This window comes from Helicobacter sp. 23-1044 (genome assembly GCF_053654695.1).
In genome coordinates, this window is the sequence record NZ_JBSIUQ010000003.1 from 1 (window position 1) to 57671 (window position 57671).

62 protein-coding genes and 4 pseudogenes (1 of these 66 running past the window's edge) are annotated in these 57671 nt (G+C 40.4%); 49 read left to right on the top strand and 17 right to left on the bottom strand.

The features are described from left to right. The coding region (locus ACWIUD_RS03725; protein ID WP_454146856.1) for a hypothetical protein at positions 1–230 on the top strand (230 nt) is incomplete at its 5' end. Between the two features lie 351 nt (positions 231–581). Here the strand turns inward: ACWIUD_RS03725 and ACWIUD_RS03730 are convergent. Both ACWIUD_RS03730 and ACWIUD_RS03735 read right to left on the bottom strand, forming a co-directional pair. Next, the gene (locus ACWIUD_RS03730; RefSeq protein ID WP_454146858.1) at positions 582–929 is read right to left on the bottom strand and encodes an LpxL/LpxP family acyltransferase; all 348 of its coding nucleotides are present in this window, start codon (positions 927–929) and stop codon (positions 582–584) included. A gap of 9 nt (positions 930–938) precedes the next feature. After that, the gene (locus tag ACWIUD_RS03735; protein WP_454146860.1) at positions 939–2393 is read right to left on the bottom strand and encodes a Ppx/GppA phosphatase family protein; all 1455 of its coding nucleotides are present in this window, start codon (positions 2391–2393) and stop codon (positions 939–941) included. Positions 2394–2502: 109 nt separating this feature from the next. Here ACWIUD_RS03735 and ACWIUD_RS03740 point away from each other — a divergent pair, with 109 nt between their 5' ends. After that, positions 2503–2718, top strand: a complete 216-nt coding sequence (locus ACWIUD_RS03740; RefSeq protein ID WP_454146862.1) for a hypothetical protein — start codon at positions 2503–2505, stop codon at positions 2716–2718. A 60-nt stretch (positions 2719–2778) separates the two neighbouring features. Further along, positions 2779–3414, top strand: coding sequence for an ankyrin repeat domain-containing protein (locus ACWIUD_RS03745; RefSeq protein ID WP_454146864.1), 636 nt, complete (start codon positions 2779–2781; stop codon positions 3412–3414). 150 nt (positions 3415–3564) lie between these two features. On the opposite strand, the gene ACWIUD_RS03750 is transcribed toward ACWIUD_RS03745, so the two are convergent. Next, complete coding sequence (locus ACWIUD_RS03750) at positions 3565–3834, bottom strand: hypothetical protein (RefSeq protein ID WP_454146866.1); 270 nt, start codon at positions 3832–3834, stop codon at positions 3565–3567. A gap of 99 nt (positions 3835–3933) precedes the next feature. Here ACWIUD_RS03750 and yejB point away from each other — a divergent pair, with 99 nt between their 5' ends. The 19 genes and pseudogenes from yejB to ACWIUD_RS03845 all read left to right on the top strand — a co-directional run bounded on the left by yejB (position 3934) and on the right by ACWIUD_RS03845 (position 21430). After that, on the top strand, positions 3934–4983 hold the full coding sequence (yejB, locus tag ACWIUD_RS03755; protein ID WP_454146868.1) for a microcin C ABC transporter permease YejB: 1050 nt from the start codon (positions 3934–3936) through the stop codon (positions 4981–4983). Then, positions 4984–6087, top strand: coding sequence for an ABC transporter permease subunit (locus ACWIUD_RS03760; RefSeq protein WP_454146870.1), 1104 nt, complete (start codon positions 4984–4986; stop codon positions 6085–6087). It abuts the gene before it with no gap. Then, on the top strand, positions 6077–7939 hold the full coding sequence (locus ACWIUD_RS03765) for an ATP-binding cassette domain-containing protein (protein WP_454146872.1): 1863 nt from the start codon (positions 6077–6079) through the stop codon (positions 7937–7939). Before ACWIUD_RS03760 ends, ACWIUD_RS03765 begins: the two co-directional genes overlap by 11 nt. Continuing rightward, entirely contained in the window at positions 7936–8439 is a 504-nt protein-coding gene (locus ACWIUD_RS03770; protein WP_454146874.1) for a thermonuclease family protein, read from the top strand. Before ACWIUD_RS03765 ends, ACWIUD_RS03770 begins: the two co-directional genes overlap by 4 nt. A gap of 78 nt (positions 8440–8517) precedes the next feature. Further along, positions 8518–9336, top strand: coding sequence for a peptidyl-prolyl cis-trans isomerase (locus ACWIUD_RS03775; RefSeq protein WP_454146876.1), 819 nt, complete (start codon positions 8518–8520; stop codon positions 9334–9336). Positions 9337–9410: 74 nt separating this feature from the next. Continuing rightward, on the top strand, positions 9411–10334 hold the full coding sequence (locus ACWIUD_RS03780; protein ID WP_454146878.1) for a class II fructose-bisphosphate aldolase: 924 nt from the start codon (positions 9411–9413) through the stop codon (positions 10332–10334). A gap of 12 nt (positions 10335–10346) precedes the next feature. Beyond that, positions 10347–10910, top strand: coding sequence for an elongation factor P (efp, locus tag ACWIUD_RS03785; RefSeq protein ID WP_454146880.1), 564 nt, complete (start codon positions 10347–10349; stop codon positions 10908–10910). Positions 10911–10919: 9 nt separating this feature from the next. Further along, positions 10920–11309 (top strand): glycosyltransferase family 2 protein, encoded by a 390-nt coding sequence (locus ACWIUD_RS03790; protein WP_454146882.1) that lies wholly within the window; start codon positions 10920–10922, stop codon positions 11307–11309. After that, a pseudogene (locus tag ACWIUD_RS03795) lies at positions 11306–11632 on the top strand (glycosyltransferase family 2 protein); the annotation flags it as partial. The gene ACWIUD_RS03790 and the pseudogene ACWIUD_RS03795, both read left to right, overlap by 4 nt. 1243 nt (positions 11633–12875) lie before the next feature. Further along, positions 12876–14153, top strand: coding sequence for a glycosyltransferase family 4 protein (locus tag ACWIUD_RS03800; RefSeq protein ID WP_454146884.1), 1278 nt, complete (start codon positions 12876–12878; stop codon positions 14151–14153). Position 14154: 1 nt separating this feature from the next. Beyond that, positions 14155–15450, top strand: coding sequence for a glycosyltransferase family 4 protein (locus tag ACWIUD_RS03805; RefSeq protein ID WP_454146886.1), 1296 nt, complete (start codon positions 14155–14157; stop codon positions 15448–15450). 42 nt (positions 15451–15492) lie between these two features. Further along, positions 15493–15765: pseudogene (locus ACWIUD_RS03810) on the top strand (glycosyltransferase family A protein); the annotation flags it as partial. Positions 15766–15876: 111 nt separating this feature from the next. After that, positions 15877–16185 (top strand): annotated as a pseudogene (locus ACWIUD_RS03815) (glycosyltransferase family 2 protein); the annotation flags it as partial. A gap of 862 nt (positions 16186–17047) precedes the next feature. Next, on the top strand, positions 17048–17851 hold the full coding sequence (locus ACWIUD_RS03820; RefSeq protein ID WP_454146888.1) for a glycosyltransferase family 2 protein: 804 nt from the start codon (positions 17048–17050) through the stop codon (positions 17849–17851). 74 nt (positions 17852–17925) lie between these two features. Continuing rightward, positions 17926–19179: a glycosyltransferase gene (locus ACWIUD_RS03825; protein WP_454146890.1), complete on the top strand. Its 1254-nt coding sequence runs from the start codon at positions 17926–17928 to the stop codon at positions 19177–19179. 1 nt (position 19180) lies between these two features. Continuing rightward, complete coding sequence (locus tag ACWIUD_RS03830; RefSeq protein WP_454147145.1) at positions 19181–19480, top strand: glycosyltransferase; 300 nt, start codon at positions 19181–19183, stop codon at positions 19478–19480. Positions 19481–19553: 73 nt separating this feature from the next. Continuing rightward, positions 19554–19757, top strand: coding sequence for a 50S ribosomal protein L31 (gene rpmE, locus ACWIUD_RS03835; protein WP_454134260.1), 204 nt, complete (start codon positions 19554–19556; stop codon positions 19755–19757). A gap of 1 nt (position 19758) precedes the next feature. Continuing rightward, entirely contained in the window at positions 19759–20589 is an 831-nt protein-coding gene (gene rsmI / locus ACWIUD_RS03840; RefSeq protein ID WP_454146892.1) for a 16S rRNA (cytidine(1402)-2'-O)-methyltransferase, read from the top strand. Beyond that, complete coding sequence (locus ACWIUD_RS03845; protein ID WP_454146894.1) at positions 20576–21430, top strand: TrmH family RNA methyltransferase; 855 nt, start codon at positions 20576–20578, stop codon at positions 21428–21430. The genes rsmI and ACWIUD_RS03845 overlap by 14 nt, the downstream gene beginning before the upstream one ends. On the opposite strand, the gene ACWIUD_RS03850 is transcribed toward ACWIUD_RS03845, so the two are convergent. Continuing rightward, complete coding sequence (locus tag ACWIUD_RS03850) at positions 21380–21574, bottom strand: hypothetical protein (RefSeq protein WP_454146896.1); 195 nt, start codon at positions 21572–21574, stop codon at positions 21380–21382. The genes ACWIUD_RS03845 and ACWIUD_RS03850 overlap by 51 nt on opposite strands. Positions 21575–21616: 42 nt before the next feature. Between ACWIUD_RS03850 and ACWIUD_RS03855 the strand changes: the two genes are divergently transcribed. After that, positions 21617–21751 (top strand): hypothetical protein, encoded by a 135-nt coding sequence (locus ACWIUD_RS03855; RefSeq protein WP_454146898.1) that lies wholly within the window; start codon positions 21617–21619, stop codon positions 21749–21751. Positions 21752–21761: 10 nt separating this feature from the next. Here ACWIUD_RS03855 and ACWIUD_RS03860 read toward each other — a convergent pair whose 3' ends face one another. Beyond that, positions 21762–21902: a hypothetical protein gene (locus tag ACWIUD_RS03860; protein WP_454146900.1), complete on the bottom strand. Its 141-nt coding sequence runs from the start codon at positions 21900–21902 to the stop codon at positions 21762–21764. 27 nt (positions 21903–21929) lie between these two features. Then, the gene (locus ACWIUD_RS03865; RefSeq protein ID WP_454146902.1) at positions 21930–23444 is read right to left on the bottom strand and encodes a hypothetical protein; all 1515 of its coding nucleotides are present in this window, start codon (positions 23442–23444) and stop codon (positions 21930–21932) included. A 345-nt stretch (positions 23445–23789) separates the two neighbouring features. Here ACWIUD_RS03865 and ACWIUD_RS03870 point away from each other — a divergent pair, with 345 nt between their 5' ends. The 4 genes from ACWIUD_RS03870 to ACWIUD_RS03885 all read left to right on the top strand — a co-directional run bounded on the left by ACWIUD_RS03870 (position 23790) and on the right by ACWIUD_RS03885 (position 28126). Next, positions 23790–24692, top strand: a complete 903-nt coding sequence (locus tag ACWIUD_RS03870) for a hypothetical protein (protein WP_454146904.1) — start codon at positions 23790–23792, stop codon at positions 24690–24692. Further along, positions 24686–25501: a hypothetical protein gene (locus ACWIUD_RS03875; protein WP_454146906.1), complete on the top strand. Its 816-nt coding sequence runs from the start codon at positions 24686–24688 to the stop codon at positions 25499–25501. Before ACWIUD_RS03870 ends, ACWIUD_RS03875 begins: the two co-directional genes overlap by 7 nt. 27 nt (positions 25502–25528) lie before the next feature. Further along, positions 25529–26725, top strand: coding sequence for an LL-diaminopimelate aminotransferase (locus ACWIUD_RS03880; RefSeq protein ID WP_454146908.1), 1197 nt, complete (start codon positions 25529–25531; stop codon positions 26723–26725). Between the two features lie 132 nt (positions 26726–26857). Next, positions 26858–28126 carry a homoserine dehydrogenase gene (locus ACWIUD_RS03885; RefSeq protein ID WP_454146910.1) on the top strand — a complete coding sequence of 423 codons (1269 nt, stop codon included), beginning with the start codon at positions 26858–26860 and terminating at the stop codon, positions 28124–28126. Between the two features lie 79 nt (positions 28127–28205). Here the strand turns inward: ACWIUD_RS03885 and ACWIUD_RS03890 are convergent, their stop codons facing one another. Further along, a complete protein-coding gene (locus ACWIUD_RS03890) occupies positions 28206–28373 on the bottom strand; it encodes a hypothetical protein (protein ID WP_454146911.1) in 168 nt (55 codons plus the stop codon). 420 nt (positions 28374–28793) lie between these two features. Here ACWIUD_RS03890 and ACWIUD_RS03895 point away from each other — a divergent pair, with 420 nt between their 5' ends. The 6 genes and pseudogenes from ACWIUD_RS03895 (at position 28794) to ACWIUD_RS03920 (ending at position 34442) form a co-directional block, all read left to right on the top strand. Further along, positions 28794–28952: a hypothetical protein gene (locus tag ACWIUD_RS03895; RefSeq protein WP_454146913.1), complete on the top strand. Its 159-nt coding sequence runs from the start codon at positions 28794–28796 to the stop codon at positions 28950–28952. 373 nt (positions 28953–29325) lie between these two features. Continuing rightward, a complete protein-coding gene (locus ACWIUD_RS03900; RefSeq protein WP_454146915.1) occupies positions 29326–29955 on the top strand; it encodes a type II secretion system protein in 630 nt (209 codons plus the stop codon). Between the two features lie 324 nt (positions 29956–30279). Continuing rightward, a pseudogene (locus tag ACWIUD_RS03905) lies at positions 30280–30921 on the top strand (lipid II flippase MurJ); the annotation flags it as partial. Beyond that, positions 30910–32406: a lipid II flippase MurJ gene (locus ACWIUD_RS03910; RefSeq protein WP_454147147.1), complete on the top strand. Its 1497-nt coding sequence runs from the start codon at positions 30910–30912 to the stop codon at positions 32404–32406. The pseudogene ACWIUD_RS03905 and the gene ACWIUD_RS03910, both read left to right, overlap by 12 nt. Beyond that, a complete protein-coding gene (cysS, locus tag ACWIUD_RS03915; RefSeq protein WP_454146917.1) occupies positions 32393–33847 on the top strand; it encodes a cysteine--tRNA ligase in 1455 nt (484 codons plus the stop codon). Before ACWIUD_RS03910 ends, cysS begins: the two co-directional genes overlap by 14 nt. Positions 33848–33851: 4 nt before the next feature. Further along, on the top strand, positions 33852–34442 hold the full coding sequence (locus ACWIUD_RS03920) for a zeta toxin family protein (RefSeq protein WP_454146919.1): 591 nt from the start codon (positions 33852–33854) through the stop codon (positions 34440–34442). A gap of 151 nt (positions 34443–34593) precedes the next feature. Here the strand turns inward: ACWIUD_RS03920 and ACWIUD_RS03925 are convergent, their stop codons facing one another. Beyond that, positions 34594–35118 (bottom strand): hypothetical protein, encoded by a 525-nt coding sequence (locus ACWIUD_RS03925; protein WP_454146921.1) that lies wholly within the window; start codon positions 35116–35118, stop codon positions 34594–34596. A gap of 65 nt (positions 35119–35183) precedes the next feature. Here ACWIUD_RS03925 and ACWIUD_RS03930 point away from each other — a divergent pair, with 65 nt between their 5' ends. The 8 genes from ACWIUD_RS03930 (at position 35184) to ACWIUD_RS03965 (ending at position 41748) form a co-directional block, all read left to right on the top strand. Beyond that, positions 35184–35687, top strand: coding sequence for a 3-isopropylmalate dehydratase small subunit (locus tag ACWIUD_RS03930; RefSeq protein WP_454146923.1), 504 nt, complete (start codon positions 35184–35186; stop codon positions 35685–35687). A gap of 37 nt (positions 35688–35724) precedes the next feature. Further along, positions 35725–36825, top strand: a complete 1101-nt coding sequence (gene leuB, locus ACWIUD_RS03935) for a 3-isopropylmalate dehydrogenase (protein ID WP_454146925.1) — start codon at positions 35725–35727, stop codon at positions 36823–36825. Continuing rightward, positions 36818–37060: a hypothetical protein gene (locus ACWIUD_RS03940; RefSeq protein WP_454134222.1), complete on the top strand. Its 243-nt coding sequence runs from the start codon at positions 36818–36820 to the stop codon at positions 37058–37060. The genes leuB and ACWIUD_RS03940 overlap by 8 nt, the downstream gene beginning before the upstream one ends. Then, positions 37050–37559, top strand: coding sequence for a CiaD-like domain-containing protein (locus ACWIUD_RS03945; RefSeq protein ID WP_454146927.1), 510 nt, complete (start codon positions 37050–37052; stop codon positions 37557–37559). Before ACWIUD_RS03940 ends, ACWIUD_RS03945 begins: the two co-directional genes overlap by 11 nt. Beyond that, positions 37537–38205, top strand: a complete 669-nt coding sequence (locus tag ACWIUD_RS03950) for a response regulator transcription factor (protein WP_454134219.1) — start codon at positions 37537–37539, stop codon at positions 38203–38205. Before ACWIUD_RS03945 ends, ACWIUD_RS03950 begins: the two co-directional genes overlap by 23 nt. Positions 38206–38280: 75 nt before the next feature. Next, positions 38281–39531, top strand: a complete 1251-nt coding sequence (locus ACWIUD_RS03955) for an ArsS family sensor histidine kinase (RefSeq protein ID WP_454146929.1) — start codon at positions 38281–38283, stop codon at positions 39529–39531. Between the two features lie 19 nt (positions 39532–39550). Further along, positions 39551–40525, top strand: coding sequence for a porphobilinogen synthase (hemB, locus tag ACWIUD_RS03960; protein ID WP_454146931.1), 975 nt, complete (start codon positions 39551–39553; stop codon positions 40523–40525). A gap of 53 nt (positions 40526–40578) precedes the next feature. Continuing rightward, entirely contained in the window at positions 40579–41748 is a 1170-nt protein-coding gene (locus ACWIUD_RS03965) for a pyridoxal phosphate-dependent aminotransferase (protein WP_454146933.1), read from the top strand. 110 nt (positions 41749–41858) lie between these two features. Here ACWIUD_RS03965 and ACWIUD_RS03970 read toward each other — a convergent pair whose 3' ends face one another. The 3 genes from ACWIUD_RS03970 to ACWIUD_RS03980 all read right to left on the bottom strand — a co-directional run bounded on the left by ACWIUD_RS03970 (position 41859) and on the right by ACWIUD_RS03980 (position 43906). Beyond that, positions 41859–42176 (bottom strand): hypothetical protein, encoded by a 318-nt coding sequence (locus ACWIUD_RS03970; RefSeq protein ID WP_454146935.1) that lies wholly within the window; start codon positions 42174–42176, stop codon positions 41859–41861. Continuing rightward, a complete protein-coding gene (locus ACWIUD_RS03975; RefSeq protein WP_454146937.1) occupies positions 42121–43068 on the bottom strand; it encodes a hypothetical protein in 948 nt (315 codons plus the stop codon). Before ACWIUD_RS03975 ends, ACWIUD_RS03970 begins: the two co-directional genes overlap by 56 nt. A 121-nt stretch (positions 43069–43189) precedes the next feature. After that, a complete protein-coding gene (locus ACWIUD_RS03980; RefSeq protein WP_454146939.1) occupies positions 43190–43906 on the bottom strand; it encodes a hypothetical protein in 717 nt (238 codons plus the stop codon). Positions 43907–44102: 196 nt separating this feature from the next. Between ACWIUD_RS03980 and ACWIUD_RS03985 the strand changes: the two genes are divergently transcribed. Further along, positions 44103–45002 (top strand): DnaJ C-terminal domain-containing protein, encoded by a 900-nt coding sequence (locus tag ACWIUD_RS03985; RefSeq protein ID WP_454146941.1) that lies wholly within the window; start codon positions 44103–44105, stop codon positions 45000–45002. Between the two features lie 37 nt (positions 45003–45039). Beyond that, positions 45040–45390 (top strand): heat shock protein transcriptional repressor HspR, encoded by a 351-nt coding sequence (locus ACWIUD_RS03990; RefSeq protein WP_454134200.1) that lies wholly within the window; start codon positions 45040–45042, stop codon positions 45388–45390. A 47-nt stretch (positions 45391–45437) separates the two neighbouring features. Here ACWIUD_RS03990 and ACWIUD_RS03995 read toward each other — a convergent pair whose 3' ends face one another. Further along, entirely contained in the window at positions 45438–45749 is a 312-nt protein-coding gene (locus ACWIUD_RS03995; RefSeq protein WP_454146943.1) for a hypothetical protein, read from the bottom strand. A gap of 73 nt (positions 45750–45822) precedes the next feature. Between ACWIUD_RS03995 and ACWIUD_RS04000 the strand changes: the two genes are divergently transcribed. Next, positions 45823–45984: a hypothetical protein gene (locus ACWIUD_RS04000; protein WP_454146945.1), complete on the top strand. Its 162-nt coding sequence runs from the start codon at positions 45823–45825 to the stop codon at positions 45982–45984. A 65-nt stretch (positions 45985–46049) separates the two neighbouring features. Here ACWIUD_RS04000 and ACWIUD_RS04005 read toward each other — a convergent pair whose 3' ends face one another. From ACWIUD_RS04005 to ACWIUD_RS04020, 4 genes are all read right to left on the bottom strand, one after another. Beyond that, a complete protein-coding gene (locus ACWIUD_RS04005) occupies positions 46050–46649 on the bottom strand; it encodes a hypothetical protein (RefSeq protein ID WP_454146947.1) in 600 nt (199 codons plus the stop codon). A gap of 1 nt (position 46650) precedes the next feature. Continuing rightward, positions 46651–48324, bottom strand: a complete 1674-nt coding sequence (locus tag ACWIUD_RS04010) for a hypothetical protein (RefSeq protein ID WP_454146949.1) — start codon at positions 48322–48324, stop codon at positions 46651–46653. Between the two features lie 152 nt (positions 48325–48476). Further along, positions 48477–49073, bottom strand: a complete 597-nt coding sequence (locus tag ACWIUD_RS04015) for a hypothetical protein (RefSeq protein WP_454146951.1) — start codon at positions 49071–49073, stop codon at positions 48477–48479. 76 nt (positions 49074–49149) lie between these two features. Beyond that, positions 49150–49746: a hypothetical protein gene (locus ACWIUD_RS04020; RefSeq protein WP_454146953.1), complete on the bottom strand. Its 597-nt coding sequence runs from the start codon at positions 49744–49746 to the stop codon at positions 49150–49152. A gap of 430 nt (positions 49747–50176) precedes the next feature. Between ACWIUD_RS04020 and ACWIUD_RS04025 the strand changes: the two genes are divergently transcribed. Then, positions 50177–51376, top strand: a complete 1200-nt coding sequence (locus ACWIUD_RS04025) for a replication-associated recombination protein A (protein ID WP_454146955.1) — start codon at positions 50177–50179, stop codon at positions 51374–51376. A gap of 279 nt (positions 51377–51655) precedes the next feature. Here ACWIUD_RS04025 and ACWIUD_RS04030 read toward each other — a convergent pair whose 3' ends face one another. Further along, complete coding sequence (locus ACWIUD_RS04030; RefSeq protein WP_454146957.1) at positions 51656–53242, bottom strand: inorganic phosphate transporter; 1587 nt, start codon at positions 53240–53242, stop codon at positions 51656–51658. Positions 53243–53411: 169 nt separating this feature from the next. Between ACWIUD_RS04030 and ACWIUD_RS04035 the strand changes: the two genes are divergently transcribed. The 4 genes from ACWIUD_RS04035 to ACWIUD_RS04050 form a co-directional block, all read left to right on the top strand. Beyond that, complete coding sequence (locus tag ACWIUD_RS04035) at positions 53412–55010, top strand: sensor histidine kinase (protein ID WP_454146959.1); 1599 nt, start codon at positions 53412–53414, stop codon at positions 55008–55010. Between the two features lie 46 nt (positions 55011–55056). Then, the gene (gene purM / locus ACWIUD_RS04040; protein ID WP_454146961.1) at positions 55057–56064 is read left to right on the top strand and encodes a phosphoribosylformylglycinamidine cyclo-ligase; all 1008 of its coding nucleotides are present in this window, start codon (positions 55057–55059) and stop codon (positions 56062–56064) included. Further along, a complete protein-coding gene (locus ACWIUD_RS04045) occupies positions 56058–56825 on the top strand; it encodes a pyridoxine 5'-phosphate synthase (protein ID WP_454146963.1) in 768 nt (255 codons plus the stop codon). The genes purM and ACWIUD_RS04045 overlap by 7 nt, the downstream gene beginning before the upstream one ends. 88 nt (positions 56826–56913) lie before the next feature. Next, positions 56914–57671, top strand: the 5' portion of a protein-coding gene (locus ACWIUD_RS04050; RefSeq protein ID WP_454146965.1) for a 4-hydroxythreonine-4-phosphate dehydrogenase PdxA. The gene runs 289 nt beyond the window's last position; the window shows 758 of its 1047 coding nt (coding positions 1–758); its start codon is at positions 56914–56916; its stop codon lies beyond the right edge, outside the window.

The window sequence follows — 57671 nt, forward strand, 5'->3', positions numbered from 1 at the left end:
GGGGTGGTAATGCGTCGTCTCGTGCGCGTATTCGCGGGAGTTTGAAAAATCCTCGCTCGATGGACGAATTAGTCCTATCTTCGCTCGAATTTTTCGGCACAACCCACGAATCCATCGCACGATACTTCCGCACAGGACGCTTTTTTTGGTTAATTTTGCTGACGCAAAATCGCCATTACTTCGATTGTTTTAAAAGACAAAAATCGCAGAATCTCGCACGAAATTCGTAGAATCTGCCAAAAAAAATTGTCATTCTGAGCGAACAAAATGAGCGAAAAATCTCTAAAATTATCCGTCATTGCGAGAAAATGAGCGAAGCGAATTTTCGTGGCAATCCGTATGATTTGCTAGTGAAACGAGGCAAACAATAGCTTTCATTGATTTCAATTTTGCCGTTTTCTTACATTTTTTTGCGATTAAGATTCTAATTTGCTTAAAGATTTTACAGAGCGTAACCTCTAAAATATGTGATTTTTGATATTTTCGTAGAAACATACAATAAAACTGAACGAAATTTATTCTCTGAGATTTGGGAGCGAATTATATATTTATTTTTCATCACGCGTATCATAAATCAAATCTCATTTGTTAGAGATTGAGTTAAAGAGAGTCTTTTCTTTGTCCATACAAATAAGCCGTGCTGCATTTAAAATCACAAAGGCGAAATTTTGATATGCGCGATTTATGATTCGCTCTTTTTCGCCCTGTGGCAACGAATCGCCAAAGGCTAAATTTAGATTCGTAACACAATCGCGCCTCCGCCGTCTATCAAAAATCCTAAACAAAAATGCCAGAAATTTGATATTGTAAAAAAAGATTTTATCATTCATCAAAGATAGCCAAAATCCCGTGAAATACGCAAAAATCATAATGGCACAATCTAAAATTTTACGCGTGAATCTTTGTAAAAAATGTGACATTTTCATCATAGTAAATCCTCACTCAAAGGCGATTTTTAGGGTTGAATCAGGCAGATTTAACGCCAAAATTTTCTCTTTTAGCAAATAAAAATCGCTTTTCACGCGCAAAGTATCATCGCTAAACTCAAACGCCACGCCTTTTGGGCTTAGAGACGCCACTTCTGCCACGCTCAAAACAAAGCTAAGCCACTGCAAAATAGCGATTGGCGGCATAAGTTTGCTAATGTATAAAATCTCATCGTCCTTTGGAATGCGCTTGTCGCTGTATTTCACAAGCAGACTAATTATCGCCCTATCAATGTGCGAATAGCCGTAGTTTAGGGCGTTTAGGATAAAATACGCGCTGTGATTATACATCGAATAAAATCCAAGCGAATCGCCGATTTTATTTAGCCCAGCGGCATTTTCAAGGTGAAAGAGATATTTTGGCGGAATCTTATGCTTTGGCGCAAGTAGGTTAAAAAGCAAAGTCGCATTCTTTTTAACCGCGCCTTGCGCCCTTTCATTTATGCAAAATCTATCAATTAGGCTACGATAGGACGGATTAAAGCCATTTGGAAACAAAAAGCGCGAATTGCGAAGCAAATCGCTTAAAAATACTCCCTCACGCACTCCCACGCCACTTGTGATAACGCTTTTTGCGCCAAATTTTTCAAGCAACATTGACAAAATTAGCGCACCTTCACGGATATTATCCTCCCTATCTTGTGGCACTTGAAGCGCACGAAGCCCCTTAATATCGCTTGTGTAGATTTCTTTGAAAAAATCGCTATATTTTTGGACTTCAAATTCATAGCCGTGAATCGTGTTTATGGGGTATTTTTCTTTTTTCATTATCATTTTTGAGAGAGCGCGAATCGTGCCACCTATGCCAAAAACGCACTCATTTTTAAAATCAAATGATATTTTTTCAAATTCGGTTTGAATGAATTTTTTTGCTTTTTTTATGTCGATTTTCGCGCCTGAAAATAGCTCTTTTAGGCGAATCGTGCCAATGTTTAGGGAGATTAGATTTTGGAGTTTGCCATCTTTTATAATTGCGCACTCCGTGCTACCACCGCCTATGTCGATTGTAATGCCATCTTTTTTGTGAAGCAGATTCGCACACGCCACGCCCCCAAAAAATGCCTCTTTTTGCCCATCAATGACTTTGATTCGCACACCTGTTTTGCGCTTTACGCGATTTAAAAACTCTGCCCTATTTGGCGCGTCTCTTGTCGCACTTGTCGCTACGCAAAGGATTTTTCGCGCTTTGTAATTTTTGGCAATGCCTACAAAATCACAAATGGTATTTATGGCGCGCTCCATCGGCACTTCTTGCAAAATCCCGCCATTTTCATAGCAATTTTCGCTGATTCGCACCTTGCTTTTTACTTCATAGATTAGATGAAAACCAAAGCGACTTGTCCGCTTAAAAATCGCCATTCGTGCGGAGTTTGAGCCTATGTCAATAACTGCTGTAATCTTACTCATAATCACCCCTTAAAAATTTTGGATTGTAGCAAAAATATATTTAGATTTGGCGAATTTTGTGGAGTAGATTCAGCGAATCGCGCGAAAATCGTAGAATCTAGTGTGTTTTTTGGCAATTTTTGGCGATTCGCAGAATCTTAAAAAAATTCTCCCCCTCCCTTGCGGAGGGGGATTAAGGGGGTGGGTAAAATCAAAAAATCCATCTTTGCGAGACGAATCGCCGATTCGCGCAAAGCAATCCAAAATCAAAAGCGATTCATCGATTCGCCGATTCGCCTTGCAATTACAAAAATTTCACACCAAATCTACACAATTTTATTTTTAAATCTCATTTAAGCAATGTGATATAAAATTCGCAAAATTTTATTTAAAAAAGGGGATTTAGATGACAAAAAATCTACTTTTGATTTTTATGCTAGCCATAGCACAGATTCAAATAGCGTGGGCGAACTATGATAGAGACTTAATCAGTGCGGCAGTGGTTGGCGACTTAAATGAAGTTAAGTCGCTAATATCCAAAGGTGCTGATGTGAATATGAAAGATGAATTTGGTGGCACTGTTTTAATGAAGGCTTCAATGTATGGACATTTTGAGATTGTAAAATTTTTGGTATCCAAAGGTGCGAATGTGAATGCGAAAGACAAAGATGACAGCACTGCTTTAATAGAGGCTTCATTCTATGGACATTTTGAGATTGTGAAATTTTTGACAGAAAAAGGTGCAAATGTGAATGCGAAAGACAAAAATGGCTGGACTGCTTTAATTGTTGCTTCGCTCTATGGACATTTGGAGATTGTAAAATATTTAGTCGCAAATGGCGCAGATGTAAATGTAAAAGATGATAGTGGCAACACTGCTTTAATAGAGGCTTCATCAAGAGGACATTTTGAAGTTGTAAAATATTTAGTAAAAAAAGGTGCAAATATGAATGCGAAAGACAAAAATGGCTTCACTGCTTTAAATTGGGCAAAAACTAGCGAAATAAAGCAATTTTTGATAAACAATGGGGCGAGAGAATAGGGATTTGATGGAGCTCCACTCTGTCATTGCGAGGCAGTTTGAGCGTAGCGAACACAACGAAGCAATCTATTTAGTGGATTCGTGAATCTTATGCGAATCGCGGACTTTAAGGCGAATCTGTGGGCAGATTCTAAAATCTAATTTATTGATTCAATTTTGCAACATTTGGTTTTTAAATCTTTTAGATTCGCGTGTTTTGGATTGCTTCGCCTTGCTATCGCAAGGACTCGCAATGACGGGAGGGCAGATTCGTGTGATTTGGATTGCCACGAAAATCCTGCGGATTTTCTCGCAATGACGGGAGGGCAGATTCGCGGGATTTGGATTGCCACGAAAATCCTGCGGATTTTCTCGCAATGACGAAAAGGGCAAATTCTGCGAATTGTTTTGGCAAATCGTAGATTCGCCTCGCAATGACAATTTGGCACATTAGATTTTGCGATTCGCCAAATCCCAAAGCAAAATTTTGCTACAATCGCGCACTAATTTTTAATAGACTTAAATTTGGAGTAAATCTTTTTGCGCACCTATATTTTGAAGCGAATCTTTTTGCTAATCCCCACGCTCTTTGGCATAATGTGTATAAATTTTGCCATCATTCAGCTATCCCCTGGCGGTCCCATTGAGCTACTTATCTCCAAACATAGCGCGTTAGCGACAAATGAGCTAAACGCGACAAATCTAAATGATAGCTTTTACAAAGGCAGGGCGGGTGTAAGCGATGAGAGTTTGGCGGAGTTGCAAAGGCTCTATGGCTTTGATAAGCCCATAGCCACGCGCTTTTTTAAGATGATAGGCGATTATGCGCGTTTTGATTTTGGGGAGAGTTTTTATCGCAAAAGCCCTGTGGTGGAGATTATCAAAGAAAAGTTGCCCGTATCAATCTCGCTTGGGCTTTTTAGCACTTTGCTAATTTATCTCATATCTATCCCGCTTGGTATTAAAAAGGCGGTGCGAAATGGCTCAAAATTTGATGTGATTTCAAGCATTATCATAATCTTTGCATACTCGCTCCCTGCGTTTATTTTGGCGATTTTGCTAATCATTTTGCTTTGTGGTGGCAATTATTTGGATATTTTCCCGCTAAAAGGCATAATAAGCGATGATTTTGCGAATCTCACGCCCTTTGGCAAAGTCAAAGATTATCTTTGGCATATAACTCTGCCTGTGTTTTGTATCACAATCGGCGGATTTGCCACGCTTGGGCTACTTGTCAAAAACTCATTTTTAGATGAATTAAGCAAACAATATGTCCTAGTGGCGCGGACAAAGGGAATAAGTGAATCGCAAGTGATTTATCGCCACATTTTTCGCAATGCGATGTTGCTAGTCATCGCAAGTTTTCCTAGTGCGTTTATGGCGATGTTTTTTAGCGGTTCGCTGATGATTGAAATCATATTTAGTTTGGACGGGCTTGGACTTTTGGGCTATGAATCCATTGTCAATAAGGACTATCCTGTGATTTTTGCGTCCTTGTATATTTTCACGCTTTTAGGGCTTGTGGTGGGGATTATTAGCGATTTGACTTACGCGCTAATTGATAGGCGAATCGACTTTGAGGGGCGATAAATGGGCGAATTTTGGTATCATTTTCGGCGCAAAAAACTAGCATTTTTTAGTGCGATTTTGTTTTGCGCCATTTTTATTGTGAGCCTTTTTGCGCCCTTTATTGCGAATGATAGGGCGATTTTGATTTATAAAGATTCGCGCTTTTATTTTCCTATATTTGTGGATTATGTGGAGAGTGATTTTATCGCAGAATCTAGCGCGAAAATCGCAGAATCTAATATAGATTCTGCGAATCTAGGCGAATCAAATGCCATTTTTGAATTTGGCATTGATTATAAAGACCCGCATTTTAGGGAGCTTTTGGGCGATGCGATTATTATAAATCCACCCATTCCTTATAGATATGATACGATAATCTATGATTTGTCCGCGCCACCGCCAAACTCGATAAATAGTGGTTCGCCAAATGCCAAAAATCTACTTGGCACGGACGACAAAGGCAGAGATTTATTTGCGCGTTTGCTTTATGGAGTGCGAATCTCCCTTATCTTTGGGCTAATTTTAAGTTCGATGAGTTCGGCAATCGGCATTTTTGTAGGCGCGTTGCAGGGATTTTACGGCGGGAGAGTGGATATTATCACACAAAGGCTTGTAGAGATTTGGGCAAGTGTGCCGATTTTGTTCGCTCTAATCATCATTTCTAGCTTCATCGTGCCGACATTTTGGCGAGTGCTTTTCATCGTGCTACTTTTTTCGTGGATTAGTTTGGTGGGGCTTGTCCGAGCGGAGTTTTTGCGGGTGCGAAATTTTGACTTTGTCAAAGCTTCCCGTGCGCTGGGTGCGAGTGATTTTAGCATTGCATTTCGCCATATTTTGCCAAATGCGCTAATTTCGACTACGACTTATTTTCCTTTTATTTTGGCTGGGAGCATTGCCACGCTTACAACGCTTGATTTTTTGGGCTTTGGGCTTCCCGCAGAATATGCGAGTTTGGGCGAAATCCTAAATCAAGGCAAGGACAATCTAAACGCCCCGCATATTGGCATTATCGGCTTTTTAAGCGTGAGTATTTTGCTGTCGCTTTTGGTGTTTATCGGTGAAGGCGTGAGAGATAGCCTAAATCCAAAGCATTCACGCGCCAATGGGAGTGAAAATGCTATTTAAACTCCAAAATATTAGCTTTAAATTTTGCAATTTCGCGCTAAAAAATATCAGCTTTGAGTTGCAAAAAGGCGAGATTTTAGGCATTATTGGCGAATCTGGCAGCGGCAAAACGCTTTTGTCCCTGCGAATCTTGGGGCTTTTAGATGGTGTGCGCGAATCAAAGGGCGAAATTATTTTTAATGGGGCGCGTGTCGAATCTATGCGCGAATTTTTAGGCAAAGAAATCACATATATCCCGCAAGAGCCGTTAGTCGCGTTAAATCCACTGCATAGGATTAAAAAGCAAGTGTGCGAAATTTTGGAGTTGCATAATCCAAAAATGCCAAAAAATGCGCTCGATTTGCGATTCGCAGAGCTAATGAAAATGGTTGATTTGGATTTGAAATTTGGCGAAGTGTATCCTTATGAGTTGAGCGGAGGACAAAGGCAGCGTGTGTTAATGGCAATCGCTTTGGCAAATAATCCAAAAATCATCATTGCCGATGAGCCGACAACTGCGCTTGATTCGGTTTTACAAAAGCAGATTTTGGATTCGTTGCGGGATTTGAGTGCAAAACTAGACATTGCTGTGATTTTGATTACGCATAATATTGCGGTGGTGCGCCACTACGCAGATAAGATTTTACTATTAAAGAACGGCGAAATGGTGGGAAAAGTAGCAAATTTAGACAAATCATCATTGCAAGGCAAATCTAGCGTAAATAATCCGTCATTGCGAGTGAGCGAAGCGAACGCGGCAATCCACGATTCAGATAGCACGATAGATTGCCACGATTCTGCTTCGCAGAATCTCGCAATGACGAAAAATGGCGCAGATTCTGCGAAAAGCAACAAAAATGCAGAATCTAATAAAAAAATCGCAGAATCTCACACAGCGCACGATTCGCAAGCAAACAATCGAAGTAATGGCGGTGTTGCTTTGCGTTGTTTTGATGCGGAACGAGCGAAAATAGGACTTGGCGACCATTCGCGCGAAGTTTCGTATCAAAACAACGAAAATGAATACCCCAGAACAAATTGCCTACAAAATCCATATTTACGCGACTTACTAAACGCCACTCATTTTAGCTACAAAAATCCAAATCTAACCGATGAGATTTTGCTAAAAGTGCAAAATTTAAGCGTTTTTCACACGGCAAAAAAGCACCTTTTTGGCAAAAATACGACTAAAAAAACTCTGCATAACATAAATTTTAGCCTTAAAAAAGGCGAAATTTTAGGCATTATCGGCGAATCAGGCAGTGGCAAAAGCACCCTTGCACTTGCGCTTTTGAACCTTATAAAATATGACGGCGACATTATTTTTGGCACACAAAATTACAAAGAGATTCGCAATTTTCGCGCATTTCGCAAACATATCCAAATCGTTTTTCAAGACCCAAATTCATCGCTAAATGCGCGGTTTCGTGTGCGTGAGATTATCAAAGAAGGGCTTGATATTCACTACAAAAACGACAGCACAAAAGATAAAAAAGTCGCCGAAATGTTGCGATTTGTGGGGCTTGATTCGAGCAATCTCACGCGATTCCCAAGCGAATTAAGTGGCGGACAAAGACAGCGAATCGCAATCGCACGCGCCCTAATCCTAAATCCGCAAATTTTAATCCTAGATGAGCCCACAAGCGCACTTGATAAAATCACACAAAAGCAAGTGTTAGAGCTTTTGCTTCGCTTAAAAGATGAATTTGGTTTGAGCTACATTCTAATTACGCACGATTTGGGGATAATCCGCGCATTATGCGACTCTGTAATCGTGCTAAAAAATGGCGAAATTGCCGAAAGTGGCGATAAATTTATGCTAGAATCGCCCAAAAATCCTTATACCAAATCACTAGTGGAATCGATATTATGAAAAATTTTGCTTTGCTTGTGGCATTTATCATAGCGAATCTTGTGTCAAATCTTTGTGCCATTGATGGAATCCCTGAGCGCAAATACTTGCTAAATAGCTACTACAACCCAAATCGCCTTGTTTTTCGCCTAAGCAAATACAGCTTTGAATGCTCAATGCTAGGCGCATCTGTGCCGTATTTTAGCGCGAAAAATCCCTGCAATAACGAAAAATTTCGCATTATGAGCCATCTCACAATCGGCTATATGCAAAACAATCTCAATTTAGAGCAAATGTATAGCGTTCGCGTGGTAAATGGCTACTGCCTTATTGCATATAGCAATGCCCTGCTAAATGAAAAAATGGTTGCAGATGGCTTTGCGGTGGTAAATAAGGATGGGGTAGATTCTGCGTTTTTAGAGAAAATGCTACATTTGCAGAATCTCGCACAAGAGCGCAAAGCAGGACTTTGGAATAGCTTTTATAATGAAATGCAGTGTTTTAGTGAGAGCTATAAATAGATTCTGCGTTTTATTGACAAAAAACATTGATAAATGTAGAATCCGCAACTTTAAACCCAAATTTTTAAGGAGAATTTTATGAGAAAAGTTTTAGTTGCATTAAGCCTAGCGGGGCTTATTTTTAGCAGTTTGAGCGCGGAAGTGTATGCAAAAGTCGATGGCGAGGAAATCACGGACAAAGATTTGATGTTTTTGCGCCAAGCAATGCCGAATTTGGATTTGGCAAATCTCCCAAGCGACTTAAAAGATAAGGCGATTGACCAAGCAATCGAGCGCAAATTACTCACACGCGAGGCAAAAAAGGACAAGCAGTTAGAAAATACGCAAGAGTATAAAGATGCGTTAGAAGCATTTAAAGATGAATTGATTTTGGGGCTTTGGACACAAAAGCAATTCGAAGCAGTGCAGGTAAGCGACAGCGAAGTCAAAAAGCACTACAACGCAAACAAAGACAAGCTAATTCAGCCAGAGACAGCAAAAGCAAGGCATATTTTGGTAGCGACTGAAAAAGAAGCAAAAGATATAATCGCCGAGCTAAACAAAGCAGGGAAAAACGCCGAATCAAAATTCGCCGAGTTAGCAAAAGCAAAGTCCGCTGACAAGGGCAGTGCAGAGCAGGGCGGTGAGTTGCCACCATTTGCGCGTGAAGGGCAGATGGTAGCGGAGTTTTCAAAAGCAGCATTTGCACTTAAACCAACTACATACACCAAAAAGCCCGTGAAAACGGACTTTGGCTATCACATCATTTATCTAAAATCCATTCAGCCCAAAGGCGTGGTAAAATATGAGGACATTAAACCACAGCTTGAAAATGATTTGAAACTTAACAAAATCCGCGACATTATCGCAAAAAGGGCGCAGGATTTAAAGAAAAAAGCAAAAATTGAGATGAAGTAGATTCTGCGAATCGCAGAATCTACGCTAATTTTGGCGCAGATTCTGCGTTTTATCAAATAAAAAAGGTTTTAAAAATGTTAGTTTCAGGCAATGAAATTTTGCAAAAGGCACACAAAGAATACTACGGCGTGGGCGCGTTTAACTTTGTAAATTACGAAATGTTAAGCGCGATTTTTGAAGCGGCAGACATCGCTAAATCTCCCATAATCGTGGAAGCAAGTGAGGGCGCAATCAAATATTTAGGCATTGAAATGGCGGTGGGAATGGTGAAAATTTTAAGCGCGAAATATCCGCATATCCCTGTCGCACTGCACCTAGACCACGGCACAAGCTTTGAATCTTGCGAACGCGCCGTAGAAGCGGGATTTACAAGCGTGATGATTGACGCATCGCATCACCCATTTGATGAAAATTTGGAGCTGACTTCAAAAGTCGTCAAAATGGCGCACGAGCGGGGCGTTAGCGTGGAGGCGGAGTTAGGGCGACTAATGGGGATTGAGGATAATGTGAGCGTTAGCGAAAAGGACGCTGTGCTGATTAACCCAAAAGAAGCCGAAGTTTTTGTGAGAGAGAGTGGCGTAGATTCACTTGCTCCCGCTATCGGCACAAGCCACGGGGCTTTTAAATTTAAAGGCGAACCAAAGCTAGACTTTGCGCGTTTGCAAGAAGTCAAAAAGCTCACAAATATCCCGCTAGTTTTGCACGGCGCAAGTGCGATACCAGACTACATAAAAGAGTCGTTTTTAGCTACAGGTGGGGATTTAAAGGGCAGTAAAGGTGTGCCGTTTTCATTTCTAAAAGAGGCAGTCAAAGGCGGGATAAACAAAATCAACACCGACACGGATTTGCGCATAGCATTTATTGCGCAAGTGCGAAAAGTCGCAATAAAGGACAACACGCAATTTGATTTACGCAAATTTTTCACACCGGGCAAAGAGGCGATGAGAAACCTAATAGTCGAGCGAATCAAAGTGCTAGGCAGTGAAAATAAAATTTAAAAAGGACGCAAAATGGCAATTTCAATGGGCGATTTAAAAAAAGGTTTAAAGATAGAAATTAGCGGTGTGCCGTATCGAATCGTAGAATATCAGCACGTAAAGCCGGGCAAAGGTCCCGCATTTGTGCGCGTGAAAATAAAGTCATTTTTGGATGGCAAAGTGATTGAAAAAACCTTTCACGCGGGGGATAAATGCGATGAGCCACACTTGGAGGAACGCGCTATGCAGTATCTCTACCACGATGGCGATAGCTTTCAGTTTATGGATTCGGCAAATTATGAGCAGATTAGTTTAAGCGATTCGCAGGTGGGCGATGTGGCAAAGTGGATGAAAGAGGGCATTGCCGTATCGGTGCTTTTTCACAATGGCAAGGCGATTTCTGTCGATGTCCCGCAGGTTGTAGAGCTACTCATCACAGAAACCGCGCCAAATTTTAAGGGCGATACTTCAAGTGCGGGTAAAAAACCAGCGACTTTGGAGACAGGCGCGGTGGTGCAGATACCTTTTCATATATTAGAAGGCGAAGTGATTCGCGTAAATACCGAGAGCGGCGAGTATTTGGAGAAGGCGAAGTAGATTTTACGTATGCTAATCTCCATCATCATCCCCATTTATAATGTCGAAAAATACATTGCACGATGTTTAACATTTTGTATAAATCAAACTTTTAGCAATATTGAGATTCTACTAATTGATGATTGCGGAAGTGATGATTCCATAAAAATCTCGCAATCTTTTGCAAAAAAAGATAAACGCATAAAAATTATAAAAAATCCTTATAATTTAGGATTATTCCACACAAGAATAGTAGGCGAAAAGCACGCAAAGGGGCATTATATTTTGCCACTTGATGCAGATGACTTTATCTCTCAATTTACCTGCAAGATTTTACATAGGGCGATTTGTGGCACGAATGCTTTTCTAAAAAATATAAAACTTTTTAGAAACATTCTAATTGGGGGGGGGATTATATGAATAATCCCTGCATTTCCATCATCATCCCCATTTATAATGTCGAAAAATACATTACACGATGTTTAACATCTTGTATAAATCAAACTTTTAGCAATATTGAGATTCTACTAATTGATGATTGCGGAAGTGATGATTCTATAAAAATCGCGCAATCTTTTGCAAAAAAAGATAAACGCATAAAAATTATAAAAAATTCTCACAATTTAGGCACTTTTAATGCAAGGATGAAAGGCATAAAAGAAGCAAGTGGATATTATTTATTATTTTTGGATGCAGATGATTATTTGGCATTAGATGCGTGCGAAGTGGCATTTGGCGCGGTCAAAGAGTCTTTTGATAATAATCCGTGCGAAGCACCCAAAACTCGCCCGCTTCGTGGTGCAAAAAATCGGATTGAAGGTTGCAGTAGTGTAACCGCCGATTTTTTGCTAGAAGCGGATAAGCGAGGCTCTCCCCCTAAAAGCGAAAAGCGGCAGCTTTTGGGGACACAATCAAATAGTCGGGGGGAGCGGGAGCGGGGTGCAGCCCTTTTGCGAGAAAAAACAAACGAAACTAATTTAAAAAACGGCGAAAATATCGAAGAATCGCAGAATCTAAAAAGAGATTCTTCGCTTCGTACTTTGCACTCCGCTCAGAATGACAATATAATCGCAGATTCTGCGAATGAAACAAATATCGCAGAATCTACCACTTTTGATTTAGATTCTGCGCCAGATATTATATTTTTTGGAATGGACTTTTATCCACGCACTTTTAGACGCATTTCACCGCCGATTATTACGAAGACTCTCCATAATGGGGAGATTTTGGAAGCTGTTTTCGCCCATTGTGCCACACCTCCGTGGCACATATGTGCGAAGCTTTATAAAGCTTCGCACATTAAGTATGTGGGGGAGGTCATCGTGGCACATATGGGCGAAGATAAGCGTCTTACGATGGCAGAGGATGCGCTAAAAAGCTTTTGGATTTGCGCGCTTGCCAAAAAAAGCATAGGCATTCCAAATAAACTATATTTTTATTGCGATAATGATGCCTCAATCACGCGCAAGATAGATATGCAGACGCGAGATAAGCGCATTGGCGATATTTCGCGCGTGATAGAGGAATTAGAGGATTTGCAAAATGTCCCCATTTTAACGCAAAATCCGTCTTTTAAAGTCGCTCAAAAGCGCACCATTGCGATTTTAAAAAGTGTCGTTGAGTTAGAATACCGCTACGATGGAATGTTTGATGAGGGGGGGGGCAAATATGATTTTAGCTTATTTGAAAGCCTGTGCCAAATCGCTCAAATATCATCGCAAGTGGCAGACTTATATGAGAATGGCGATGGCAGTCTTTACGCTAGGGAGAGTTGCGCCCTAAATGTAGGCAATTTTTCTTTTTCGCGACCTATTTTACCTTTTGCGCGGGAGTTTGAAAAAATCTCGCTTGATAGACCGCAAGTCTTATCTAACTCAAATTTTTCGGCACAATACACAAATCTCACCCAAGATACCATAATTGCAAATGTTTCAAATAAAATCGCAGAATCTGCGCTAGATTCTGCGATTTACCAAAGGCGCATTTATGTCGCCTAAAATTTTAGTGATTTCGCTAACGCGCAAGGGCGGTGGTTTTGAGCAATATACAAATGCGATTTTAGAGCATTTTAAACTGCCTTTTACAATCTATCAAAGTGCCTTTGTTAGCGATGAAGTAAGGCGAGATGACGCAAAATTCATCGTAACTTATAAAGGCAAAATAAGTTTTATTTTATCTTCCATTTTTATTTTGCCTTTTATATTTTTGTATTTTTGCCTTGTGGCACGGAAATATAGCGCATTATTTGTGCCACATTTTCATTTTTTTAACATCGCTTTTATTGTTGCATTTCGCCTAAATAAAAAACCTGTGATTTTGGTGGAGCACGATGGTATTGTGCATTTGGGCGATGAGCTGCCAATGCAACAATTTCTAATAAATCTTTGCATTAAAAATGCCACGCACATTATTTTTTTAAGCAATTTTGTCGCTTCGCAAGTTTCGCCAAAATTACTTCAAAATAAACCCATTTCTATCATCCCGCACGGCATTTTTGCCTTTAAGGGATTAAAGCGAGACCAAAAGCAATACCATCCAAAACCCACGCTTTTATTTTTTGGGCGAGTGAGTAAGTACAAAGGTATCGAACTTTTGCTTGATACCTTGCCATCCATCCAAACGCAATCTTATGAAAAACTAATCATCGCTGGAAAAAGCAACTATCAATACAGCATAGCGCATTTGTCTAGCGAAGTGCAAGAAAAGATTGAGATTATTGATAGATTTTTAAGTATGGGTGAGATTGCAGAGATTTTCAACTCCGCTCATATTTTGATAATGCCATATTTGGAAGCATCGCAAAGTGGCGTGGCGGCGGTTGGGATTGCAAATGGGATGGCGTGTGTTGTAAGCGATGTGGGCGGACTTAGTGAGCAATTTATATTGGAAGGCAATTCGTCTTTGGGTGGGGCAAATTCGTCTTGTGGCGACTTTTTGGGGAGTGCTTCGCGGAGCTTCGTCAATGAACCTCAAAGTTCTATTTCCTTGCTCCACTCGCACAACCCCAAAAATTCATCCACAATACTAAAATTTGCAGATTCTGCGAATCGTGCGAATTTACATAAAATCGCAGAATCTAGCATAGATTCTGCGATTATCGCTGGTAGGGGGGGGGGCAGTATGCTAATGCCTTCCAAAATACCTGTGCGATTATTATTAAACCAAATAAGGCACAGCTGGCACAAGCACTGCAAAATCTCATCAGCGATAAAAATCTCTACGAAATGCTATCACACAAAACGCTTTTGCGTTCAAAAGAGTTAGAATGGCAAAGCATTGCGGAGAAAATAGAGGGGGTTATAAACAACGCCATTGCGTAGATTCTGCGTCAAAATTAAAATTACTGCATTTAGCAAGTGATTTGCATAGCGGTGGGGCGGAGCGGGTTTTTGCAAATACGATTGAGATGACATTTGAGAGAAATCTATATGAGATTTTTGTGGCGAGTTGCGATGAAGTTCCTCCGCCAAATATCGCAGAATCTCACTTCCTCCGCCTTGATGATTGGAACTCATATCCAAAAATCCGCGGTGTTTTTAAGTATATTTTTAATCTCACAAATTTCACTCGCCTAAAAAAGTTTTTATTTGAGGTGCGACCAAATATCATCCACACGCAAAATTATCTCTCTCGCCTAAGTCCAAGCATTCTTTTTGCTTTGCGAAGTTATAAGCGTGCATTTCCGCAAAGCAAACTCATCTTTACCCAGCACGGATATGGCGTTTGCGCGAATTTATGTCTATATAATTATGCGAAAAATCACATTTGCGAGTTTTGTATCAATCGCTCTAAATATCACATCGCATTTCAAAACTGCGATAGGCGTGGGAAAATCTACTCATTTTTAAAGGCACTTCGCGTGCCATTTTATCAAGGCATTTTTTTAAAAGAGCAAAATTTGTTTGATAAAGTCATTTTTGTAAGCGAGTTTCAGGCAAAAAAGCACTATTTGGAGGGATATAAAAATAGCATTGTTATCCCAAATCCGCTTGAACTTCGCTTTTATAATCCATCGCCACATTTAGCGCAAAAGCAAAATTTAATCATCTATTTTGGACGCATCGCAAAGGAAAAGAATATCCCGCTTTTAATACGCGCATTTGCGAGATTGCACAAAGATTTTAGCGATTATAGATTGCTAATTATTGGAAATGGCGATGAAATGCAACAATGCCAAACTTTGGCAGATAAGATTCTGCGAAACCATAGCATTTTATTTTTGCCACATTTGCCTCCCAAAAAACTAAAAGGCATTTTAGCAAGGGCAAAAATTAGCATTTTGCCATCTTTGTGGTTTGAGACTTTTGGACTGACGATTATTGAAAGCATTTTAGCAGGTGTGGTGCCTGTGGCAAGTGATATTGGCGCACTGCGTGAAACGATAGATAAAACCTATGGATTTACCTTTGAGGTAAATGATGAATTTGCCCTTGCAAAAGTGATGGGCGAAGTTTTGGGGGATTATAAGAGATATTTTGATGAAATGCTTACGGAGCGAGAAAAGATTTTGGCGCAAAATGAAAATTACATAAAAAATTTGATAGATTTATATGCTTTTTGATACAATCGTAAATTTTATTTTTAAAGGTGCGGTTTGGTTAAAATGTTCTCCATCATCATCCCCATTTATAATGTCGAAAAATACATTGCACGATGTTTAACATTTTGTATAAATCAAACTTTTAGCAATATTGAGATTCTACTAATTGATGATTGCGGAAGTGATGATTCCATAAAAATCGCGCAATCTTTTGCAAAAAAAGATAAACGCATAAAAATTATAAAAAATCCTTATAATTTAGGATTATTCCACACAAGAATAGTAGGCGAAAAGCACGCAAAGGGGCATTATATTTTGCCACTTGATGCAGATGACTTTATCTCTCAATTTACCTGCAAGATTTTACATAGGGCGATTTGTGGCACGAATGCTTTTCTAAAAAATATAAAACTTTTTAGAAACATTCTAATTGGGGGGGGGGATTATATGAATAATCCCTGCATTTCCATCATCATCCCCATTTATAATGTCGAAAAATACATTACACGATGTTTAACATCTTGTATAAATCAAACTTTTAGCAATATTGAGATTCTACTAATTGATGATTGCGGAAGTGATGATTCTATAAAAATCGCGCAATCTTTTGCAAAAAAAGATAAACGCATAAAAATTATAAAAAATTCTCACAATTTAGGCACTTTTAATGCAAGGATGAAAGGCATAAAAGAAGCAAGTGGATATTATTTATTATTTTTGGATGCAGATGATTATTTGGCATTAGATGCGTGCGAAGTGGCATTTGGCGCGGTAGATTTTACAAATGAAACAAATATCGCAGAATCTACCGCAATTTCGCAGAATCTAATCGCAGAATCCACCACTTTTGATTTAGATTCTGCGCCAGATATTATCCACTTTAAAACGCATTTTTTAGGCGATAAAAATGCAGGTTTCTTAAATAATCTAAAACATAAAATCCGCTACATTTTGCCATCCCACTTTCCGCGCAAACCTTTGCAAAATGACGAAATCGCCTATAATTTTTTCCTAAAAAGTTATCATTTTCCGCGTTTTACCATTTGGGATAAATGCTACAAAAATTCACTTTTGCAAAAGGCGCACAAGGCACTTTCGCCCATTTCGCAGAATCTCACAATGGCAGAGGATATGCTAAAATTTTTTGCCATTACAAATTTTGCAAAAAGTTGCGTTGGCGTAAATAAAAGACTTTATATTTATTGCCTAAATACCACTTCCGCCACGCAGGATAGCAAAAAGGCAATAGAGCGCATTTCTCAAATGCAACTTGTGCGAAAAGCATTAAAAATACAAATGCAAAACTGCACTTCCAAAATGCACTCGCAAATCGCCCGCACAATGCGTAAAAATCTAAAATCGCTTATGATTTTAGAAATGCGAAATTTTGGCAATTTGCGTGCGTTAGATTCTGCGAATCTGCCACCACAAATCCATAAGTGGGCAAAATCGCTACTAGGGGGGGGGCAGTATAAGTATAATTTGCATTCTGCCATTTTATTTGCAAGTTTGCTTTATTTCGCTTGTATTTTGGAAGCGAAATCTCACCTTTATTCGCATTTTTGCCTACATTATAAGTTTTGGAGTTATCAAACTTTAATTCTTTTTAGGAAGTGCTATGCTTCCTAAAATCTCCATCATCACAGCGACACTAAACTCTGCTAAAACGCTTCTCCGCACGATAGATTCTGTGCTGTTGCAGGAATATAAAAATATCGAGCACATTATAATCGATGGCAAAAGCGATGATGGTAGTTTAGCGATTATCCAAAATGCGCATAAATTATACGAGCAAAAAGGCATTTCCTTAATATTTATTAGTGAGTGCGATAAAGGCATTTATGATGCGATGAATAAGGGGATAAATCTCGCAAATGGCGAAATTGTGGGATTTTTAAATGCGGATGATTGCTTTGCTTCGCCATATATTGCAAATTTCATTGCTTGGGGATTTAGCAAACCAAATGCGGTGGATATCATTTACGCAGATATTTGCTATGTAAATAAATGTGGCAACATAGCGCGAAATATGTGCGGCACTTTGCCTCGCGATGCGAATTTTATGCGTGGATTTCACCCAGCACATCCTAGTTTTTATGCAAGGCGGGAAGTGTTTGCGCGATATGGGGCATTTGACTTGCGCTATAAGATTAGCGCGGATTATGATTTGATGCTTCGCTTTTTGTTTAAATATAAATTAAAAAGTCTTTATATTGATGAAATTTTTGTGAAAATGTCGCTTGGTGGCACTTCAAATAAAAGTCTTAAAAATATCATCAAAGCAAATTTAGAATGCTTGCAATCCGCCAAAGAAAATGGCGTAAAATGCGCTTCTATCGCCATTTTGCTAAAAATTATCTCAAAACTTAAAGATATAAATTACCGCAATTTATTTGCCCCCCCCCCAATTTGCATTAAATAGCACTAAATTCGCAGAATCTAGCATAGATTCTGCGAAATATTATTTAGATTCTGCGAATTTAGCAAGGTGGCATTATGCTGCCTAAATTTTATCTTTTGGGCGATTGTGCGCCAAATAATCCCTCCGCCATTAGCAAAGAGCAGATTCTGCGCTGGGAGAATGAGGGAATTATAAAATATTTAGGCATATTTAGCGATGTGCGGGAAATTATCGCGCTGTGTGATTGTGTTATTTTGCCTAGTTTTTATAAAGAGGGAGTGCCTCGCATAATGCTAGAAGCACTCGCCTTTAAAAAGGCGATAATCACCACAAACACCGCTGGTTGCAAGGAATGCGTGGCATCGCCTTTAAAAGAAAGCGATGATTTTTATATCGGGCAAAATGGCATTTTAGTGCCAATCAAAAATAGCACTGCGCTAAAAAATGCCATAAATTATTTATATGAAAATCCGCACTTATTGCAACAAATGGGCGAAAATGGCGCAGAGTTTGTAAAAAAGTTTGACATCAAAAATATTATAAAAATCTATCAAAAAACTATCTCCAATTTATTGCCACATAGCGCACAAATCGCAGAATCTGCGCTAGATTCTGCGCTTCACACAAAAATCGCAGAATCTAATAAAAATCTCGCCTTTATCTCAAATACCTGCTTTGGAATGTGGAATTTTCGCCTCCCTATTTTAAAATCCCTGCAAAATGATGGTTATAAAATCCACATTATCGCGCCATTTGACAGCGTATCGCAGAATCTGGCACATTGCGGTTTTACTTTGCATAATATAAAAATTGATTCAAAAAGTCTAAATCCGCTCAAAGATTTAAAAACTGCAATGCAGATTTATCGCATTGTGCGTAAAATTCAACCAGCAATGATTTTTTGCTATACGATTAAATGCGTGATTTATGGGAGTTTTATCGCAAATATGCTAAAAATCCCAAATATCGCCGTAATCACGGGACTTGGATATGTATTTATTGGTGATAATTTTAAAAAGCGCATTTTGCAAAAAATCGTTTGCAAAATGTATCAAATCGCCTTATTGCAAACAAAGCAAGTGTGGTTTTTAAATAATGATGATAAAAGTGAATTTATAAAACGCAAAATTATCGCAGAATCTAGCGCGTTTTTGCTAAATAGCGAGGGGATTGATTTGGAGCATTTTAATCCAAACTTTACGCCAAAAAGGGAGGTTTTGCCACCCAAAAAAAAGGGCGAAATCCGATTTGTACTAATTGCTAGAATGCTTTGGGATAAAGGTGTGGGCGAGTTTGTAGAAGCGGCAAAAATGATAAAAGAAGCAAATATCGGGGGGGGGGGGGATTGACATAAAATTTTATTTGCTTGGAAACTGCGATGTGAATAATCCCTCCGCCATTAACAAAGAGCAGATTCTGCGCTGGGAGAATGAAGGAATTATAAAATATTTAGGCGTATTTAGCGATGTGCGGGAAATTATCGCGCTGTGTGATTGCGTGGTGCTACCTAGTTATAAAGAAGGGATGCCACGCATAATGTTAGAAGCACTCGCACTTGGCAAAGCGATAATCACCACAAACACCGCTGGGTGCAAGGAATGTGTCGCTCCGCCTTTGATAAAAAGCGATGAATTTTTTAAGTGCGTTTAATGTTTTTTTAAACAAAATTTTTGTAAAATCCGCACTTTTTATCGAAAATTTATCACAATCGAAAGGCAGACAAATGAAAAAAGGCATTCACCCACAATATGTTCCCTGCAAAGTAACCTGCGTTACGAGCGGACGGACAATCGAAGTTTTAAGCAACAAAAGCGAAATGAAAGTCGATATTTCGAGCTTTTGCCATCCATTTTACACAGGTAGCGACAAAATCACCGATAGCGCGGGACGCGTGGAAAAATTCAAGCAAAAATACAAAATGAAATAATTTGGTTTATTTAGTCCCCACGCCGATTGGCAATATCGCTGATATAAGCCTCCGTGCGCTCCAAACGCTTGAATCCTGCGATGAGATTTTGTGCGAAGATACGCGAATCGCAAAAAAACTCATCGCGCTTTTAAATGCGCGTGGATTGCTAAAAAAGGCGGATTTTAACTACACTTCGTTTCATTCGCATAATGAAGTTACGCGCCTTGCGCAATTTGGCGCGGATTTTTTTGCTAAAAATGTCGCATTTTTAAGCGATGCGGGAATGCCCTGCATTAGCGACCCGGGCGCGAAATTAGTAGCGTTTTTGCAAAAAAATGACATTGCTTATAGCGCGGTTAGTGGCGCGTGTAGCGCGGTTTTGGCTTACGCATTGAGTGGATTTGAGGGCGGATTTAGCTTTTTGGGATTTGCCCCGCACAAGCTAAATGAAAAGCGCGTTTTTTTGCAAAATGCGCTTCAATCGCCACTGCATTGCGTTATCTTTGAATCGCCAAAGCGCGTTTTGGATTCGCTAAAATTGCTATGCGAATCTGCGCCAAATAGGGCGATTTTCATCGCAAAAGAGCTAACCAAAATGCACGAAAAATTCTATTTTGGCGCACTTTGCGCGGTTTATGAAAAATTGCAAGGCGAAAATCTAAATGGCGAATGGGTGCTTGTGGTGCAAGGTGCGGAGAATTTGAGTGATTCAAAAGAAGGCAGGGGGCTAAATAAAATCGATATTGAAAACTTAGACATTCCGCCCAAAATCAAAGCAAAATTACTAGCAAAAATCGATGGGCGCAGCGTCAGAGAATGCTATGATGAGATATTAAATGCGAAAAAATGATTCGTCATTGCGAGGCGCACGAGCAAAGCGAGTGCAACGAAGCAATCCAAATGAGAGCAAAATAGATTGCCACGATTCTGCTTCGCAAAATCTCGCAATGACAAACAAAAAAAGCGCAAAATCTCGCAATGACAAAATAGACTTACGCGAATCGCACACAAAAAATACTTTCATCATTTACGGCAAACAGCCCTGCCTTTTTGTGCTTGAAAATCACAGCGATTTGATTAAGGAAATCTATTTTGGCAAGGACATTGATAGGGCGATATTTGCGCGATTTGCGCGTTTGCAAAAGCCCATAATCCGCGCTGATTTTAAAAAAATGCAAAGTTTGGCAAAGGGTGGCAATCATCAAGGCTTTATTTTGCGCGTAGAGCAGGGCGAATCTACGCAAAAAAAATTTAGCGATTTTAGCAAGATTCTCGTGCTTGTGGGGATTAGCGATGTGGGGAATATCGGCGCGATTTTTCGTAACTCTCTTGCGTTTGGCGTGGAGTGCATTATTTCGACAAACGCGCTAAATTTAAGTGGCGTTGCGCGGAGTAGTAGCGGGGCGTTTTTTGGCGTTCCGCATATCATTTATAAAGATTATTTGAGTTTGGCAAATGAGCTAAAAATGGCGCATTTTAGCCTATTTGGCGCGGATATGAGTGGGGAAAATCTTGCGTCAAATTTCGCAATCCCGCAAAAATGGGCGTTATTTTTAGGAAGCGAGGGCGAAGGGCTACCAAAGCGACTTTTAGGGCGAATGGACTTAAATTTAGGCATAAAAATGCAAAACTTTGATTCGCTAAATGTCAGCGTAGCAGCGGGAATTTTGCTGTATGAGCTGACGAAGTAGATTCTGCGATTTGGTGCGTTTGATTTCGCAGAATCTAGCGTAGATTCTGCGAAATTTGTGTGATTCGCAGAATCTAAAAGAAATGGGGTAGATTCTGCGAAATTTTCCGTCATTGCGAGATTCTGCGTAGCAGAATCGTGGCAATCTATAATTTTGTCATTTTGAGCCGTAGGCGAAAAATCTCTTTTGTTTTTTTGGATTTGCAAGTATGGGTCGGTGCTTCGCACAGACGCCGCGTTCGCCTCGCTCACTCGCAATGACGAAGTGGGTAGATTGCCACGATTTTCTAGCAAAAATCTCGCAATGACGAAATCGCACTAGATTCTGCGATTCACATAAAAATCGCAGAATCTTTGCGAAAAATCCACACTAGATTCTGCGAATCGCATAAAAATCGCAGAATCTGCCAAAAAACACACACTAGATTCTGCGATTCACATAAAAATCGCAGAATCTCCCCAAAAACCCCCAAAAAAATCCCAAAAAAATCCACAAAACTCTACCTCACCACAAAAATATAACTTCTAAGCGGATATTTGAAAATATTTTGATGTCCTAAAATATCGTGCTTCGCGCCAAAAATCGTTTTATTTAGATATTTTATCATCGGTTTTAGCGCAAAGTAGGGCAGAGTAGGGAAGTCGCTTGTGAAAAGCAAGTCATATTTTTGCCCTAATTCCTCCAAGCGATTTTCATAAATTGTCGTGTTATTTAGGATGATTAAATCGCCCCTTTGCGGGGTGCTAATCGCAAGAGAGTTCTTCAAAGTCCAAGCACTTTTTAAATCAAGCGAAAAATCCTTTAAATTCGCCTCTTTTGTGCGTAAATCAAAGTCTTTTGCGCCATATAATTTTTGCAAATATTCGCCAAAATACGAGGCATACCACTCCGCATACATCTCCCGCCCGCGCCCGATGCCATCGAAATAAATGTTTGCTCCGTTATTTTCTTTGAGATAACTTGCGGTTTTTGCGAGTGTTTGGTGAAACTGCACGCCAAACGCCTTTAAATTTATCATCGTATAAATGCCACTTGGCACATTTGAGGTGAAAAATAGCGCGAGGGAGGCAAAAAGGGCGATTTTTACAAAGATATTTTTAAAGTATTTTTTGGCGAAACAAATCGCACTCGCCCCACCTAAAACATAGCAGGGCAAAAGATAATAACTCTCAAAAATCGCTAGTTTCATAAACACCACAAAGTAAATCACTGCCCCGCCCAAAAATGCGTCAAAATACACTTCTACCGCTTCTTTTTTAATCAAAACGCCATAGATTCTGCGAAGTGCGATGGTGGAGAGAAAAATCACTATCAAACTATCGTTTATGCCATAGTTTGCAAATCCTCTCATCGTCTCTAACGCAATATCCGTATTTTCCGTAAATCTGCCGTAATGTCTCCCCATATTTGGGAATATTAAGATAAGATATAAAAGCGCGTAAAGTCCTCCACTGCATAAAATCAACAACGCATATTTTGCCAAAAAAAGATTTTTTGCTTTTATGCTATGCGCTAAAAATATCGCTCCCACCGCAAATGCGGCGATAAAAACGGGTTCTTTAAAATACAGCGCGATATTTAGCGCAAAAATCCCGCCAAAAAAGGCAAATTTAGCGCAGCGATAAATCACAAAGTAACTTGCAAGCATAAAAATGCAAAGAAAAATAATTAGCAACTTTTCAGGATAGCAAATGCCAAAATTCACCACGCAAAATCCATAAGATAGGCACAGCGCAATCACAAAAAGTTGATTAAAAATAAAATTTGCATTTGTAAAGTGCAGAATCTTTACATAAATAAAGGCAAAAATAGCCACGCCAAGCGCATTTACGCTAAAAAATAAATATGGCGATGATGAAATTTGCATTAAAAAATTTAAATCCCGAAATGCAAATATGTAAAATCGCCCGATTTGCGGATTAAACTGCTGGTCTAAAATGGGGGATTTTTCATAGATTTTTAACCACATCCAAATATCATCCAAGTTAAATGTGTAGCGCGAAAACGCCACCAAAATAGCGCAATAAAATAGCAGGAAAATCGCTAAAAGTCCGTATTTTTGGAGGTAGATTCTGCGATTTGGTGCGTTTGACTTCGCAGAATCTAAATGAAATGTGGCGGATTCTGCGAAGTTTGTGCGATTCGCAGAATCTAAATGAAATGCAGTAGATTCTGCGAAATTTACATTGTGGCGGTTACTCTCTCTCTCTCTCTCTCTCTCGTGGCGTTTGGCGTTGCTGGCATTTTAATCCTTTGGTGAAAAATAAGGCAAAATTTTAGCATATTTTATAAAATTCGCAGAATCTGGCATATTTTTTGCTAAAATTCTGCTTTATTTCATAGAAAGGGCGCAAGGGCGATGAAATGTATTGATGAGTTGCAAAAAGTGGGCGTTGAGAAAATCGCTAGTAAGACGCGAATCACGCAAGAGAAAATCACAAATATTCTAAATTACAAATACGAAGCTTTCAACAAAGCGCACGCACGGGGATTTACGCAGATTATCGAGCGAGAGTTTGAAGTGGATATGAGCGAGTGGATGGAGGCGTTAAACAACTACCACAGCGAGCCAAAGGCGCAAGATGAGCTTATCAAAGAGATAGAAAATATAAAAGTTGAGAAAAAAGATAAATCAAATGTGATTTTAGTCGCGTTGCTTGTGGCGTTTGTGGTGATTTTTGGTGCGCTGTTTGTGTATAAAAACTTTATCGCGGAATCTAGTGTGGATTCGGCGGATTTGGCGGTGGCTTTGAGCGAAAATGGGGCGGATTTGGCAAATGATTCTACTGAAAATGACACAGATTCTGCGATAGATTCGGCGAATCTCACGGATTTTGCGGATATATCACAAAACGCAGAATCTAATGCAAACAACAAAGATTCTTCGCTCGCTACACTCGCTCAGAATGACAAAGTTGAGGCAGATTCAGCAAATCCCGCAACCACCACAACAATCATAATCCCCGCTGAATCTACTTTCAACGAACTCACAATCATCCCAAATGAGCCACTTTGGGTAGGCATAATCGACTTAAAAACGCACAAAAAGCAACAATTCTCCATCGACAAAAAGCGCACGATTACCCTAGATGATGATAAGATTATCCGCACGGGGCATAGTTTTTTCAGTATTGATGCGCCAAATTTTAAAAGAGAATTTTTAGGCGGCGACCAAAAATATTTGCTTTATAAAACCGAAAGTGGCGTCACAGAGCTCACGCACAAGCAATTTTTAGAATTAAATAAGGGCGAAGAATGGTAAGAGTGCTATTTTTGGCAATCCTATTTGCCACGCTAAATGCGCAAAATCTAAGTCCATTAGATGAAAAAATCATAAATCTAATCGGCGAGGCGGACTACAATCGCAATAAAAGTTTCATAAATAAGATTTTTGCCCCACAGAGCAATTTTTATCAAGGTGGCAATTTGGATATTTATCAAGTAATTTCTTTGCTACAAAATAATGGATTGTTAAAGTTGAAGTTTGCTTCGCCGCGCGAGTTTAGTGCCGTTTTTGTCGCGCAGAGTAGTCCGCTTTTATTGCTAAAAACAATAAATCAAAGTTTGAGTTATATGGGATACTCTTACTTTATCCCTAGCGAGGCGGATTATGAGAGCGAAGTCTCTAAAATCCGCATTTCGCTAAATACCGAGCATATTATCGACCCTATTATTTTGCTAAATGAGTTGCAAAAAAGCGGTTTTGTCGCGGTGAATGTGAATCGCATTTCGCAAAATGAGTGGGAGTATCATCTAAATTTGGCGGATTTAAAAATCCAAAATGCGACATTTTTGGCAAAGGGTAATAACCTAAATATTATCGAAGTTAGCGGGCAGTATTGGCTTGAAGTGGGGAGCTTGGGGCGATTAGAAGTCAAAAGCATTGCGAACAAAAGCTTTACCCCAAAGATTGTCTTTTTTGATAGAAATCTAAATATTTTAGACATTCAGCAATTAAGCCGCCGCAGGGACTTTAACATTAGCATTATCGAAAATACGAAGTTTGTGAAAATTAGCGATTTAGCACCAAATAGCAACTTAAAGGCGGGATTAAATGTGCGTTTGCGATAGCGCAGAATCTAAATAGGGGAGGGCGAAATGTTTAGCGAAATCGAATTTGAAAAAATCAAAAGATTGCCAAAATATGTCTTTGCCGCAATCAATGAAATAAAACTAAAAATGCGCCAAAATGGCGAAGATGTGATTGATTTTAGTATGGGTAATCCCGATGGCGCGACACCACAACATATCATTGACAAGCTATGCGAAGCAGCGAATAAGCCCAAAAATCACGGATACTCTGTAAGCAAGGGCATTTACAAGCTCCGCCTTGCGATGAGTGATTGGTATAAGCGCAAATACGGCGCAAAGCTAAACCCTGATACCGAGATTTGCGCGACTATGGGGAGCAAAGAGGGCTATGTGCATCTCATTCAAGCAATCACAAACACAGGGGACAACGCGATTGTCTGCTCACCCGCATATCCCATTCACTACTATGCTTTTATTTTGAATGGCGCAAATGTCATAAATCTACCGATAAAATGGGACGCTGAAATGGTTTTGGATTATGATGCGTTTTTTAGCGATTTGCAAAATCTGCTTCGCAACGCCTATCCAAAGCCCAAATTTTTGGTGGTAAATTTTCCGCACAATCCCACTACGATTGTCGTGCATAAGGATTTTTATGAAAAATTAGTCGCGTTAGCTAAAAAAGAGCGGTTTTATATCATTAGCGATATTGCTTATGCGGAGCTTTGCTTTGGGGATTTTAGGACGCCTAGCATTATGGAGGTAAAGGGCGCAAAAGATGTCGCAGTGGAGACTTACACGCTTTCAAAAAGCTACAATATGGCTGGGTGGCGCGTAGGCTTTGTGGTGGGCAATAAAAAGATGATTGAAGCGTTGCAAAAAATAAAATCGTGGTTAGATTACGGAGCTTACACGCCTACGCAGATTGCCGCTACAATCGCGCTAAATGAAAATCAAGATTGCGTGGAGGCGATTAAGCAAAAATACGAAAAACGCGCCGAAGTTTTGGTATCCGCCTTTAACGCTGCTGGGTGGGACATCGCAATGCCAAAGGCGACTATGTTTATTTGGGCGAAAATCCCGCAAAAATTCGCGCATTTGGGAAGTTTGGAATTTTGCAAAAAAGCATTGCAAGAAGCAAAGGTGGCATTTAGCCCGGGCATAGGTTTTGGCGAGAGTGGCGAGGGATTTGTGCGAATCGCGCTTATTGAAAATGAAAAGCGCATTCGCCAAGCCGCAAAAAATCTTAAAAAAATGACTTAGATTCTGCGCCACATTGTCATTCTGAGCGAGTGCAAAGCACGAAGCGAAGAATCTCTATTTTTTTTGAGATTTTTCGCTGCGCTCAAAATGACAAATCGCAGAATCTAAAAAATAAAACTTAAAGGCAAAACTTTGAAAACCATAAATATCGGCATTATAGGATTAGGAAATGTTGGAAGCGCGGTAGTTGAGCTACTTTTGGCAAACAAAGATGTGATTTCTGCGCGTGCTGGGGCAAATATCATCATCAAAAAAGGCGTAGCAAAGGACATTAGCAAGTTAAAGTCGCAAATCCCTTTGAGTCAAAATATCGATGACATTTTGGATGATGATGAAATAAGCGTGGTAATCGAACTTATGGGCGGTGTAGAGCAAGCCTATCAAGTCGCCAAAAAGGCTTTGCAAAAAGGCAAGGCATTTATCACCGCAAATAAGGCAATGCTTGCTTATTATCGTTATGATTTGATGAATATTGCGCCTGAATCTACGATTTGTTTTGAGGCAAGTGTAGCGGGTGGAATCCCTATAATTAAAGCCTTGCGCGATGGTTTGAGCGCGAATCATATCCAAAATATTAGAGGCATTTTAAATGGCACTTGCAATTACATTTTGACAAAGATGACAAATGAAGGCATAAGCTTTGAATCCGCGCTAAAAGAGGCGCAGAGTTTGGGTTACGCAGAGGCGAATCCTAGCTTAGATATTGACGGATTTGACGCGGCACACAAGCTAGTGATTTTGAGTTCTATCGCATTTGGCATCGACACAAAGCCTGAAAATATCCTAATTGAGGGCATTTCTGGCATTTCGCAAGATGATATATTTTTCGCAAAAGAGTTTGGCTACACGATAAAACTACTTGCCATAGCCAAAAGGGTAGGGGAGGAAGTAGAGATTCGCGTCCATTTGGCGATGATTGACAGCGATGAGATGATTAGCAAAGTGCAGGGCGTGATGAATGGCATTAGCGTCATCGGCGATAGGGTAGGGGAGACTATGTATTATGGCGCAGGTGCGGGAGGCAATGCGACTGCGAGTGCTGTGGTGGGCGATTTGATAGAAATCGTGCGTGGCAAAAGTGCGCCTATGCTTGGATTCAAAGCCCCTTTGGAGCGCGGATTGAAGCTAAAAAATATCGATAGCATTGAAAGCAGATACTATCTGCGCCTAAAAGTCGCGGACAAAGCGGGGACTTTGGCAAAAATCACTGCGGCGTTGGGAGCGCACAATATTTCGATAAAAATGCTAATCCAACGCGAATCGCTTGATAAAAAAGAGGCGATTTTATTGCTCTCCACGCACAAAAGCAACGAATCCGATATGAAAAAGGCAATTACTTCGCTATGTGCGCTTGAAGTGGTGAGTGAAAAGCCCTTTATGATACGAATCGAAGAGGATTAAATAGCGTGATTGTCTTTTAGCGAATTTCGCGGGAGATTGAAAAAATCTCCATTGTCATTTTGAGCGAAGCGAAAAATCTCTAAAATAACTCGTCATTGCGAGGCGTTTGAGCGTCTGCGATAACAACGAAGCAATCCACGCCGAATCTGTCATTGCGAGGCGCACGAAGCGAAGCAAGTGCAACGAAGCAATCCAAAAAAAATATTTCTCGTGCGGGATTCTGCGAAGCAGAATCGTGGCAATCCATATTTTTTTGTCATTCTGAGCGAGTGAAATGAGCGAAGAATCTCTTTTTAGATTCTGCGATTCTGCATTAGATTCTGCGTTTTGGTGTGATTTGCAGAATCTAACGCTTAAATTTAACGAATTCGCAGAAATCTAATATTAAGATTCTGCAAAATGGCAAAATCGCAGAATCTAATATTTTTGCGCCAAATATCCAAATTTTTATAAAATCGCAGAATCTGCGTTAAATTTAGGTATTTGCCAAAATCCACTATATTTTAGTATTGAAAACCACAATTTTCAAACTTTTATATAAAAACACTACTCTATTATTCACACATTAGATTCTGCGAATTTTTGTGATTTTGCGGTAGATTCTGCAAATTTTTGTGCGAATCGGAGAATCTAGTGCGGCATTTCGTCATTGCGAGAGAATGAGCGAATGCGAATTCTCGTGGCAATTCGCAGAATTTGTGAGCGAAGCGAAACAACCATCCACATATTAGATTCTGCAAAAATCGCAGAATCTAGTGTGATTTTTGTCATTGCGAGGCGTTTGAGTGATAGCGAAAACAACGAAGCAATCCATAAAAAAAAATAATATCCAAAAAGCGAATCAATGCAGTTTCATTGCAAGTAAGCGATTCGCCTAAAACGCAGATTCTCCCTAATGGATTGCCACGATTTTGCTTCGCAAAATCTCGCAATGACGAAATTTAACATATTAGATTCTGCATTTTCCACCCAAAAAACTCAAAAAACTCAAAAAACTTCCAAAAATCCCAAAACCTCCAAAAAAATTTCCAAAAAACCTCAAATTTTCTCCAAAAATCCCAAAATCTCCCAAAAATCATTACCAAAAGTTACAAAAATCGTTTTTTTTTTTTTTTATTTTGCAAAATTTATTTTGTATTTACTAACTATTTGTCAAAATTCACTCGTTTCATCAAAATTTAATTTTCAGGAGGTTCAAAATGAAACGAAGTGGTTTTAGTATGATTGAGCTAGTATTCGTTATCGTAATACTTGGTGTTTTGGCGGCGGTGGCGGTGCCTCGATTTGTCGCAACTAGGACAGATGCACAGGTAGCAACAGCTAGAAGCGACTTGGCAAGCGCGCAAAAGGCGATTGTGGCAAAAGTTTTCGCAGATAATATCGACCCTACGCAGAGCAAAGCACCAGATCCAAATAAACCAGTCGCAGGGCAAACTCCAAGCAAAGATTGGGGTGATTGGATAATCGAAGTGGCAGGATTGGATGGCGCAAGGTGGCAGAAACCAAATGGTGGTAACTTACCAAAAGATAGAACCGCAATAGGACGAGATATACCGGGCGAAAGAACAGTGCAACCAATAGGCAACACCATCCAAGGTGGAAAGGCGATGAAGGGCGGTTGCGGTGCTATTTTGGGTATCGATACGACTGATGGCATTATGGTTTTTGCGCCAAATAATTCAGGGCAGAATAACGGACATATCACCGGCGTATCTGCAAATGCTGCAAATAACGACTTTTGCTCTTTGCTCCGCAAAAGCTATGAAAGCTCTGGTGGCGTAGGCAATAAATTAGTCCCACTTGCTTCAACAGGCACGGTGGAATTCTAATTCTTTCTCCCACGCAAGAATTTCTCCCACGCAAAAAAGCGTGGGAATTTTATAACTTCGCAGAATCTCTCCAAATCACACAATCTAATACGCAAAATTTCGCAGAATCTCTCCAAATCGCAGAATCTACAACGATAATTTCCATAAAATTATTATAAAATCCGCATTTTAATCAAATCGCAGAATCTGCTTTTATTTCGTCATTGCGAACGAGCGGAGCGAGTGTGGCAATCCAAACTTTATTGCCACGAGAATTCGCCACCGCTCATTCTCTCGCAAATGACGGAATGAAGCAGAATCTGCCACCAAAATTAAGGATTGCCCTTGTTTAAAAAAGCGTTTTTGACGAATAGTAGCGGAATTTTGTGTTCGCGTGTGTTTGGTTTCTTGCGGGATTTGAGTATGGCAAGTGTGCTAGGGGCTGGGATTTACAGCGACATATTTTTTGTGGCGTTTAAGTTTCCAAATCTCTTTCGGCGCGTGTTTAGCGAAGGTGCTTTTACGCAGAGCTTTTTGCCTAGCTTCATTGCTACGCGCAAAAAAGGGCAGTTTTGCGTGGCGATTTTTGGTATATTTTTTGCGTTTCTTGTGGTGTTTAGTCTCATTGTGTGTGCGTTTAGCGGGTTTTTTACCAAAATTTTGGCTTATGGATTTGATGAGCACACAATCGCCCTTGCAAAGCCCATCGTAGCGATAAATTTTTGGTATTTATGCCTTATTTTTAGTGCGAATTTTTTTAGCTCACTTTTGCAATACAAAAATAATTTTTGGGTGAGTGCCTACAACACTGCGCTTTTAAATATCGCAATGATTGTCGCGCTCTTTGTGGCGCGGGATAAGGACGCTTATACAATCGTGTATTTTTTGAGCTATGGCGTTTTGGTGGGCGGTGTGTGTCAAATTTTGTTGCATTGCTATTCGCTGTATAAATTGCGATTTTGTAAGCTCTTTGTCGTGGGATTTAAAGAGATTTTGCGTGGCAATTCGTCTTTGGGTAATCATTGCGTAGATTCTGCGAATCAAACAAAAATCACAGAATTTGAAAAAGATTCGTCATTGCGAGCGAGCGAAGCGAGCGTGGCAATCCAAGATTCTGCGAACGCAGAATCTAGTGAAATTCAATCGTGCGAAGCACCAAAAACTCGCCCGCTTCGTGGTGCAAAAAATCGGATTGAAGGTTGCAGTAGTGCAACCGCCGATTTTTTGCTAGAAGCGGATAAGCGAGGCTCTCCCCCTAAAAGCGAAAAGCGGCAGCTTTTGGCGAGTAGGGGGAGCGGGGCGGGGGGTGCAGCCCTTTTGCGAGAAAAAACTAGCGAATTAAATCCAAAAAACGGCGAAAATCTCGTAGATTCTGCGAATGAAACACAAAACGCAGAATCTCACATAAAAGCGCAGAATCTAAATAGAGATTCTTCGCTCGTTTCACTCGCTCAGAATGACAAAACAATAGATTGCCACGATTTTGCTATGCAAAATCTCGCAATGACGAAGAGCAATGCAGATTCTGCGCTTCACACGAAAAACGCAGAATCTAGCCTTAAAAACGCCCCGCGCGGAAGTATTGTGGATGAGAAATCGGGGTTGCGCAGTTGTGAGCGAGGCGATAGAACTAATGGTTCATTGACGAAGCGAACAACAAAACAAGGCGAAGCCGAAGTTTCTTTATTCAGTCTCCCCGATTTATCGCCACAAGACAATCGCACTAATATAAAATCCTTTTTTGCTCAATTCTTCCCTGCCCTACTCGGCAGCTCCACTGCGCAAATCGCGTCTTTTATCGACACACTTTTGGCGTCTTTTTTGGTAAGCGGGAGCGTGAGCTATCTTTACTATGCAAATCGCATTTTTCAGCTCCCACTCGCACTTTTTGCCATCGCCACAAGCACGGCACTTTTTCCAATGGTGGCAAAAGCCTTGCGCAACGGCAACGAATCGCAATCGCTACAATTACTTACCAAAGGCTTTTGGCTACTCATTTTTGCTTTGAGCGTGTGCGTGGTGGGCGGGATTATGCTAAAAGATGAAATAATTTGGCTACTCTTTGAGCGCGGAAAATTCACACGCACCGATACTTTGGCAGTAGCAAATGTCTTTATGGCTTATCTCATCGGGCTTTTGCCTTATGGTTTGGCGCGAATCTTTGCGCTGTGGCTTTATTCACTAAAAAGACAGGCGCAAGCTGCCAAAATCTCGGCAATCTCGCTATTTTGTGGCGTGCTCTGCTCTATTGTGCTAATGCAATTTTTTGGCGCATTTGGATTAGCGTTAAGCTCATCAGTAGCGGGATTCATTCTCTTTGCGCTTACGATTCGTGCCTTTGGATTTGCAAAGTTTCGCAAAATCATCGCAAAACCCAAATTTTTTGTCTATCTTATAATCTTACTTTGTGTAGAATGCGGAATTTTATTTTTGGTAAAAACGATTTTAGGAGAATTTTATGCAGTTGTTTGATAGCGTAAAAAAGGCAAAAGTGCATTTTGAGCCGATTCGCAAGGGCGAGGCGCGAATCTATCTTTGCGGTCCCACGGTCTATGACAATGCGCATTTAGGACACGCACGAAGTGCCATCGCCTTTGATTTATTATCGCGAATCTTGGAGGCAAACGGATACAAAGTCATTTTTGTGCGAAATTTTACCGACATTGATGACAAAATCGTGCGAAAATGCGCCGAAGTAGGCAAAAGTGCGGAGGAAATCACAAAAACCTACATTGCAAATTATTTGCGCGATATGGAGGCTTTGGGCGTTCGGAGGGCGAATTTAGAGCCAAAGGTTAGCGAAAATTTGCAAAGCATTTTTAAAATGATAGATTCGCTACTAGCTAAAAATCTCGCATACAAAACGCGTAACGGCGATATTTATATGCGTGTGAGCGCGGATTCAAAGTATGGCTCTTTAAGTGGCAGAGCGGATTTGGAAGCGCAGATTTCGCGAATCGGCGAAAATGAGCAAAAAGAGGACGCACGGGATTTTGCGCTGTGGAAGGCATTTGATGAAGGCATAGCTTATGAATCGCCATACTCTCGCGGACGCCCGGGTTGGCATATCGAATGCAGTGCGATGATTGAGACACATTTGGCATATCACGATTCGCCCTACTCTATCGACATTCACGCGGGTGGAAGCGATTTGCTTTTCCCACACCACGAAAATGAAGCCTGTCAGTCGCGCTTGGCAAATGGCGTGGAACTTGCAAAATATTGGATTCACAATGGCTTTGTCAATATCAATGGTGAAAAAATGAGCAAATCACTAGGAAACAGCTTTTTTATCTGCGATGCGTTGAAACACTACGATGGAGAGATTTTGCGCTACTATCTGCTAAATACGCATTATCGTGCGCCACTGCATTTTAGCGATGATGATTTGAAAAATAGCAAAAAACGCTTGGATAAGCTGTATCGATTCAAGCAAAGAGTGTGCGGGATTTTGGGCGAATCTAATCTCCCCCTCCCAAATGCGCGCGGGGGATTAAGGGGGTGGGTAGATTCTGCGGATTCTGCGTTTAGAAGCGAATTTTTGGACGCGCTAAATGATGATATGAATATCAGCATTGCTTTAAGCGCGGTGGATTCGATGATTTCGGCGTATAATGAAAACTTTGACAAAAATCCAAAGGACAAAAATTTAGATTTGGCGCAAAAGGCGCGTGGCAATATCGCCTATATTGTGGAGATTTTAGGTGTGGGAGCGAAAAATCCTATCGATTATTTTCATTTGGGAGCGGATAGTGAAATGCAAAAATATATAAAGGCGCAGATTGAGCTACGAAATGACGCAAAAAAGGCGAAAGATTACGCACTTGCCGACAAAATCCGCGATGACTTAAAGGCAAAAAATATTCATTTGCTAGATACAAAAGACGGCGTCATTTGGGAATACGGGGGATAGCATAATGCCACGAGCCTTTATCTTTGCTGGAATAAACGGCGCAGGGAAAAGCACAATATATTATGATGAACTTTTGCGGGGGAGAAGCTTTGGGATTCGCATAAATACCGATGAATTTGTAAGTAGCTTTGGTAGCTGGAAAAATCCGCACGAGCAATTCAAAGCCGCTAAAATAGCCCTTAAACTCCGACAAAATTGCATTGCAAATCGCAGTGATTTTAATCAAGAAACCACACTTTGCGGGAAAAGCATAGTGAATCTATTTAGCGAATTAAAAGTTGCAAATTACGATATTTCTCTTTATTATATTGGCGTGAATAGCGCAAATATCGCCAAAGAGCGCGTCCAAATGCGCATTGCCAAAGGCGGACACGGGATAGATTTTGCGATAATTGATAAGCGATTTGATGAATCCTTGCAAAATTTGCTAAAAGTCGTTAGATTTTGCGATGAAATTTTGCTTTTTGATAATAGTGGGCGGACAAAAAAACTAATTTTTAAAAAGCAAAATAACTGCATTGTAGATAAAATTTTGCCACAAAATGCGTGGATTTATGAGAATCGCCCTACCCTACAAGAAATTTTGGGAAAATAATTTTGAAAAAAAAGCAATTTTAAGGGAAGCAATTTTGGGTGCATAAAATGTAAAAATGCGCCACAAAAAGATTATTTCGCAGAATCTTACGCAAATTTCGCAGAATCTCCCGCGAAATTCGCAGAATCTCCCCTTTTGCGCCACAAAAGATTTATTTCGCAGAATCTGCCTTTTTTGGCGTGATTTTTTCCTCTGCGATGGAGGTTTTCAAATTCGCATTTATGATAATTAGCGCAATGACGAAAAACGCCACCATCGCCAAAAACGCAATAGTCGCATTTAGCGAGCTCGCAAGCTCCATCATAAAAAACGCCACGCTACCAAGCGTCATAATCAGCAAAATCACAAGTATCATCGTTTGATACTTTGAAATCTCGCTTTTTAGCAAAACTCGCTTATCAATATTTTGCGATAGATGCGCGATATTCTCGCTCTTTGCGATTGTTGTGATGCTTTTTTCGATTTTATTTACTCGCTCCAAAATCTCATCTAATGACATATTTGGCGCAGAATCTCCCGCAGAATTCGCAGAATCTTGCGCTTGTTTTAGCGAATCCACCATTTCTTTCACGCTTTCAAAGTCCTTTTTACCCTTCTCTATCGTCTCTTCTAACTTTGAAATATCCTCCATTAGCTCAAACATCGTGTCCGCTAAATTTTCTAACTTATTTTCCATTTTGCACCTTTTAAAAATTATTAAAAAATGCTAGAATTATAACCAAATTTTTTTAAAGGCAAAAAATGAACGCAGAATCTACCATAACAGGCAAAGTGTGGCGTTTTGGCAAAAATATCGACACGGATTTAATCATCGCAGCGCGTTATCTAAATACCACCGATGAGCGCGAGCTTGCAAAGCATTTGATGGAGGACGCAAGGGCGGATTTTGCGCGAATCGTTGCAAAAGGCGATATTATCGTGGCTGATGAAAATTTTGGCTGTGGCAGTAGCAGGGAGCACGCGCCTATTGCGATTAAGGCAGCGGGTGTAAATGTCGTCCTCGCGCCATATTTTGCGCGAATCTTTTATCGAAACGCCTTTAACACGGGACTTTTGGCATTAGAATGCAGCGAGGTTGCAAACATAAAAGAGGGCGATATTTTGGAGATTCGCCTAAAAAATAGCGAAATTTTCAATAAAACTAGGGGCGAATCTTACGCATTTAACGCCATTCCGCCATTTATGTTGGAGCTTTTAAGCGCGGGTGGGCTTATGCAATACGCACAAAGCAAAATGGTGCATTAAATTCGCGCAAAATTTTGGACACAAAAAAGGACAGCAAATGAAAACTTACAATATCGCGCTTTTAAAAGGCGATGGAATCGGCGTTGAGGTAGTTGATGAGGCGTTAAAAGTGCTAGATTCATTGCCTAAAAATTTCGCATTAAATTACAGCGAATATTTTATCGGTGGCGCAGGATATGACGCACACGGCGACCCACTGCCACAATCTACGCTAGATGGTTGCAAAAAAAGCGATGCGATTTTGTTTGGCGCAATCGGCGGGGCAAAATGGGACAAACTAGAAAAGCACTTGCGCCCTGAATCTGGGCTTTTGCGCCTTCGAAAAAATTTAGGCGTTTATGCAAATGTGCGCCCGATAAAGATTTATAACGCGCTGATAGACGCCTCACCGCTTAAAAAAGAGCGAATCCAAAATAGCGATTTTGTAATCGTTAGAGAGCTAATTAGCGGGATTTATTTTGGCGAACCACGCGCTAAAAGCGAAAACGAAGCATTTAACACAATGCGCTACAATCGAATCGAAATTGAGCGAATCGCAAGATTCGCCTTTGATTTGGCAAAAAAACGCAATCGGCAAAAGAAAGTTACTTGCGTGGATAAAGCAAATGTGTTAGAGACAAGTGTCCTTTGGCGCGAGGTTGTGAGCGAAGTGGCGAGGGATTATAGCGATATTGAGTTAGAATTTTTATATGTGGATAATGCGAGTATGCAAATCATTTTGCGCCCGAGTGTCTTTGATGTGATTTTGAGCGAAAATCTCTTTGGCGATATTTTGAGCGATGAAGCAAGTGTGATTGGTGGCTCTATCGGGCTTTTGCCAAGTGCGAGTATCGGCGAATTTCCATTAAACGAATTTGGCGAAAATGGCGCGGTTAAAAAGATAGGGCTTTTTGAGCCTATTCACGGCAGTGCGCCAGATATTGCAGGGCAAAATATCGCAAATCCGTTAGCGACAATTATTTCCACTGCGATGATGTTAGAATTTTTAGGCGAATTAGATTCGGCACAAAAAATCCTAAAAGCCGTGAATCTTGCCCTAGATTCGGGACTTCGCACCAAAGATTTAAATCCAAATGATTTCATCTCTTGCTCTGCGATGGGCGATTTAGTCGCAAAAAAGGTTAGAGAAAATGGATAAACATTTAATGGCAAGTGTCTATGAAATGCGCGGAGATAAGGAAAAGGCAAGGATAATCTATCGCAATATTTTGCAAAAAAATCCAAGCGATAAATCCGCAGAATCTGCCCTCCGCAGAATCTCACAGCGCAGAATCTCCGCTAAAAATATCAACGAAAATATGCTAACTTATTTCAAAAAATCAAACACAAAAGATGAACTTTACGAATTAGAGAGGTGGCTGCTTGGAAACTAAAGAGGCGATTTTAGCGACAATTAGCGAGTTTGGCAGAGATTTGGCAAACGCAGAATCTAATGAGAAAATCGCAGAATCTAGCGCAAAATTCGCAGAATCTAATAAAGATTCTGCGATTGTGGGAGATTTTGCGAACAAAGATTCCACAAAAGATTCTGCGTTTTCAAAAGATTCTGCGAAAAATGCAGATTTTGCAAGAGATTCTGCAAACAAAGATTTCACAAAAGATTCTACAAAAAGCAACAAATTCGCAGAATCTAACATTTTCATCGACATAAAAGAGGAAGCACAATCACCCCAAAACGCAGAATCTGCGCTATTATTGCAGTTGCGAGAAAAGTCGCTTGTGCTTTTTGAGGGACTGCGAAATGTGGGCGATGATGAGTCGGCGAAAATGAAGGTTGAAATGGTGATTGCGTATTTGGAATATCAACTTTATGTGATTGAAGAGCGATTAAAAGAAATGGAGGTTTGCGATGATAAAAATTTTGATGATTGAGGATAACTGCGAGTTAGCGGAGATTTTAAGCGAATTTTTGACAAAGCATAATATTAGCGTGGAGAACTACACCGACCCGATTTTGGGTATTAAGGCACTTAGCAATGGAAAGTATGATTTGATGTTATTAGATTTGACTTTGCCAAATATGGATGGTTTGGATGTTTGTAAGCAAGTGGCAAGCACCAAAAATATCCCCATCATCATTTCCTCTGCGCGAAGCGATATTGATGATAAAATTACGGCACTTGAATACGGCGCGGATGATTATTTGCCAAAACCATATAATCCAAAGGAACTTTTGGCGCGGATTTATAGTGTGCTAAGGCGATATAGCATAATCCCTACAAATGACGCCACAAGCAATGATTTCGCGCTAAATAAAGATGAAAAGGCGATATATTTCAAAGGGGAGCGGTTGAAACTCACGCGCGCGGAGTTTGAGATGATGGCGATGTTTTTAAATAAACCAAATGTGATTTTTTCGCGCGAGGATATTGTGAATTCCTGCAAATCGCTTAAAAAAGCGGAGGATTCTAAAAGCATTGATGTGATTGTGGGGAGATTGCGAAGTAAATTAGGCGATAAAAAAGAGCAAAAATATATTATTTCGGTTAGAGGAATGGGATATAAATTTAGTTTATAACGCAGAATCTAGATTCTGAGAAATGCGCTATAAACGCAGAATCTTTGTTAGATTCTGCGAGTTTAAAGGAAAGATTTGCGATTAAAAAATTCGATTATTACCAAAGTAACGCTTCTATTTATTTTTAGTGTGATTTGTTTTGTGTGCTTTGCGATTTATTTCATCGATATGGAAAAGTCCCGCTACGAGCAAAGCATAAAAGAGCGGTATGGGACGATAATTGACGGCATTGATACGCTAATTATAAACGGAGCGGATTTAAAAACGATAGATGATTTTCTAAAAGGGGCGAATTTTTTTGAGGAATATAATAGCGATATTTTACGGCAGGGGCATAGCAAATATTTCCTTGTGCGTGGGATAAATAGCACGATTGCCGCGACTTTAAAGGAAATTGGCGGGCATTTTTATATCGCACTTTATGATACGCTTGATGGCAAAACGCAACTTTATAGCGACTACAAAGATAATCCAAACTACGCAAATTACTATATAATCGCGCTTATTGCGTTTATTACGCTTGTGTTTTTTTATTTTATCGTGTTAGATTCGCTTCTGCCACTTTTTGCACTGCAAAAGGAAGTGCGGAAATTCTCGCAAGGTGCGATGGAGATTAAGATTATCTCAAATAAAGATGATGAGATTGGGATATTAAGTAAGGAATTTAGCAACGCAGTAAGCACAATTAGCGAGATGACAAAGGCAAGGACGCTATTTCTGCGCTCCATAATGCACGAGTTAAAAACGCCCATCACAAAGGGATTTTTGGTGGTTGATGGGTTAGATTCTGCGGATGAGAAAAATAAAAGGCGATTGGAGGGCATTTTCAAACGATTAAGCGAGATTATCGATAGTTTTGCCGCGATTGAAAAAATCAATACGAATAATTACAAAGTAAATAAGAGCGAATTTGCCATCACGGATTTGATGCAAGAAGTCAATAAAATGCTGATTATCGAATACGAACGCCCTAGAAAAGTCATTTTAGAAAATCGAAATGCTGTGATTTTGGGCGACTTTGAGCTGATGAGTTTGAGCCTCAAAAATCTTGTAGATAATGCCTTCAAATACTCTACCGATAAAAAGGTGCGAATCTTTGTGGAAAATAATGATTTGGTGATTCAAAATGCGGGTGCGCCTTTTAAAAATGACATAAATGAATATTTTAAGCCATTTTACGATGATGGGACGAATAATTCTGCGCGGGGCTTGGGGCTAGGAATGTATATCATCAAAAATACGACTTTTGCGCAAGGCTATGAATTTTTGCATAAATACGAGCAAAATTACCATTATTTTTACATAAAAAATTGTATAATTTCATAATTTTTTTCAAAGGCAAGGAATGAGATTAAGACGACTGCGACAAAACGCCAAAATTCGCGCCCTCTTACAAGAAAATCGCCTAAATATCAAAGACTTCATCTACCCGCTTTTTGCAATCGAATCAGAGGGCAAAAGTGTGAAAAACGCGATTGCTTCGCTTGAAAATATCTATCAATTAAGCGTTGATAATATTTTGGTAGAGTGCGAAGAGTCCCTAAATCGTGGCATTTCTCACATTATGCTTTTTGGAATCCCCGATATTAAGGATAGTGTGGGTTCTAGTGCGCTCCACGAAAACGCGATTGTGGCAAAAACTACGCGCGAAATAAAGGCGCGATTTGGCGATGAAATAATCATAAGCGCGGATTTGTGCTTTTGTGAATACACGAAGCACGGACATTGCGGGATTTTAGATAGCAATGGAATCGTCCATAATGACAAAACGCTAGAAATTTTAGCAAAACAAGCGGTGATTTTAGCCCAAAGTGGCGCGGATATTATCGCTCCAAGTGCGATGATGGACAATCAAGTAAGCGCGATTCGCACCGCGCTAGATTCGCAAGGTTTTAGCGATAAAATCATTATGAGCTATTCTACGAAATTTGCGAGTAAATTTTATGGACCATTTCGCGATGTGGCAAACTCTACGCCCACTTTTGGGGATAGAAAAACCTATCAGCAAAATCCCGCAAATAGGCGCGAAGCTATCGCAGAATCGCTAATTGATGAAGCGCAAGGCGCGGATATTTTAATGGTAAAACCCGCAATGGCATATTTAGACATTGTGCGAGATATTAGAGAGCGCACACTTTTGCCACTTGCCGTGTATAATGTCAGTGGCGAATATGCAATGCTAAAAAATGCCGCAAAGGCGGGGCTAATCGAATATGATGAAATGCTGCTTGAAATTATGCACGGATTTAGGCGCGCGGGAGCGGACATCATCATAAGCTACCACGCAAAAGAAGTGGCGGATATTTTGGCAAGAATTTAGATTTTTGGCACGAATCTAAATCAAGGCAAATTTTAAAAACGAAAGGACAAAAAATGAAATATTCAAACAGAGTGAAACGACTAAACGAATCGCTAACCATTGCGATAAGCTCACTAGCACGGGATTTGAAAGCGCAGGGCAAGGACATTTTGAGCTTTTCAGCGGGAGAGCCAGACTTTGACACGCCAAAGGGCATAAAAGATGAGGCGATTCGCTCCATAAATAGCGGATTTACCAAATATACTCAGGTTTCAGGTATCAACGAACTAAAAAGCGCGATTTGTGAGAAATTGGAGCGCGAAAACGCCCTGCATTATGAGCCAAGCGAAATCATCGTAGGCAATGGCGCAAAAGGTGCGCTTTTCAACGCCTACGCCGCGCTTGTGGATAAGGGCGATGAAGTGATAATCCCTGCGCCATATTGGGTTACTTACCCCGAGCTAACGACATATTTTGGGGGCAAAAATGTCATCATTGAGACAAGCGAAGAAAATGACTTTAAAATCACGCCCAAACAACTTGAATCCGCCATCACAAAAAAGACAAAGATTTTGGTGCTAACTTCGCCATCAAATCCCACAGGTATGATTTATAGCAAGGACGAATTGGAGGCGATTCATAGCGTTATCAAAGGCACGGATATTGTGATAATCAGCGATGAAATCTATGAAAAATTAGTCTATGACAATCTCAAATACACTTCAATCGGCGCGATAAATGATGATTTACTGCAACGCACAATCACCATAAATGGACTAAGCAAAAGTTTTGCAATGACAGGGTGGCGCGTGGGATATGCCGCCTCCAAAGACAAAGAATTGATTCGCTTAATGAATAACCTGCAATCCCAAAGCACCGCAAATATCAACTCAATCGCACAAAGAGCCTCAATCCCCGCGCTAAAAGGCGAATGCGAAATGGACGCAGAAAACTTTATCCAAGCATTTGAGGGACGGCGAAATTTGGCACACAAAATGATAAACGACATCAAATCGCTTGAAGTGCGACTGCCACAGGGCGCATTTTACCTTTTTATAAACATTAAGGCAATAAAGCGCGATTCGATGGAATTTTGCAAGGATTTGCTAGAAAAACAAGGCGTGGCATTAGTGCCGGGCGTGGCGTTTGGTATGGAGGGATTCGTGCGATTTTCCTTTGCGTGTGGCGAAGAGCAAATCATAGAAGGCATAAAGCGAATCGAAAAATATGTGCTGGGGTTGTAGAGGGCGATTTTTGGGGCAATTTGTTCTTGGAGGCAATTTGGCAATTTGTTCTTGGGTATGCAATTCACACGGCGTTGCTCCCATTGCTTCGTCAATAGACACACAAAGTCTTATTTCCTCGCAACGGAAGCCACGCCGTGCAAAGCCACACCGCAATTACTTCGATTGTTGTAATATTCGTCATTGCGAGATTCTGCGTTTGACGCAGAATCGTGGCAATCCATTTTGTCATTCTGAGCGTAGCACGAAGTGCGAAGCGAAGAATCTATGTTTTGAGATATTTCGCTTCGCTCAATATGACAATTTAAAATAGATTCTGCGTTTCTCACACATTTCGCAGAATCTCGCAAAATCCCAAATATTTCGCAGAATCTATCGCACTTTAAAAATATAAATTTGACTTGGCGTCTTAAATGGATTTCCCACATTGCTTAATGCGTGTTTCACGCCCATTTTGCCGAGCATCCACGCGCCCAAACTCATCAAATTATATGACGGAATGTAACCAAAATTCCCACTTTTGAAAATCAACTCATTTTCACGCTCCAAACTTACCAAATATTCACGCGAAATCGCCTTATCACTCATAAAGCTCACAATCAGCAAATCCCCGCTTTGCGGCACACTCACAATATCATCGCGGAAAAAGCTAAATTTTGCATTTGGATTTGGCGTGAAATTTTTGCCATTTGGCTCGTTTGACTTGATATCAAAATCACTCGCTCCATAAATGCGTGGCAAAATATCGAAAACCACCCCATACTGCCAAAAATAATAGCACCTATCCCTCCCGCGACAAAATCCATCAAAATAAAGCGTTGTGCCTTTATTTTCGCTAATATAATCCGCCAAAAACTCCATTGCCTGCGATAAATTTCGCATTTGAACTTTATTTAAACTAAAATAATGCAATCCTTGCGGAATGGTATTTGTCAGCAAAATCCCCGCCACAAGCGCATTCACCGCCCAAAAAATTATGCTTTTATAGATTCTGCTTCCATAATCGCGTAAAAAAATTAGCCCGTATATACAAATCACAAAACTCGCAGGCATAAAGTAGTGAAAACTCCCCATCCCAAGCACCAAAAACGCCATAAAATATAAAATCGCAATAACTAGCAAACTATCACTAAAAGGTTTAAAAACGCACCCTTCCTTGCGCCAAAAGTAGATTCTACAAACTAGCAAAAGAGGCGCGCAAATGCTAATAAATGGCGCAGCCAAAATCGCCACGATAAAAGTCCTCGTGGTAGAAAAGACATTTTCCAACTCCGTGTAACTATTTTTCGCAGAATCTGTAAAGTAAAAATACGCCACCAAAAAAATGACGCCACTAAAAATCAGCGCGAAATCAAAAATTACACTTTGCTTTGAATGCCATTTTGTGCGATGAGTGCGGGAGTTTAGAATGCAAAAAAGTAGATGGAAAAATCCAAATCCGCTAATTAAAATAAATGAAACTTCTTTGAGATAAATAAGCGCGTTTGCAAAGATGAGCGCAAGTAACGCATATATATATATATATATATATATTAAAAGTTTTAGATTCTGCGACTTTCGCCCTAAACGCAGAATCTATTGTGTTTTTCGCAGAATCTATTGTGTTTTTCGCAGAATCTGCAAATTCCCCCTCCCTTGCGGAGGGGGCTAGGGGGTGGGTTAAATCCATAACAGATTCTGCTACTTTCGCGCAATTTTCATAAAATAACCTCCCACATAGCAAAAATATCATTAGAAACATTATTTGCGTCATTTCTGTAAATGCAAGTTGCGTGATGATTTTTGTATATCCTGCACTTAAAGTTAGCGTAGCAAAGCTAATTGCAATCAAACTTTTCGCCACTCCAAAGCTCCGCAACAGCGCATAATAGCAAAGCGCAGTGATGGCAAACACAAGCGCATTGCCAATCATAAAGGCATAGGGACTTGTCGAAATTGATGCCACAAGATTTAGGTTCCACCCAGCAAGTGGGAAAAATCTCTTATAATCAAAATCCACGCCGTGCCACACTGCCCTACCCTCCACCAAATCCGCGTAATAGTTAATATCATCGCCACTCATTAGCGGTGGCGCACTTTTATAAATTATGCAAAACGCATACACCGCCACAAAAAACGCAAAGCAAAAGTCCCAAATGGTAAGTGATTTTACTTTCATAAATATCCTTTGAAATGAAATAAAAAACAAAATTATAGCGTAGAATCTCGCATAAAATTCGCAATAGAGCGAAGCAAACCACTCATTTTGTCATTGCAAGATTCTGCGTTTCGCAGAATCTAAAAACTTTATACTACCAAACTAAACTTTTATGCTATAATCTCACTCACATTTTATAAAAATATGGAGTTTTATTTTGGAAAAAAGTTTATACACAACGCTAGGCGTAGCACAAAACGCTTCGCAAGATGAGATTAAAAAAGCCTATCGCAAATTAGCACGCCAATATCACCCCGACATCAACAAAGCAAAGGACGCGGAGGAAAAATTCAAAGAGATTAACGCGGCTTATGAGATTTTGAGCGATGAGAAAAAACGCGCACAATACGATAGATTTGGCGATTCGATGTTTGGCGGACAGAATTTTAGCGACTTTGCACGGAGCAATCAAAACATAAATTTAGATGATATTTTAAGTCAAATTTTTGGCGGCGGATTTGGCGCAAACAGCGGATTCAGCGCAAACAGCGGATTTGGCGGATTTAGCTCGGGTGGATTTAGCGGTGGCTTTTCAAGTGGCGGTTTTGACTTTGGCGAATCTTTTAGCCAATCGCTTGACATTCAAAAAGACATTACTATCCCCTTTGAATCTGCCCTGCGTGGCGGAGTGTATCGCTATGATGATTTTGATATAAAAATCCCTGCGGGGATTAAAAATGGCGAAAAACTGCGTGTAAAAGGCAAGGGCAAAAGGACGCGAAATAGCGCGGGGGATTTGTTTTTGCGTGTGAATATTGCGCCAAGTAGCGAGTATGAAATCAAAGATGACACGCTAATGAAAAGCATAAAGATTCCGCTAAAAACCGCGCTTTTTGGGGGCAAAATCAAAGTGCAAACGCCATATAAAGAATTAAGCCTTACAATCCCGCAAAATACGAAAAATAACCAAAAATTTCGCGTGAAAGAACAAGGGTTAAAAAATCGCAAGAGTGGGACAATCGGCGATTTGTATCTCATCGCAAATATTGAAAATCCGCCGATTGAGAGCATTGATTCATCACTGCTTGAAGCGATGCGCGAAAAACTGCCAGATTAAAGATTGTGGCGAAAATTTCACAAAAAAGGGGGCGAAAATGTATAGCTACGAAGAACCTGTATTTTTGATAAGCGTGGTGGCAAAGATTTTGTCGATTCACCCGCAGACTTTGCGCCAATACGAAAAAGAGGGGCTAATTGAGCCAAGTCGCACGGATGGCAAAATGCGCCTTTACTCGCAAAAAGACATTGACAAAATTAAGGTGATTTTGCGTCTCACGCGCGATTTGGGCGTGAATCTCGCGGGTGTGGATATAATCCTGCGCCTAAAAGATAAGCTAGATGAGTTGGACATCACAATCGAAAACTTGCAACAACAGCGCACGGATAATTCTAGCAATGTGAGCGTGAAGCGAAATTCGTATGAAGTGATAATATTTGAGAAGTGAAGGGGCGCAATTTGTGTCTTGGGTAATCATTTGAATTATTTTTCGCCTTATTTGTCATTTTGAGCGAAGCGAAAAATCTTAAAAAAAATCCCGTCATTGCGAGAAAATGCGTAGCATTTTCGTGGCAATCTAAGATTCTGCGATTCGCAGAATCTAGTGTGTTTTTCGTTATTGCGAGGTGAATCGCAAAATCTAACGAAAAACGCAGAATCTACCCTAAAATTCATTAGATTCTGCGATTTATTGTCATTCTGAGCGAGTGAAATGAGCGAAGAATCTAAAACAATCCCTGTCATTGCGAGAAAATCCGTAGGATTTTCGTGGCAATCTATTAGATTCTGCGAAACGCAGAATCTCAAATTCTCCCCCTCCCTTGCGGAGGGGGATTAAGGGGGTGGGTAAAATTTCAAAAAACTCCGTCATTATGAAAATTTGACTTGTCAAAATCGAAGCAATTCACAGAAAAAAATAAAAATAGATTGCCACGATTTGCCTTTGGTAAATCTCGCAATTACAAATCAGTCGCAGATTCTGCGATTCAAACACAAATTCGCAGAATCTCGCAATTTAATGCAAATCTTGCATTTTTTTTAAAATTTACTTGCCAAACTTACACCCAAACTAACTAACGACAGCAAAATAGCAATCCACAATAGAAGCTATATAGCAAATTTGACTGCCAAAAATACCCCCAAAGCGATAGCCACAAACGCTATAATTGCTTTTATAATCCAGCCAAATTTTTCATTCTGCTTTTTTGATTGCTCGATATTTTGCATTAGCAATTTAACTTGTTGCTGACTATTTTGGCTTAATTTCTTAATGCGCCCATTTGTATCCTCAAAGCCATTTTTGATACATATTTGCATTTCACTTATCATTGCGGAGCTTAATTTAGCAGATAGTAAGCTAAGCTGAATGCTTACTTGTTGCAATTTTAATAACTCGATATTATGCTCATCTTGCAATGCGCCTTTATCCGTCAAAATATCAATTTTTTTATCTTTTTTGCTTTTGCCAAATAAGCCAAGTGATAGCGTATTTCTTAAATCCGACTTTGCATTTTTAGCTTCATAGCTTAAATTTCGCATTGCCTCTTGCATTTCGGTTAATCTCTCAAAATGTTTGCATATTGCATTTGCAGCTTGTTTTGCTACCTCTTTTATTTCTGCTACACTTTGTGGTAGCGAATCCGAATCTATATCATTAAACGCCTCTATACCATAATTTTTTATATTCTGTGCTACAACATTACTCATCTTATGCTCCTTTTGTCAGATTTTCTAATTCTTTCAATGATTCGTCCCACGAATCTAACTCTTTATCAACATTTGCACCACTTTGCGCTATTGCAAGTTTGGTATGCGCAATGGAGTGTCCGAATTTACCCGCTTCTCCCGCAATATAATCAAAGCCATCTTTAAAATGAAACCAAGTTTGCATAATCTTTAGATTTGCTACTTCACCTGACTTTGTCATAATTTGCAGTTTTAATCCAGCCACTTTGTCGCCACTTGCCCATTTATCCATATAATAAATAGCGATTGTGGATAGCACCGCGCCCAAAGCCGCGCTTATGCAAATGCTTAATGCCGTGCCGATATTTTCATCTGTGAGCGGTATTGGGATTTCTAAAATGATATTTAGACCGGGGATGGTTTTAAGAAAATTCCTAATCGCTTCAGCTGAAAGCATAGTTACTGCACTTATAAGTCCCGCCACAAAGATTTTTGACGCTTCAAACATTCGCTCATCTTTGGGCGTATTTTTGTCAAATAGTTTTTTTACAGCTTGATATAGAGAGTTAAATCCCGCGCGGATAATCTGCACGACTTTTTTAATGGTGGTAAATACGATATTTATCGCAAATACCACTAGATTGCTAAAAAACGCTACGATTCCCGCTTCAAACGAACCTGCGATAATGTCTTTCCATTTTTCGCGCAAGTTTGCCCAGATTTTCTTTAATCGCTCTGCAAATCGCTTGAAAATGTCCTCCAAACTCTCATTGCCAAATTCTTTGAAAAGTTTTTTTAGCTCGATGCTCATTCCCTCGATAAACTCTTTTAAAATCACGCCGATAGCGGAGTGAATCGCCATTTTCCCAGCGTCTTTTGCGCCTGTGATGACTGCTTCTTTGTAAGGCTTTGCGCTTGTGTAGTAGGCTTTATCCACCTTATTGTCGATATTTTCTTGGCTTTTTTGATAATCCTCGCGCAATTTATCATCATCAATAGCCTCAAACTTTGCCTTACGCGCTTTTTCTTTATCTGTTAATTCTCTTGTTTTTGAGATTTTCTCTAGCTCTGCCAAACTTCGCTCTTTGTGTGCGATAAATTCATCAGCAGTCATTGCCTTTTTGGAGCGATTTAGTGATGAATCTGTCATCGCTAGATTGTCCCTAGTATTTGCCAACTCCGCGCCATCAACTTCTGCCAAAACCCGCGCAGGGTCATCGTGAATCGTTTTTGCCGAAACTTTGTGGTCTAAATCCGTCTTTGCATTTGGCGCAAGTGTTTCGCCTGTCATATAGTCTGTAAGTTGCCCTTGCTCTTTTAGCTCGCCTTGCGCTTTGTTTATCGCTATGTAGTTTTTATCAGCGTGATAATGCGTCGAATCATACTCGCCACGATTTTCATACCTTTGCTTTTCTGTCTCACTTGCATAGATTCCTTGTCTCACATTGTGCGTGGTATTGACATTCCCGCCCTCTTTGCTATTTAGCACCACCGCAGCAAGTCCAAAATGCCCTATTACCGCGTCAATCGCATTTTTAGACGCTTGGTCAAAAAGTGAGTTCATCTGCTCTTTTGGGAGTTGCTCTTTTAGCGATTCCAACTCTTTGAGTGCCGAATCCAACTCATTATCCACTTGGATTCGCAATGCTTGTTCTTTTGAAAGCGTTTGAAATTCTACTTCAATTTCATCTGCCATATTCTCATAATCCTCACGCAAAAAGTCTGTGAAATCCGTAGATTCCGCGTTTGCGTTAATTTACTGTGCTGTCATCATCTGTCCTTTAAAAATAAATTTAGTTTAGAGTCATCGCGGACTATTTGTTAGATTTTGCGAATCTAAACGCGATTTCAAACTATTGTCGGCTCTTTGCCCTCCAATGTCATTTGCGGATAAGCAAAAAACTTTGTCGCTTCCAAAGGCTCGATTTGAGCGATGATTATGCCACGCGCCTTTTGGGCTAACTCGCCTAATCTTTGCTCATCTGCCTCGCTAAAATCATCAGTCTCGCCTTTGATATACTTTTTTCGCGCTTTTGCAAGAGCGAAAAAATCATCAAATTCCTTGCCTGTAAATTCGCCTTTTATGATTCTGCCAAAATAGCCCAAAGAAGCATTCTCGTCTGCATTGCCTTGTTTATTTTGGGCATTATGCAAAGCACCCCAAAATCCAATCGTTGCCGTAATAGCTCCGCCTACAATGCCTTTGCCAAATAGCAATTCGTTAATGCTAACGCCATTTGAGCGAAGCATCGCTACTAGCTTACTAATATGTAGCGTAGCCAAATTTGCAAGTAATGCGCCCTTTGCTTTTTCCGCAACTTCGCTAAATTCTTGCATTTCGCTATCGCTAAGCTCACTTGGCTTTTTTGTGCTACATTCCCTTAGAATCCGCACTTCTCTTGCACTCAAATCCGTCTCTACCATTTCTAAAAATGTCTTTGCCATTTTTTTCTCCTTTTAAGTTTTAAAATCTAGTTTAGAGTCATCACGGACTATTTTTTGCCTAATTTACGCATTTTTATTAAGCATTTTTGTCTGCTGTGGGGGTGGAAATGCCTTCTAAATTTCTAGCGAGACATCTTTCATTAAATGCGATTTGCTTTGATAGATTTATCATCTTTATTGTTTCTACCAATGATGATAGTTGAAAATTTAACTTCGCTCTGCCCCACTGCTCTTTTGCACTGCCCGTATTTTGCGCTAATGGCTCTGCTATCTCATAGCACTTTTTGCAAAGATTATCCGCCTCTGCCACCGCTTTTTCTATTTCAAACTCCAAGTTTTCATCATCACGCGCCTCTATTGCCCTATCTAGCGATGCGTTCAGCTCATCTTGCTTTTGCATCCATCTATCAAACGCCTCAAAATAGTCCCTTAAAAGTGGCAACGCAGAATCTGCGCCATTTAAAATCTCATATAGTTTTAAGTGAAGTTGCCCCACGCTCAAATCTTTTGGCAGAGAATTAAGCGCATTTGCTTCATTGATATATCCATTTTGCGCCATCCACTGCGCTAATTCGCCACTTTTAAAACACTCCAAAATCTCCATAAATCCATAATACTTTCGCAAATCATCGATATTTGCCACAATTTCATCGCCTAACTTTAACTCCGCCATTTTTTGTCCCTTAAATGTTAAAATGTTAGTTTAAAGTCATCGCGGACTATGAAGTTTTTGAAGCATTTGCATTCGCAGAATCTGGCGGTGGTAAAACAAGAAAATTCGCAGAATCTCTTGTGTATTTCGCAGAATCTAGCGCAGAATCTAACAATGATTTGAAAGTGGATTTTTTGAATGTGTGAGTTTTGGATAAATAAGAAAATAGATAAAAAATTAGTTAGAGAGTTTAGAGAGTAAAATCCCCCCCCCCCGATACATTTTAAAAATATTTTTACGCATAAATGCCCCTTTTTTAGAAAATTTGCGGATTTTATATAAATAAAACTTAAAAATTGCTAGATTCTGCGAATGAAACACAAATTCGCAGAATCCACAAAGCGCATTTTTGCTACAATCACATTTTTAAATTCTAAAAGGACAATCCAAAATGTTTGCACTTCAAAAGCCAAAAAATTTAAGCGAATTTATCGGGCAAAAGCACCTACTTGGCGAAAATGCACCGATTCGCAAGATGATAGATTCAAAAGATTTAATCCACCTTTTTTTCTTTGGACCGCCGGGCTGTGGCAAAACTAGCCTTGCGCGAATCATTAGCAATGAAATCGGTGGCGAATTTTTCGAGTTCAACGCCACTTCGCTAAAAATCGATGACTTGCGAAAATGCGTGGCAAATGGCAAAGATTGCTTAAATAAACCGCTAATTTTTATCGATGAGATTCATCGGCTAAACAAAGCACAGCAGGAAGTTTTGCTACCTTTTATGGAGAATTTTAGTGCGATTTTTATCGGGGCTTCTACGCAAAATCCCTATTTCGCGCTGACTTCGGCTATCCGTTCGCGTTCTTTAATCTTTGAATTTCACGCTTTGAGCCACGATGAGCTAAATGAAATCCTTGATTCACGGCTAAAAGCGCACGATTTGACGATAGAAAATGATGCGCGGGAGTATTTGCTAGATTCGTGCAATGGCGATGCTAGGGCTATGCTAAATCTTTTGCATATCGCAATGCAGGGTGAAAAATCGCCTAGCCTCAAATCACTTCGGGCGATTAAGCCAAATAGCGAGGGCGTGGGCGAATCAACTACGCATTATGAGCTAATTAGCGCGATGATAAAGAGCATTCGCGGGAGCGATGAAAACGCCAGCATTTACTATCTTGCAAGGCTTATAAATGCAGGTGAGAGCGTGGAGTTTATTGCGCGGAGGCTTGTGATACTCGCAAGTGAGGACATAGGCAATGCGAATCCAAACGCGCTAAATCTTGCAAATAGCACAATGCAGAGCGTTGCAAAAATCGGTATGCCTGAATCGCGCATAATTTTGGCGCAATGTGTGCTTTATCTATCCGCTTCGCCAAAGTCAAACACCGCGTATAAGGCGATTGATAGCGCATTAGAGTTTGTAAAGGCAAACCCCTCGCCTAAAATCCCAGAGCACATCAAACCATTTAGCAAAAATTACCGCTATCCGCACGATAGGCACAATTCTACAAGTGGCGCATTTGGCAGATTTGTAGAGCAAGAGTATTTGCCAAAGGGCGTGAATGCGCGATTCGTAGAATTTAGCGACATAGGCTTTGAAAAAACACTAAAAGAGTGGTTGGCGAAAATTAAGGGCAAAAAATAAAAATTGCGTGAATTAAGGGGCAAATTTTAAAGCGACTTGCGCGAATTCAGGTGCGATAGATTTTGTAAAAATACGGCAGATTCTGCGTTTTTGGAGTAGATTCTGCGTTTTTTGATTTGATTCGCAGAATCTCTCGTGCAAAAAATCCCGCTAGATTCTGCGATTTCGCAAAATCTAGTGCGAAAAAGTCAAAATTTCGCAGAATCTAGTGTGAAAAAAGTCAAAAATTCGCAGAATCTACCCCCCCCCCAAGATTCTGCGATATATAAAACGCAATATCTAAAACTTATCCGCAAACTGCACGATGATAAAATACGCCACTGCGCTTACAATCGCGCTCACAGGCACGGTGATGAGCCACGAAGCGATGATTTTTTTAATCGCACTGCGCTTTACTAGCTCATCTTTTACGCTTTTTTTCAACGCCTTTTTGTCCTTTTTATTAAAGGGCGAATTTTTTGTTTTCAAATCCTTTAAAATCTGCGTTTTTCGCTCGATACTCGCCCCCTTAAACTCATCTAAAAATCTCTGCACCACAAGCGCGTCTTTGCCCCTGTGCGCTTGGATTATCTCATTCTCCATCTTTTTGTAATTGCCTTTTAGATATTCGCGCAAAAATCCTATGCCAAAAATCGCGCCAATAGCGATGTGTGTGGAGCTTACAGGCAGTCCTAGCGCGCTTGCCACAAGCACCGTGATTGAAGCGGAGAGCGCAATGCAAAATGCGCGGATTTTGTCTAGCTCCGTGATTTCGCTCCCCACCGTGCGAATGAGACGCGGTCCATAAAGTGCTAGTCCTATTGAAATCCCAAGTCCGCCTAAAATCATTATCCAAAGTGGCGTGGCGGATTTCGCGCTAATCGCAGAATCTACCGCACTGCTAATTGCTTCATTTATCGCAGCAAGCGGTCCTATGGCGTTTGATACATCGCTCGCTCCGTGTGCGAAGCTAAGCAACGCCGCAGCAAAGATTAGCGGTATCGTGAAAAAGTCGCCGATTGCGTCCTTTGTGATAGTCGCCTTTGTGCTGCCTAGTGAATCTGCTTTTTTTATAATTAGCGGTTTTGTAATCGCAAAAATGATGATTGATAAACCTAGCGAAATGCCTAACTGCGCGAATATATGCAACTGAATCACGCGCGATAATCCCTTTTGCATTAGATACAAAATAAAGGCAAACGAGATGATGAAAATCAAAATCGGCACGACTTTTTTTGCGGCGGTGATTTTATCTTGCTTGTAAGTTATGGTGCGCTTGATGGCAATCAAAAATAACGCCGCCACCACGCCACCAATCACAGGTGAAATCACCCAACTCGCCGCAATGCCTAGCATAACGCCCCAATGCACCACGCCAAATCCCCCCGCAGCGATTGATGAGCCGATAATCCCGCCTACGATTGAATGCGTGGTGGAGACGGGCGCACCAACGAAAGTAGCGATATTTAGCCACAGCGCAGAAGCGATTAAGGCGGAGAGCATTACAGCGATGAAAATATTTTTATCACTAAATGCGCTCTGTGCGACAATCCCGCCTCGAATCGTATCTGTAACATCGCCCCCCGCGATAATTGCGCCACTCGCCTCAAAAATCACAGCGATGATTATGGCAGTTAGCATTGTCATAGTCTTTGAACCAACGGCGGGTCCGACATTATTTGCGACATCGTTTGCCCCGATATTCATCGCCATATACATACCGATAACCACGCTAACAATTAGCAAAATGTGATTACTCGCCTCGCTAAAAAGCACCGCAAACAATGACGCAAAAAACATAAAGATTAGCACAATGCCGATTTTGCGGACATCTTTCACGCCAAACTGCGTGGCATTTTCGATTTGCTTAAAATTTTTTATATCCATATTCCTACCCCTTTTAGAAATGCAAAGATTTTAGCACATTCAAACGCAGAATCTGCTTAATTTTTCGCAGAATCTGCCAAAATTTTTTCGCAGAATCTAGCAATTTTAAAGTCAAAATTATAATTTTTCCGCTAAAATACGCAGAATTTTTTTGAAAAGATAGGCGAATATGAAACGATTGACATTAGATAAATCCGCTCCGTTATTTTTCGCGCTGAATGTAGTTTTTAGCGTGTATTTATTTAGCGTGGATATTTTTAGTGCGCTGCTTTTGTTTATTTTTAGCGTTGTGGCATTTTATATTTATAAGCGTGAAAATAAGCACAAAATCCTAAATCTATCAGGATTTAAAATCCGCGCAGATGTGTTTGAAAAACTGCTATCGCTAATTCCATTTTCCGTGCGTATCACGGATATAAATGGCGTGGATTTGGTTGGTAATTATGGGCGGATGAACTCAAAATTAGGCGACATTATCAAAGAGTTTAATTTTGAAAACTCAAAAATCATCAAAGCAAAAATCGACAATCAAATTCAGACTTTTTACACATTTAAGGGAAATATCAGCACCAAAGGCGAAGTTGTAGGGCATTTGATAGTTGAACTAGCAATCGATGATATTTTGGCATTTTTAAGCAGTGAGATGATGAAAAATGTCGGCACAAGCGAAAATATCCTAACGGCATTTGATAATATCAATGACGCACTTGCGCTATATGAGATTAAAAATGACGAAATTGGCGCACTTTATGTCGCAAGTCCTAGTTTTTATAATCTAATCTCGCCAAAAGGGGCAGATTCTGCGTTTTTGGATTTGTTTAATAATAGCGAGAAAAAGCGGGTTGATATTATCTTTGATGGGATTGGCAAAGAACCCATTTTATTTGAAACGCTAATGGGCGATGAAGCACTGCCTGTGGAGATTTACGCAAATATTTTTACGCTAAATAATAAAACTCTGCTAAATCTCAGCATTCGCAATATTTCAATCCGCAAAGAGCACATAAGAAAGCGCGATAGAGAGCGCATTATAAAGATTAAGGAAAATGAGCGAATGCAAAAAATCCAAATGCTTTATTTGACGCTAAATAAAATAAACGAGATTCTGCGCCTAATTAAAAGCAATATCGATGAGTTTGCAAACCATCACAACGAACTGCGAGGCGAACTCATCAAAATCGCCGATTTGCATAACGCAATCATTGATTCCATAAATCAAAGCATACATTTTTATAGTCAAACAGACATTAAAACGATGGTAAATATCGCTGAACTCATCGCCACCACGAAAAAGACAATTTTCCCGCAATCGCTAATCAACAATAACCACATAAATTTCACGCAAAAAACAGCAACTCACAGCATTTACTGCGATAAAAACGCGCTAAAAGCGGTGCTTGTCACGATATTTAGCAATGCGTTAGAACATATAAGTATCGTTAAGGGAAGCAATTTTTACGGGCAGATAAATGTGCAATTAGAGGATTTGAACGATTACAGCGTGCTTTTGAGTATCGAGGATAATGGCGGTGGCATCGAGGAAGAATATCTCAAACGAAGTTTTGATATGTTTTACACAACTCGCGCCGGCAGGGCAGGACTTGGACTTAGTGCGTGTAAGATTTTTGTCGAAGATTTGCTTTATGGCGAGATTATGGCGATGAATACGGAGGATGGATTTAGGATTGAAATCACTCTCCCAAAAGACGGCATAAAAAATGAAGTTGGGGGGGGGGATTTTGTAACCTTTGGTGCAGAATCTAAGTAGATTCTGCGCTCAATCTCATACGAAAATTTTAAAAAAAGGTAAAAATATGGCAAAAAATATCAGCTACAAGGACTCTGGCGTAAATATCGATGAGGGCAACGCGCTTGTAGGCGGGATAAAGGCACTCGCAAAAAGCACCTTTGATAAGCGCGTGGTGGGCGGAATCGGCTCATTTGCGGGAGCTTACGCGCTAGATAGCGATTTGCTAAAAAATATCAAAAATCCCGTGATTTTAGGCGCGACAGATGGCGTAGGCACAAAGCTAAAAATCGCCATAGACGCGGGGCGATTGGATACAATCGGCATTGATTTAGTGGCAATGTGTGTGAATGATTTGATTTGCAACTTCGCCACACCGCTGTTTTTTTTGGACTACTACGCCACAGGGCATTTGGATAAAAACGCCGCGCTTTGCGTGATAGGGGGCATCGCGGAGGGTTGCAAGGAAGCAAAATGCGCACTTATCGGCGGAGAGAGCGCGGAAATGCCTAGTATGTATAAAAAAGGCGACTTTGATTTGGCGGGATTTGCAGTAGGAATCGCCGATAGAAGCGACATAGAATCGCCCCTCCCATTGCAAAAAGGCGATATTTTAATCGCATTGCCTTCAAGTGGCATTCACTCAAATGGCTATTCGCTCGTGCGTGAGGTGCTTTTCAACGCTTTAAAGATGAAGTTTGATGATGAAGTGGGAGGCGAAAAACTTGTGGATATTTTGCTAAAACCCACAAAAATCTATGTGAGCGATTTTCTCGCAATAAAGGGCAAAATAAAGGCTTTGGCGCATATCACAGGGGGCGGAATCGTGGAAAATCTGCCCCGCGTTTTTGGCAAAAATATCGGCGCAAAGGTTGAAAAAAGCGCGATTCAAACGCACGAAATCTTTAAAATCATCGCACAGCGCGTAGATTCACGCGAAATGTATCGCACATTTAATATGGGCGTGGGAATGATTTTAGTCGCAGACAAGGACAATGCGGACTTTGTATTGCGCGAAACAGACGGCTACATAATCGGCGAAATAACGCAAGGAAGCGGGGTAGAGCTATGGTAAGATTAGGCGTAAATATCGACCACATTGCGACTTTGCGGGAGGCGCGGAAAATAAATGAGCCAGACCCATTAGAGGCGATTTTTGCGGTGAAAAATGCGGGGGCACACCAAATCACAATCCATCTGCGCGAGGATAGACGGCATATAAACGACTTTGATGTGCGGCGCATTATCGAATCTGCGCCTTTGCCCGTGAATGTCGAATCAAGCACAAATAGCGCGATTATTGACTTTTTGATAGCGCAAAAGCCACATAGCGTTACGCTTGTGCCTGAAAATCGCGCGGAAATCACCACAGAGGGCGGGTTAAAGCTTGGCGAAAATCTACGCCCTACGATTGATTCGCTAAAAAATGTCGGCATAAAAGTTTCGCTTTTTATCGATTCAAAAATCGCTGACACAGAGTTCGCAAAGTCGCTTGGGGCGGACGCTATCGAGCTTCACACGGGCAAATTTGCAAATCTATATTTGGCAAAAAACACAAATCTAAATCGCACTCCAAATCGAATCGAAGTGGATTCGCAGAATCTAGCGCAAAATTTAAGCGATTCATTAAAAGAATTGCGCGATTCGGCAAAAAAGGCAAAGCAATTAGGGCTTGAAGTTTTCGCAGGGCACGGGCTAAACTATCAAAATGTGCGTGAGATTGTAGCGATAGATGAAATCACAGAGCTAAATATCGGGCATTCGATTGTCGCAAGGGCGGTATTTGTGGGGTTGGAGCGAGCTATTAAAGAAATGTTAGATTTGATTCGCGCATAAAATTTGCGCGAATCGTGCGTGATTTTGGCGATTATGCGAATCTGAAAGCGATAATCTGTCGCAATTTACGACATTTAAAGGGGAAAATTTGAAAAAAGTTGCCATAAGCATAGGCGATATAAACGGCGTGGGCGCGGAAATCGCGCTAAAAGCGCATAGCGAGATTAGCAAAATCATAAAGCCTGTGTATTTTGTGGATTTGAGCGTGATTGAATGCGCGTCAAAGTTGCTAAAATTCGAGATACCACGCGATTTTGAAGTGCGCGAAATCGCCCCTTTTTGCTCTAAAAATTTGCGCAAATCGATTGCCAAAAACACGCTGATTTGCCCTGCCACCGCCACCAAAGAGAGTGGCGAATATAGTTTTGTGAGCTTTACGCAAGGCGTGAGCGCGGTAGAGAGTGGCAAGATGGACGCCATTTTAACGCTACCGATTAACAAATTTGCGTGGAAACGCGCGGGGATTGACTTTGTCGGGCATACGGAGTTTTTACGCGCTCATTTTGGGGCAAAAAGTGCGGATTTACGGAGTGATTTGGCTAAAAATTCGCAAGATTTGCACCAAAACTCACAAGATTTGCATAGAGATTCGCAAGATTCGCACAATTCGCACCAAAATGGCATTATGATGCTAGGGTGCGATGAAATGTTTATCGCGCTTTTTACAGACCATATCCCGCTAAATGCGGTGGCTTCGCATATCGAATTTGACGCGGTGCGGGATTTTTTGCTTTTATTTCACGCGCATTTTAGCTTTAAATCCGCGCTTGTTTTGGGGCTAAATCCGCACGCTGGGGACGGCGGAGTTTTGGGGAGCGAAGATGAGATTATCCAAAATGCGCTTGA

Coding starts and splice junctions, on each gene's coding strand:
- ACWIUD_RS03965 (WP_454146933.1), top strand. CDS start 40,579: ATGAAATATTCAAACAGAGTGAAACGACTAAACGAATCGCTAACCATT.
- rpmE (WP_454134260.1), top strand. CDS start 19,554: ATGAAAAAAGGCATTCACCCACAATATGTTCCCTGCAAAGTAACCTGC.
- ACWIUD_RS03775 (WP_454146876.1), top strand. CDS start 8,518: ATGAGAAAAGTTTTAGTTGCATTAAGCCTAGCGGGGCTTATTTTTAGC.
- ACWIUD_RS03980 (WP_454146939.1), bottom strand. CDS start 43,906: ATGAAAGTAAAATCACTTACCATTTGGGACTTTTGCTTTGCGTTTTTT.
- leuB (WP_454146925.1), top strand. CDS start 35,725: ATGAAAACTTACAATATCGCGCTTTTAAAAGGCGATGGAATCGGCGTT.
- ACWIUD_RS03925 (WP_454146921.1), bottom strand. CDS start 35,118: ATGGAAAATAAGTTAGAAAATTTAGCGGACACGATGTTTGAGCTAATG.
- ACWIUD_RS04045 (WP_454146963.1), top strand. CDS start 56,058: ATGGTAAGATTAGGCGTAAATATCGACCACATTGCGACTTTGCGGGAG.
- ACWIUD_RS03770 (WP_454146874.1), top strand. CDS start 7,936: ATGAAAAATTTTGCTTTGCTTGTGGCATTTATCATAGCGAATCTTGTG.
- ACWIUD_RS03800 (WP_454146884.1), top strand. CDS start 12,876: ATGTCGCCTAAAATTTTAGTGATTTCGCTAACGCGCAAGGGCGGTGGT.
- ACWIUD_RS04020 (WP_454146953.1), bottom strand. CDS start 49,746: ATGGCGGAGTTAAAGTTAGGCGATGAAATTGTGGCAAATATCGATGAT.
- ACWIUD_RS03940 (WP_454134222.1), top strand. CDS start 36,818: ATGGATAAACATTTAATGGCAAGTGTCTATGAAATGCGCGGAGATAAG.
- ACWIUD_RS03870 (WP_454146904.1), top strand. CDS start 23,790: ATGAAATGTATTGATGAGTTGCAAAAAGTGGGCGTTGAGAAAATCGCT.
- ACWIUD_RS04010 (WP_454146949.1), bottom strand. CDS start 48,324: ATGGCAGATGAAATTGAAGTAGAATTTCAAACGCTTTCAAAAGAACAA.
- ACWIUD_RS03765 (WP_454146872.1), top strand. CDS start 6,077: ATGCTATTTAAACTCCAAAATATTAGCTTTAAATTTTGCAATTTCGCG.
- ACWIUD_RS04030 (WP_454146957.1), bottom strand. CDS start 53,242: ATGGATATAAAAAATTTTAAGCAAATCGAAAATGCCACGCAGTTTGGC.
- ACWIUD_RS03805 (WP_454146886.1), top strand. CDS start 14,155: ATGGCAAAGCATTGCGGAGAAAATAGAGGGGGTTATAAACAACGCCAT.
- ACWIUD_RS03880 (WP_454146908.1), top strand. CDS start 25,529: ATGTTTAGCGAAATCGAATTTGAAAAAATCAAAAGATTGCCAAAATAT.
- hemB (WP_454146931.1), top strand. CDS start 39,551: ATGAGATTAAGACGACTGCGACAAAACGCCAAAATTCGCGCCCTCTTA.
- ACWIUD_RS04025 (WP_454146955.1), top strand. CDS start 50,177: ATGTTTGCACTTCAAAAGCCAAAAAATTTAAGCGAATTTATCGGGCAA.
- ACWIUD_RS03820 (WP_454146888.1), top strand. CDS start 17,048: ATGCTTCCTAAAATCTCCATCATCACAGCGACACTAAACTCTGCTAAA.
- ACWIUD_RS03900 (WP_454146915.1), top strand. CDS start 29,326: ATGAAACGAAGTGGTTTTAGTATGATTGAGCTAGTATTCGTTATCGTA.
- ACWIUD_RS03735 (WP_454146860.1), bottom strand. CDS start 2,393: ATGAGTAAGATTACAGCAGTTATTGACATAGGCTCAAACTCCGCACGA.
- ACWIUD_RS04035 (WP_454146959.1), top strand. CDS start 53,412: ATGAAACGATTGACATTAGATAAATCCGCTCCGTTATTTTTCGCGCTG.
- ACWIUD_RS03760 (WP_454146870.1), top strand. CDS start 4,984: ATGGGCGAATTTTGGTATCATTTTCGGCGCAAAAAACTAGCATTTTTT.
- cysS (WP_454146917.1), top strand. CDS start 32,393: ATGCAGTTGTTTGATAGCGTAAAAAAGGCAAAAGTGCATTTTGAGCCG.
- ACWIUD_RS04005 (WP_454146947.1), bottom strand. CDS start 46,649: ATGAGTAATGTTGTAGCACAGAATATAAAAAATTATGGTATAGAGGCG.
- purM (WP_454146961.1), top strand. CDS start 55,057: ATGGCAAAAAATATCAGCTACAAGGACTCTGGCGTAAATATCGATGAG.
- ACWIUD_RS03875 (WP_454146906.1), top strand. CDS start 24,686: ATGGTAAGAGTGCTATTTTTGGCAATCCTATTTGCCACGCTAAATGCG.
- ACWIUD_RS03895 (WP_454146913.1), top strand. CDS start 28,794: ATGCGAATTCTCGTGGCAATTCGCAGAATTTGTGAGCGAAGCGAAACA.
- ACWIUD_RS03780 (WP_454146878.1), top strand. CDS start 9,411: ATGTTAGTTTCAGGCAATGAAATTTTGCAAAAGGCACACAAAGAATAC.
- ACWIUD_RS03845 (WP_454146894.1), top strand. CDS start 20,576: ATGCGAAAAAATGATTCGTCATTGCGAGGCGCACGAGCAAAGCGAGTG.
- ACWIUD_RS03730 (WP_454146858.1), bottom strand. CDS start 929: ATGATGAAAATGTCACATTTTTTACAAAGATTCACGCGTAAAATTTTA.
- ACWIUD_RS03990 (WP_454134200.1), top strand. CDS start 45,040: ATGTATAGCTACGAAGAACCTGTATTTTTGATAAGCGTGGTGGCAAAG.
- ACWIUD_RS03950 (WP_454134219.1), top strand. CDS start 37,537: ATGATAAAAATTTTGATGATTGAGGATAACTGCGAGTTAGCGGAGATT.
- ACWIUD_RS03920 (WP_454146919.1), top strand. CDS start 33,852: ATGCCACGAGCCTTTATCTTTGCTGGAATAAACGGCGCAGGGAAAAGC.
- ACWIUD_RS03745 (WP_454146864.1), top strand. CDS start 2,779: ATGACAAAAAATCTACTTTTGATTTTTATGCTAGCCATAGCACAGATT.
- ACWIUD_RS03930 (WP_454146923.1), top strand. CDS start 35,184: ATGAACGCAGAATCTACCATAACAGGCAAAGTGTGGCGTTTTGGCAAA.
- ACWIUD_RS04015 (WP_454146951.1), bottom strand. CDS start 49,073: ATGGCAAAGACATTTTTAGAAATGGTAGAGACGGATTTGAGTGCAAGA.
- ACWIUD_RS03825 (WP_454146890.1), top strand. CDS start 17,926: ATGCTGCCTAAATTTTATCTTTTGGGCGATTGTGCGCCAAATAATCCC.
- efp (WP_454146880.1), top strand. CDS start 10,347: ATGGCAATTTCAATGGGCGATTTAAAAAAAGGTTTAAAGATAGAAATT.
- ACWIUD_RS03890 (WP_454146911.1), bottom strand. CDS start 28,373: ATGGATTGCCACGATTCTGCTTCGCAGAATCCCGCACGAGAAATATTT.
- ACWIUD_RS03970 (WP_454146935.1), bottom strand. CDS start 42,176: ATGTGGGAAATCCATTTAAGACGCCAAGTCAAATTTATATTTTTAAAG.
- ACWIUD_RS03790 (WP_454146882.1), top strand. CDS start 10,920: ATGCTAATCTCCATCATCATCCCCATTTATAATGTCGAAAAATACATT.